Annotated in this window: 53 protein-coding genes (1 of these 53 running past the window's edge); 23 read left to right on the forward strand and 30 right to left on the reverse strand. The window is 28.8% G+C overall.

Going from position 1 to position 57671, the window contains the following annotated elements; translation table 11 throughout:
* Positions 1–168: 168 nt before the first annotated feature.
* From V3V28_RS03900 to V3V28_RS03945, 10 genes are all read right to left on the reverse strand, one after another.
* Complete coding sequence (locus tag V3V28_RS03900) at positions 169–1221, reverse strand: response regulator transcription factor (RefSeq protein ID WP_331363718.1); 1053 nt, start codon at positions 1219–1221, stop codon at positions 169–171.
* A 121-nt stretch (positions 1222–1342) separates the two neighbouring features.
* Positions 1343–2578: a DEAD/DEAH box helicase gene (locus V3V28_RS03905; RefSeq protein ID WP_331363719.1), complete on the reverse strand. Its 1236-nt coding sequence runs from the start codon at positions 2576–2578 to the stop codon at positions 1343–1345.
* A 107-nt stretch (positions 2579–2685) separates the two neighbouring features.
* Entirely contained in the window at positions 2686–3789 is a 1104-nt protein-coding gene (locus V3V28_RS03910; RefSeq protein ID WP_331363720.1) for an aminotransferase class V-fold PLP-dependent enzyme, read from the reverse strand.
* A gap of 60 nt (positions 3790–3849) precedes the next feature.
* Positions 3850–4491, reverse strand: a complete 642-nt coding sequence (locus V3V28_RS03915) for an alpha/beta hydrolase (protein ID WP_331363721.1) — start codon at positions 4489–4491, stop codon at positions 3850–3852.
* A gap of 15 nt (positions 4492–4506) precedes the next feature.
* On the reverse strand, positions 4507–4833 hold the full coding sequence (locus V3V28_RS03920; RefSeq protein WP_331363722.1) for a DUF4870 domain-containing protein: 327 nt from the start codon (positions 4831–4833) through the stop codon (positions 4507–4509).
* A gap of 7 nt (positions 4834–4840) precedes the next feature.
* Positions 4841–6097, reverse strand: coding sequence for a dihydroorotase (locus tag V3V28_RS03925; protein WP_331363723.1), 1257 nt, complete (start codon positions 6095–6097; stop codon positions 4841–4843).
* Positions 6094–8043: a BatA domain-containing protein gene (locus V3V28_RS03930; RefSeq protein WP_331363724.1), complete on the reverse strand. Its 1950-nt coding sequence runs from the start codon at positions 8041–8043 to the stop codon at positions 6094–6096. Before V3V28_RS03930 ends, V3V28_RS03925 begins: the two co-directional genes overlap by 4 nt.
* A gap of 76 nt (positions 8044–8119) precedes the next feature.
* Positions 8120–8884, reverse strand: coding sequence for a TIGR02757 family protein (locus V3V28_RS03935; protein WP_331363725.1), 765 nt, complete (start codon positions 8882–8884; stop codon positions 8120–8122).
* A 6-nt stretch (positions 8885–8890) separates the two neighbouring features.
* Positions 8891–9559, reverse strand: coding sequence for an ABC transporter ATP-binding protein (locus V3V28_RS03940; protein WP_331363726.1), 669 nt, complete (start codon positions 9557–9559; stop codon positions 8891–8893).
* A gap of 95 nt (positions 9560–9654) precedes the next feature.
* Positions 9655–12036 (reverse strand): DUF5916 domain-containing protein, encoded by a 2382-nt coding sequence (locus tag V3V28_RS03945; protein WP_331363727.1) that lies wholly within the window; start codon positions 12034–12036, stop codon positions 9655–9657.
* Positions 12037–12322: 286 nt separating this feature from the next.
* Between V3V28_RS03945 and sucC the strand changes: the two genes are divergently transcribed.
* Both sucC and V3V28_RS03955 read left to right on the forward strand, forming a co-directional pair.
* Positions 12323–13519 carry an ADP-forming succinate--CoA ligase subunit beta gene (sucC, locus tag V3V28_RS03950; protein ID WP_331363728.1) on the forward strand — a complete coding sequence of 399 codons (1197 nt, stop codon included), beginning with the start codon at positions 12323–12325 and terminating at the stop codon, positions 13517–13519.
* A gap of 99 nt (positions 13520–13618) precedes the next feature.
* Positions 13619–14182 carry a hypothetical protein gene (locus tag V3V28_RS03955; protein ID WP_331363729.1) on the forward strand — a complete coding sequence of 188 codons (564 nt, stop codon included), beginning with the start codon at positions 13619–13621 and terminating at the stop codon, positions 14180–14182.
* A gap of 130 nt (positions 14183–14312) precedes the next feature.
* Here the strand turns inward: V3V28_RS03955 and V3V28_RS03960 are convergent, their stop codons facing one another.
* From V3V28_RS03960 to V3V28_RS03990, 7 genes are all read right to left on the reverse strand, one after another.
* On the reverse strand, positions 14313–15491 hold the full coding sequence (locus V3V28_RS03960) for an outer membrane beta-barrel protein (protein WP_331363730.1): 1179 nt from the start codon (positions 15489–15491) through the stop codon (positions 14313–14315).
* 16 nt (positions 15492–15507) lie between these two features.
* Entirely contained in the window at positions 15508–16152 is a 645-nt protein-coding gene (locus V3V28_RS03965; RefSeq protein WP_331363731.1) for a hypothetical protein, read from the reverse strand.
* Positions 16153–16267: 115 nt separating this feature from the next.
* Positions 16268–18256: an excinuclease ABC subunit UvrB gene (gene uvrB / locus V3V28_RS03970; RefSeq protein WP_331363732.1), complete on the reverse strand. Its 1989-nt coding sequence runs from the start codon at positions 18254–18256 to the stop codon at positions 16268–16270.
* 66 nt (positions 18257–18322) lie between these two features.
* Positions 18323–22900: a T9SS type B sorting domain-containing protein gene (locus V3V28_RS03975; RefSeq protein WP_331363733.1), complete on the reverse strand. Its 4578-nt coding sequence runs from the start codon at positions 22898–22900 to the stop codon at positions 18323–18325.
* A 44-nt stretch (positions 22901–22944) separates the two neighbouring features.
* Complete coding sequence (locus V3V28_RS03980) at positions 22945–23778, reverse strand: ABC transporter permease (protein WP_331363734.1); 834 nt, start codon at positions 23776–23778, stop codon at positions 22945–22947.
* Positions 23779–23837: 59 nt separating this feature from the next.
* Entirely contained in the window at positions 23838–24737 is a 900-nt protein-coding gene (locus V3V28_RS03985; RefSeq protein WP_331363735.1) for an ABC transporter ATP-binding protein, read from the reverse strand.
* A gap of 152 nt (positions 24738–24889) precedes the next feature.
* Positions 24890–25384: an IS1096 element passenger TnpR family protein gene (locus V3V28_RS03990; protein WP_331363736.1), complete on the reverse strand. Its 495-nt coding sequence runs from the start codon at positions 25382–25384 to the stop codon at positions 24890–24892.
* Between the two features lie 71 nt (positions 25385–25455).
* On the opposite strand from V3V28_RS03990, the gene V3V28_RS03995 reads away from it, so the two are divergent.
* Together V3V28_RS03995 and V3V28_RS04000 are read left to right on the forward strand one after the other, a co-directional pair.
* Positions 25456–25872 (forward strand): PaaI family thioesterase, encoded by a 417-nt coding sequence (locus V3V28_RS03995; RefSeq protein ID WP_331363737.1) that lies wholly within the window; start codon positions 25456–25458, stop codon positions 25870–25872.
* A gap of 31 nt (positions 25873–25903) precedes the next feature.
* Positions 25904–26974 (forward strand): chorismate-binding protein, encoded by a 1071-nt coding sequence (locus V3V28_RS04000; RefSeq protein ID WP_331363738.1) that lies wholly within the window; start codon positions 25904–25906, stop codon positions 26972–26974.
* A 170-nt stretch (positions 26975–27144) separates the two neighbouring features.
* Here the strand turns inward: V3V28_RS04000 and V3V28_RS04005 are convergent, their stop codons facing one another.
* Together V3V28_RS04005 and V3V28_RS04010 are read right to left on the reverse strand one after the other, a co-directional pair.
* Complete coding sequence (locus V3V28_RS04005; protein WP_331363739.1) at positions 27145–27504, reverse strand: PUR family DNA/RNA-binding protein; 360 nt, start codon at positions 27502–27504, stop codon at positions 27145–27147.
* Between the two features lie 79 nt (positions 27505–27583).
* The gene (locus V3V28_RS04010; protein WP_331363740.1) at positions 27584–29365 is read right to left on the reverse strand and encodes an ABC transporter ATP-binding protein; all 1782 of its coding nucleotides are present in this window, start codon (positions 29363–29365) and stop codon (positions 27584–27586) included.
* 192 nt (positions 29366–29557) lie between these two features.
* Here V3V28_RS04010 and nusB point away from each other — a divergent pair, with 192 nt between their 5' ends.
* From nusB to V3V28_RS04050, 8 genes are all read left to right on the forward strand, one after another.
* Positions 29558–30496, forward strand: a complete 939-nt coding sequence (gene nusB / locus V3V28_RS04015) for a transcription antitermination factor NusB (protein WP_331363741.1) — start codon at positions 29558–29560, stop codon at positions 30494–30496.
* 51 nt (positions 30497–30547) lie between these two features.
* Positions 30548–31015 (forward strand): DUF1573 domain-containing protein, encoded by a 468-nt coding sequence (locus V3V28_RS04020; RefSeq protein WP_331363742.1) that lies wholly within the window; start codon positions 30548–30550, stop codon positions 31013–31015.
* Position 31016: 1 nt separating this feature from the next.
* On the forward strand, positions 31017–31334 hold the full coding sequence (gene yajC, locus V3V28_RS04025) for a preprotein translocase subunit YajC (RefSeq protein ID WP_331363743.1): 318 nt from the start codon (positions 31017–31019) through the stop codon (positions 31332–31334).
* A gap of 104 nt (positions 31335–31438) precedes the next feature.
* Positions 31439–32377, forward strand: coding sequence for a CdaR family protein (locus tag V3V28_RS04030; RefSeq protein WP_331363744.1), 939 nt, complete (start codon positions 31439–31441; stop codon positions 32375–32377).
* Positions 32378–32383: 6 nt separating this feature from the next.
* Positions 32384–32980 (forward strand): dephospho-CoA kinase, encoded by a 597-nt coding sequence (coaE, locus tag V3V28_RS04035; RefSeq protein ID WP_331363745.1) that lies wholly within the window; start codon positions 32384–32386, stop codon positions 32978–32980.
* 103 nt (positions 32981–33083) lie between these two features.
* Positions 33084–34652, forward strand: a complete 1569-nt coding sequence (locus tag V3V28_RS04040) for a sensor histidine kinase (RefSeq protein WP_442957516.1) — start codon at positions 33084–33086, stop codon at positions 34650–34652.
* A gap of 11 nt (positions 34653–34663) precedes the next feature.
* A complete protein-coding gene (locus tag V3V28_RS04045) occupies positions 34664–35365 on the forward strand; it encodes a response regulator transcription factor (RefSeq protein WP_331363747.1) in 702 nt (233 codons plus the stop codon).
* A gap of 95 nt (positions 35366–35460) precedes the next feature.
* Complete coding sequence (locus tag V3V28_RS04050; RefSeq protein WP_331363748.1) at positions 35461–36081, forward strand: L-threonylcarbamoyladenylate synthase; 621 nt, start codon at positions 35461–35463, stop codon at positions 36079–36081.
* A 107-nt stretch (positions 36082–36188) separates the two neighbouring features.
* Here V3V28_RS04050 and V3V28_RS04055 read toward each other — a convergent pair whose 3' ends face one another.
* Positions 36189–37187, reverse strand: coding sequence for a glycosyltransferase family 2 protein (locus V3V28_RS04055; RefSeq protein WP_331363749.1), 999 nt, complete (start codon positions 37185–37187; stop codon positions 36189–36191).
* Positions 37188–37299: 112 nt separating this feature from the next.
* Positions 37300–37743: a type I restriction enzyme HsdR N-terminal domain-containing protein gene (locus V3V28_RS04060; RefSeq protein WP_331363750.1), complete on the reverse strand. Its 444-nt coding sequence runs from the start codon at positions 37741–37743 to the stop codon at positions 37300–37302.
* A gap of 26 nt (positions 37744–37769) precedes the next feature.
* On the opposite strand from V3V28_RS04060, the gene V3V28_RS04065 reads away from it, so the two are divergent.
* Genes V3V28_RS04065 through V3V28_RS04075 form a run of 3 tightly spaced genes read left to right on the forward strand, consistent with a single transcriptional unit; the run spans position 37770 to position 39714 of the window.
* Complete coding sequence (locus tag V3V28_RS04065) at positions 37770–38258, forward strand: AAA family ATPase (RefSeq protein ID WP_331363751.1); 489 nt, start codon at positions 37770–37772, stop codon at positions 38256–38258.
* Positions 38259–39260: a DNA polymerase III subunit delta gene (holA, locus tag V3V28_RS04070; protein WP_331363752.1), complete on the forward strand. Its 1002-nt coding sequence runs from the start codon at positions 38259–38261 to the stop codon at positions 39258–39260.
* A gap of 1 nt (position 39261) precedes the next feature.
* Positions 39262–39714 carry a DUF1569 domain-containing protein gene (locus V3V28_RS04075; protein ID WP_331363753.1) on the forward strand — a complete coding sequence of 151 codons (453 nt, stop codon included), beginning with the start codon at positions 39262–39264 and terminating at the stop codon, positions 39712–39714.
* A 170-nt stretch (positions 39715–39884) separates the two neighbouring features.
* Here V3V28_RS04075 and V3V28_RS04080 read toward each other — a convergent pair whose 3' ends face one another.
* The 6 genes from V3V28_RS04080 to V3V28_RS04105 all read right to left on the reverse strand — a co-directional run bounded on the left by V3V28_RS04080 (position 39885) and on the right by V3V28_RS04105 (position 45660).
* Complete coding sequence (locus V3V28_RS04080; protein WP_331363754.1) at positions 39885–40322, reverse strand: hypothetical protein; 438 nt, start codon at positions 40320–40322, stop codon at positions 39885–39887.
* Between the two features lie 4 nt (positions 40323–40326).
* Positions 40327–41757, reverse strand: coding sequence for a hypothetical protein (locus V3V28_RS04085; protein WP_331363755.1), 1431 nt, complete (start codon positions 41755–41757; stop codon positions 40327–40329).
* Positions 41758–41994: 237 nt separating this feature from the next.
* Positions 41995–43050 (reverse strand): M28 family metallopeptidase, encoded by a 1056-nt coding sequence (locus V3V28_RS04090; RefSeq protein ID WP_331363756.1) that lies wholly within the window; start codon positions 43048–43050, stop codon positions 41995–41997.
* A 68-nt stretch (positions 43051–43118) separates the two neighbouring features.
* Entirely contained in the window at positions 43119–43913 is a 795-nt protein-coding gene (locus V3V28_RS04095; protein WP_331363757.1) for an ABC transporter ATP-binding protein, read from the reverse strand.
* 111 nt (positions 43914–44024) lie between these two features.
* On the reverse strand, positions 44025–45053 hold the full coding sequence (locus tag V3V28_RS04100) for a FecCD family ABC transporter permease (RefSeq protein WP_331363758.1): 1029 nt from the start codon (positions 45051–45053) through the stop codon (positions 44025–44027).
* 25 nt (positions 45054–45078) lie between these two features.
* Positions 45079–45660, reverse strand: coding sequence for a non-canonical purine NTP diphosphatase (locus tag V3V28_RS04105; RefSeq protein ID WP_331363759.1), 582 nt, complete (start codon positions 45658–45660; stop codon positions 45079–45081).
* A gap of 226 nt (positions 45661–45886) precedes the next feature.
* Between V3V28_RS04105 and V3V28_RS04110 the strand changes: the two genes are divergently transcribed.
* Positions 45887–46684: a helix-turn-helix domain-containing protein gene (locus V3V28_RS04110; RefSeq protein ID WP_331363760.1), complete on the forward strand. Its 798-nt coding sequence runs from the start codon at positions 45887–45889 to the stop codon at positions 46682–46684.
* Between the two features lie 6 nt (positions 46685–46690).
* Entirely contained in the window at positions 46691–47887 is a 1197-nt protein-coding gene (locus V3V28_RS04115; RefSeq protein ID WP_331363761.1) for a serine hydrolase domain-containing protein, read from the forward strand.
* On the opposite strand, the gene rlmH is transcribed toward V3V28_RS04115, so the two are convergent.
* A complete protein-coding gene (gene rlmH / locus V3V28_RS04120) occupies positions 47850–48323 on the reverse strand; it encodes a 23S rRNA (pseudouridine(1915)-N(3))-methyltransferase RlmH (RefSeq protein WP_331363762.1) in 474 nt (157 codons plus the stop codon). The genes V3V28_RS04115 and rlmH overlap by 38 nt on opposite strands.
* A 62-nt stretch (positions 48324–48385) precedes the next feature.
* On the opposite strand from rlmH, the gene nadC reads away from it, so the two are divergent.
* From nadC to folE, 6 genes are all read left to right on the forward strand, one after another.
* Positions 48386–49243, forward strand: a complete 858-nt coding sequence (nadC, locus tag V3V28_RS04125) for a carboxylating nicotinate-nucleotide diphosphorylase (RefSeq protein ID WP_331363763.1) — start codon at positions 48386–48388, stop codon at positions 49241–49243.
* A gap of 77 nt (positions 49244–49320) precedes the next feature.
* A complete protein-coding gene (locus V3V28_RS04130) occupies positions 49321–49893 on the forward strand; it encodes a pentapeptide repeat-containing protein (RefSeq protein WP_331363764.1) in 573 nt (190 codons plus the stop codon).
* A gap of 141 nt (positions 49894–50034) precedes the next feature.
* The gene (locus V3V28_RS04135; RefSeq protein ID WP_331363765.1) at positions 50035–50397 is read left to right on the forward strand and encodes a four helix bundle protein; all 363 of its coding nucleotides are present in this window, start codon (positions 50035–50037) and stop codon (positions 50395–50397) included.
* Positions 50398–50463: 66 nt separating this feature from the next.
* The gene (locus V3V28_RS04140) at positions 50464–51411 is read left to right on the forward strand and encodes a YihY/virulence factor BrkB family protein (protein WP_331363766.1); all 948 of its coding nucleotides are present in this window, start codon (positions 50464–50466) and stop codon (positions 51409–51411) included.
* A gap of 185 nt (positions 51412–51596) precedes the next feature.
* Entirely contained in the window at positions 51597–52961 is a 1365-nt protein-coding gene (gene hisS, locus V3V28_RS04145; protein ID WP_331363819.1) for a histidine--tRNA ligase, read from the forward strand.
* Positions 52962–53024: 63 nt separating this feature from the next.
* Positions 53025–53693: a GTP cyclohydrolase I FolE gene (gene folE, locus V3V28_RS04150; protein ID WP_442957517.1), complete on the forward strand. Its 669-nt coding sequence runs from the start codon at positions 53025–53027 to the stop codon at positions 53691–53693.
* A gap of 281 nt (positions 53694–53974) precedes the next feature.
* On the opposite strand, the gene secA is transcribed toward folE, so the two are convergent.
* A complete protein-coding gene (gene secA, locus V3V28_RS04155) occupies positions 53975–57310 on the reverse strand; it encodes a preprotein translocase subunit SecA (RefSeq protein ID WP_331363768.1) in 3336 nt (1111 codons plus the stop codon).
* 146 nt (positions 57311–57456) lie between these two features.
* Positions 57457–57671, reverse strand: partial view of a DUF2795 domain-containing protein gene (locus V3V28_RS04160; RefSeq protein WP_265724938.1) — the 3' portion only. Its footprint extends 7 nt past the window's final position; only the last 215 of its 222 coding nucleotides appear in the window; the start codon falls outside the window, past its right edge — the gene reads right to left on this strand; its stop codon occupies positions 57457–57459.

Consider the following 57671-nt stretch of genomic DNA (forward strand, 5'->3'; position numbering starts at 1 on the left):
CGAAACAGAGAATTGTATAAATAGGAATACAAGTGTGATAGTATTTCTTAGAGTTCTAACAGAATAATTTGATATTTTCATTTCAGATAATTTAATTTGAATTATCTGCAAATGAATACTTTTAACATCAATACGAAGAGAGTAGAGAGGCTGATATTAGTCCTAGTCCTAGGGATGATTTTTTAATTTTTTGATTAATTGCTGTCTATTAGAAATATCTAATTTTGAATATATATTACGAATATGTGTTTTTACTGTACTGGAGGAAATGAAAAGAGTAGAGGCAATTTCTTTGTTTGACATACCACTACATATGAATTTAACTATTTTTTCTTCTTGATTTGTTAAAGTTGATACTTCACTAATAATTTCTTGCTTTCTTATTACTTTAATTTTTTGAAATAAAAAGAGTATAGTTGTAAGTAAAATTAATAAAAGTGTTCCTAAGAGGTAATTTATATTTTTATGAAATTTATAACTCTGATTAATTGTTGAAATGGATAGTTTAGAAATTTCTTCTTGGAATTGTGAATAATAGGATGTGCCAGAATAATATTGATTTAGATTATTTTGTATTTTGAAATAAAAGTCTGAATCCTTTTTAAAATCCTCTTCTAAATCAATAATATTTCCTTTTATGTGTGAAAAAGCTAATAGTTTAACCAAAGGGTTCGTTAAAGAATCTGTACTGTATAATTTGAATTCATTGGAGAAACTTTTTTTTGCCTGTAGTATTGCTTCAGAGTTTTTAGTTTCAGCATATTCCTCAAGTAGTTTCAATTCATATTCTAAAGATTTCCTCCATTCTTTGTCAGTCAGATTAGAATTTTGTGAATGACTAAACCATACTTGGTTTTTGTCTGGGAAAAATATGGAATCCGAATTTGAGAAAATAAAATTATGAAAATTTTTATCCGTTTCACTATCAGAAAATTGAAGACCTTTGTTGTTTTTATCAATATTGGAGTGAATACGGTACAATTTATTTTTGTCAGAAAGTAACTTACCTTTCATCTCAAAATAACCTGTACTATCTGTTTGTGTAAAAAATAAGACCTGTTCAGTAGAAATTAGATTTTCTTCATTATATCTAAGTAAACTAAGGTATACCGTTTTGTTTTTTTCTTTTGAATTTATATAACCCGAAATGCTATACTGACTGTAGCAGGATATACTATAAAATAAAGAGGCAAGTATTATTAAATAATATTTTTTTTTCATTTCAGATTTATGTCGTTTGTTTTAATTACTGCCAACTATATTGATATAAAATCGTTTCAATGTTTTATATCTGCAGTTAGCGAAGCTAGCTTTTTTTAAGTTTAGAAACAAACTAAACTACTTAATACCAGCGTTTTTTCTTCTTTTTAGAAGCTTCAGACTTTCTTCCTTTCTTGTTTTTACTAACGGTATTTGGTTGTAGTTTTTTATGTTTTGGTTTGTCTATAACATAAGGATGTTCAGTAATAATCTTAATTGGTTTTTCAATTAAAGCTTCAATCGTTTTTATATATGCGTTTTCATCTGGCGAGCAAAAAGAAAGCGCAATTCCAGATTTACCAGCTCTACCAGTTCTACCAATTCTGTGAATATAAGTTTCTGGTACATTTGGGATATCGAAATTTATAATTGCATCTACATTTGTAATATCTATTCCACGTGCAGCAACATCTGTAGCAATTAAAATATGTGCTTTTTTGTCTTTAAAGTCTTCAATAGCTTTATTTCTTACACCTTGTGTTTTATCTCCATGGATACTAGTGACTTTATAACCGTTTTTATGTAAAGATTCCTCTAATTTATCAACACCAAATTTTGTACGTCTAAAAATGATAATTTTCCCATTTATAGTATTTCTCAATAAGTGTAAACACAGATCTGTTTTGTTTTTCTTCGGAAGATAATACAATAACTGACCAATATTTTTAGCGGTTGTTTCTTCAGGATTTATTTCAATTATAACAGGGCTTTTTATGACTCTTTTTGCCAAGTCGACAATTTTTTCTGGCATAGTAGCAGAAAAAAGCAAGGTTTGTTTTTTCTTCGGACATAAAGCTTCAATTTTCTTTATATCGTTAATAAAACCCATATCTAACATTAAATCTGCTTCATCTAAAACAAAGATTTCTACAGCGCTTAAATCAATATTTCCTTGCATTTGCAAGTCTATTAATCTTCCTGGTGTTGCTACTAAAACATCGATGCCTTTTGCTAAAATCTCTTTTTGTGGTTCTAAAGATACTCCACCAAAAACAGCTGTTGTTTTTAAATTAGTATACTTTCCGTAACTTTTAAAGTTCTCTAAAATTTGTATAGCTAATTCACGAGTTGGTGTAACAATTAAAGACTTTATCTTTTTTTCTCCTTTTTCTTCGTCTTTTTCATCAAATAAAAGTTGAATAATTGGCAAAGCAAAAGCAGCTGTCTTACCAGTACCAGTTTGTGCAGAAACAATAACGTTCTTTTTGTCTAAAACTAACGGAATCGCTTTTTCTTGTACTAAAGTTGGTGTTTGGAATCTTTCTTCAGCAACAGCTTTTAAGATAGATTTATTAAGAGGTAAGTCAGAAAATAGCATAAAATAAATTTTATGCAAAGGTAGTTTAAAAGAAGGTATTGTTTTTGTTGAATTTCATTTTAATAAACAGAAAACTTTATTTCTTTTAATTGTTCTTAATGATTGATTTATAGCAGATTTAAGAAGGTTTTAATTTCTTCTTTTGTATTAAAAAAGTTAGGACTAACTCTAATGTTTTCACCTTGCAGAGTTAGTAGTACTTTATTTTCTGTTAGCTTTTTGTAAAGTGATTTTGTTGTTTCTAAAGAATTTGTTCTAAAATGTACAATAGCAGTTCTTTCTTCTCTGTTTTTTGTAGGTGTAGCTATAAAGTATTTTTTTTGTTGAAGTTCTTTAATAATAAGATCAGTATTTTCTAGCGCTTTTTTATAAATATTCTTAACATCAATTTTAAGTAGTAATTTTAGTCCAACAGACCAAGTGTTAAAAAGTGAGTAAGCAATTGTACCAGTTTCAAATTTTCTAGAATCATTAAAATAAATCAATTTATCGTGCACTCTTTCGGCTGCAAACATTCCAGGTAATACGGGATTAATTTGTTCAATAACTCTTTTGCTAACATATAAAAATCCTGTTCCGTGTAAACCAAGTAACCATTTAAAACCACAGCCCGATAATACGTCAATTCTATCCTTTTCAACATCTATAGGAATCATACCAGCAGCTTGTGCGGCATCCACTACAAATAAAGCATTGTTTTTGTGAGCAATTTTACCAATAGCAGATAAATTTGGCCTAAAACCACTGTTAAACCGTACAGCAGCAATTGCCACAATACGTGTGTTTTTATCTATAAGTTTTTCTATTGCTTCAGCATCAAAGCTATTGTCTTTGTTTAGCTTTGCGAATCTAATTTCAACACCTTTATTTTTAATGTTTAACCAAGGGAAAGTGTTGTTCCAATGTTCTTGTTCAGGAATTATAATATTATCGCCTTTTTTAAAGTCAAAACCTTGCGCAACAATTCCTAAACCAACTCCAGTACTTGTCGTTAAGGCATATTCATTTGGTAAGCCACCTAATAATTTAGATAAAGGCATGCGAATATCATCACGATTAAATCCTTTTTTGTTAACAAAATTTAATTCTGATTTAATATGTGCTTGAAGTTTATCATGCACCAAAGTATTTAATGGTGCCTGCGAAGCACTATTAAGGTAAATAACTTCTTTGGTAATAGGAAAAAGTGCTCTAATTTCTTCAATATTCATATCAAGATTAATTTTTATATTCTTTAAATTAAACTTTATTTATAAGATTATTAAGTTCTACTACAGATGTTCTTCAATCCACTTTTTAAAACTGTAGAAATTTTGTGGAGCAACTCCATGACCAACATTGTATTCAGAATAAACATTATTAAATTCAAGTTTATCTAAAAAAGGTTTTGAATTTCTTGCCCATTCTACGGGTAAAACTTGATCTACAGAACCATGTGAACAGTAGTAATTGGTTTTAATATCTGTTGAAATGTTTTCTGGTAACAATTCTGTATTTATGTAGCCACTTAAGGCAATTACATGTTGCACTTTGTTTGGGTAATAAAAACTCAAAGAATAACTTAAAATTGCGCCTTGACTAAAACCTAAAAGGAAGGTTTTATCAGAATTTGTGTTGTATTTGTTTTTTATTTCATCAATAAAAATTGCAATTTTATCAATCGATTCTTTGGCTTCTTTTAAATCAGAGAACTTTCCATTTTTATCATCAAAATTGATAGAATACCAAGCGTAAGCACCAAACCCCATAGAAAGTGGGGCTTGTGCACTAATAATTAAAAGATCTTCTGGTAGCTCTTTTGCAAATGAAAACAAGTCTTGTTCATTACTTCCATAACCGTGTAGTAAAATTAGTAAAGATGGATTTTCTACAGGTTTTTTTGGTTCTCTAACCAAATAATGTAAATCACTCATAAAAATAATAACGTATTAAAGTCCTTTAAACCAATCTTGAAATTTATCACCTAAAACAGGAATTAATTTTTCTTCTCCTTTAATAGCTCCTACAAATCCAATTACCCAAAGAACAAAAAGAATTACTGCAATTATAATTCCAGCAGTTCCTCCTAAAAATTTAGTAATAACATATTGGTTTACCATTCCTAAAAGCGTTAAGCCAATCATTTGTCTTATGTGAAAGCTTGTAAAAGAATTTTTCTTGCTGTTATTCATTATAAATGCTGCAACAGCTCCAAAAATTGTAATATAACTAATAATTGCTGCTGTTTTTCCTTCGTTTACTGTTTGGTTTTCCATGATATGATTAATTTATAATTAGTTGATTGTTTGCAAAAACTCCATAAACCTGTCCTTTCATTTTTTTATTGATGAAAGCACTGTTTTTTGAAGTTGATAAAATATGTTCTTTTGTAAATATGTAATTTTCATCAGGATTAAAAAGAGAAATATCTGCTTTTTTTCCTTCGGAAATTGTTGTTGTTTCTAGTCCAAAAATAGTTCTTGGTTTTGTTGTAATGTTTTCAATAAAATCCTCTAAATTTAAAACAGAACTTACTGCACCGAATAAGCTTTCTATTCCTATAGTTCCAGATTTTGCTTCACTAAACTCTACTTTTTTGAGTTCAATATCCATAGGATTGTGGTCGGAAGTAATAATATCTATTACACCAGATTTAACCCCTTTTTGTAATGCTTTTATATCAGTCTTTGTTCTTAATGGAGGGTTTGTTTTAAAATTACTATCAAATTCATGCAGTTCATCATCTGTTAACGTTAAATGATGAGCAGTAACGCTGCAAGTTACTTGTAAACCTTTCTTTTTTGCATCCTTAATTAAGTCTACAGATTTTGCAGTAGAAATTGTTGGAATGTGTAATTTTCCACCAGTATATTCCAGTAAAAATAAATCTCTAGATATTTGTATGTGTTCTGCTAATGCAGGGTTTCCTTTTAAACCTAATTTGGTGCTATTAATTCCTTCATTGGCAATTCCTTCGCCAGCAATAGAATTATTTTTTGGAAAACTGAATACCAAGCCGTCAAAATTTTGAGCATACAACAACGCAACTTTCATTAAATTGTCATTTGCAATAGGCTTTTTATAATCGCTAAAAGCAATCGCTCCAGACTGTTGCATGTCATACAATTCTGCCATTTCTTCTCCTTTACTATTTTGTGTTAACGCAGCAATAGGGTAGAGGTTAGTCGCAAAACCATTGGCTTTATTGATTAGAAATTCTACGGCAGATTTATTGTCAATTACCGGGTTTGAATTTGCATTTACAGCAACTGCAGTAAAGCCGCTTTTTGCTGCTGCTTGCAAGCCATTTTTTATAGTTTCTCGTTCTTCGTAACCTGGTTCTCCCAAAGAAACACTAGTATCAAACCAGCCACAAGAAATATGTAGGTTGTTTTTTTCTACTAATTGATACTCTTTCTTATTTGGAATTGAATCTTCAATTTTTGTAATGATACCCTCACAAATTAAAATATCTTTTTGAAGTTTATGAAACGGGCTAGAAGCATCTATAATCGTTGCCGATTTTATAAGCGTGATCATGGTTTATAGAATTTTAAAATCAAAATTTCTAACAACAAAGATACAATTGCCAGCGCTAAAAACCATTTCCAAAGCCAATGAACTTCGTTTTTTTTGTTAATTTTATTAAAAGTGTCCTTTACTGAGTTAGAAATTGTAATGTTCTTATTTTCTTTTTTTAATTCGTTTAAATCCATAAATGAAAGAGAACTTTCCTTTTTAGGATAGTTAAAAGCAAGATTTTGTATAGTGTCTTTCTCTTTTAAGATAGTATACAGGCCCGCTTTTAAAGGTTGCTTATTTGTTTTAATAGTTACTTTATTTTGATAGGTTTGTTGCAAAGGAATAAAAGAAGTTTCTGGAGTTGCAATCGTTAAAATGGCATCTTTGTCCAATTTTGTTTCAATATCAATGCTGTTTTCTTTTCCAATTCTATAATAGATTTGAGCGTGTTTGAAACTTAATTTAGCAAAATTGTAAAAAACAGGTACAATTAAAGGTGAATTTAAGAAGTTACTATTGTTTTTGTTGATAGCACTCGAAACCCAGTAAATCTTCCCGCTATTCGTGTTTATTTGACTAATAAAAGGAATATTGTTTTCGAAAGAAACAATATTGCTACTGTTTTTTGAAGAAATGGGAAAGTAACTTTGTACTGTTGGATATTGAAAATTGGTTGCTTTTTTTGAAAATACATTTTTAAAAAGCGGATGATTGTAATTAATATTTGTAATTTTTAAAGAGCCTTCCTTTTTAGTTGTTATTTTTTCTGAACTTAATTTTGATAACAAAGAATTGTAGGAGTTAATTGTGGAATTTTCGTTTGGGATGATGGTTAAATTCCCTCCGTTTTTAGAAAATAAAATTAAGCTTTCTATTAAGATTTCTGGTAGATTTTCTATTTCATTTAAGATAATAATCTGCTGTTTAGAAATTGCATTATAATTTACATTTTGAAGTGTAAAATTCGTGAAATTAAATTCTTCTTTATTGTATATTTTTGATAAAAATTTAGTATCATTTCCAATAGATAAAACGTTTACTTTTTTGTTTGTTTTTAAGTTGAAGTAAAATTTATTGTCGAAAGAGAAAGTATCGCTAAAAGTAATATCTATTTTTCCTGAAAAATTAAATTGATTTTGAATGGTAAATTGAATTGTTTTTTTGGAATCTTCATCTATAGGGAAGGATTGTTTGCTAATCAGTTTTGTATTGTTGTAAATAGCAATAGGAATGTTGTCTTGTTTTACTCCTTGGTTTTTAACAACTACATTTAGTGTAAAATTTGAGGCGTTGGTTTTACTAATGAAAACACTATCAATAGAGATGTTGTTTTTTTGAGAAGAATTTAGTTTTATTGTTGAAAAACGTTGCGTTACATTTGTAAACATATTTATGTAAGTATTCTGAAAATCAGAAATTAATATGTTTTTATTTAAAGTGTTGGTTTTAGATGATGCTTTGTCATCAATTTTTAGTAAAACGGTAGATAAATCTAATTTTTCCGAACTATTGTTGATGTTTAAAAGTATATTTTTTAATTCAGATTTACTAATGTTATAATAGGAATCAGAATTTGTCTGTAAAGAATACAGGTCCTTTTCGGATGTATTTTCTATAATTTCTTGTGCAACAACTTTAAGTAAATTTCCTTTTTCTCCTTTCGTATTTGTACTTAAAGAGTTGTCTAAGTAGATAAATGTATGTTGTTTTTTATTGTTTTTATTGTCGCTAAAATAAGGTTGGGAAAAAGCAATAAGTATCGCTAAAAATAAAAACAATCTTGTCGTTAAAATCAACCATTTTTTAATACGAGAACTCTTGCGAGTTTGCTGTATTAATTTTTTTAAAAAAGCAACATTGGTAAACGGTATTTTTACAAATTTTTGTAACTGAAAAAGATGCACTAAAACCGGTATGATTAGTAGTGCTAAAAAATATAAAATTTCAAGGTTTTTGAATTGCATTTAAAATTTATTTCAATAATTTAAACGACTAATTTATTACAAAAAATGTAATGAAAAAAATGTTGTTAATTTCTATTTAAAACTTTTCGAAAACACCTAAACCAAACAGTGCAAAATCGTATTTTACAGGATCATATTTGTCTAGTTTTCTTAAATTAATATCTAACTCAATGACAGATCTCCAGTCGTTTTGTTTTCTTAAGAGGAGTTTTAATTTTCTTGCAACATTACCAGAATGCACATCTAATGGGCATGATAAATTTGCTGCACTGTGAGTATTCCAAAGACCGAAATCTACACCAGTTTTATCATCTCTTACCATCCAACGTAAAAACATATTAATTCGTTTTGCTGCAGAATTCTTAAGTGGGTCAGAAATGTGTTTTTGGGTTCTTTGTGGATGGTTAACTTCAAAAAACAACTGTTTAAAATGATGAATTGATGTTTGATATGTGTTAGAGTTACCCTGTATAGAAAGACTTTCTTCTAGACCACCATAGTTTTTATAAATATGTTGTAATGATGTTACAAATTGTTGTAAATCAATACTATTAAAGGTTCTGTGGACGAAACCATTGAAATTTTGTAAATCTTTTTCTTGATGATTTAAAATGAAGTCATAAGGAGAATTGTCTAACAACTCCATCATTTTAGAAGCGTTTCTAATAATCATTTTTCTATTTCCCCAAGAAATGATTGCGGTTAAAAAAGCAGCGATTTCTATATCTTCTTTTTCAGCAAATTGATGTGGAATTTGAATTGGATCAGACTCAATAAACTTTTGATTGTTGTATAGAGTTACTTTTTCATCTAAAAACTCTTTGAGATCTACTTTATTCATCAAAAATTAATTTTCATCAAGAATTTTACCATCTTTCATGGTTAACTTTCTATCAGCCATTTTAGCAAGTTCTTCATTATGAGTAACTAAAACAAATGTTTGTCCGAATTCATCGCGGAGTTTAAAAAACAGTTCGTGCAATTTTTTTGCAGTTTCACTGTCTAAATTTCCACTTGGTTCATCTGCTAAAATAACTGAAGGATTGTTTATTAAAGCTCTTGCAACCGCTACACGTTGTTGTTCACCACCAGAAAGCTCGTTTGGTTTGTGATTAATTCTATGAGATAAACCTAAAAACTCTAAAATTTCTTTGGCTTTTTTTTCTGTTTCATTTTTGTCTTTTTTTCCAATAAAAGCAGGAATACACACATTTTCTAATGCTGTAAATTCTGGTAATAATTGATGAAATTGAAAAATAAAGCCAATATGATTATTTCTAAAAGAAGATAATTCTTTGTCTGACAATTTTTTTAAAGAAATATTGTTTACAGATAATTCGAAATCTTGTTCTTTTAAAGGTTTGTCTAAAGTACCTAAAATTTGTAAAAGAGTTGTTTTTCCTGCTCCAGAAGGGCCAACAATAGCAACAATTTCACCTTTTTTAATCTGTAAATCAACACCTTTTAAAACTTCTACATCACCATAATATTTGTGAATGTTTTTACCTAAAATCATACATAAAACTTTGTAACGAAAGTATCAAAAAAAAATCAGAAAAACGGTTAAGAATTTCTGATTTCTGTATTATTGATTGATATGTTTATTTCTAATTAGAAAATATTTTTCAACTTATTGTAATCTATAAAATAAACAAACCTTACAGAGAATGTATGTCTCTGTGATTGGTCAAATAAATTGTCTAAATTTTTGAAGAAACTTAAGTTAGATTTTGTGTCTTCATTAAAAATTGAGTTTCTGTAAAAAGCAATTAATTGACTTCCTGGAGCAAATTGCCAGATGTAATTTAAATCTAAGTTCCAGCTATTGAAGTTTAGGTTATCTCCTGTATAAGTCATGTTTGGGTCTAAGCCTCCTTCTGAATTTAAGTTATGATAACCATTATAATTAACAGAACCCCAATAATGTCTAAAACTTAAAGATAATGATGATTTTGTACTAAAACTATATTTACCAGAAATTGTATTTGTGTAACTTTTTCTATCTCTCATACCGAAAATTATATTTGTTCCGTCTTCATTTACAAAACCCTGATCGTTATTTGTTTTGTTGAAGTTTAGTCTATATCTTAAAGAAAATTGATTTGTAAATCGATAACGAGGTGCAATACTAAAGCCATATCCACTCTTTGGGTTTTTACTGTAGCTTGTGTAATATCCGTTAGCATTTAATTCTAATTTCTTTTGAGAATTTGTAGATATGTAAACGTTTACATTTTTTCTTTCAGGTTGTAAAAAATAAATACCACTTGTAGATCCTTGTCTTGGTTCAAAGAAATCTTTACTTTCTGATCCATAATTATAATTACCTCCAAAAGAAAATCGACTTTTTGTTTGTGCATTATAATTTAAACCAGAGTTATAACCAGTATAGACACCAGAAAAATGCTGGAAGTTTAATTGATTGTAAAAGTTAAAACTATATCTGTTAAAGTTTTTTGTTGGCTGTAAAGTTCTCCAACCTGCACTACCATAAAGTGTTTGTTCGTTGTTACTGAATAATATACCAAAATCATTAGGGTTAAAGTCTTTGTTTTCAAAATTGTAACCAACTTCCCAATTCCAATGTCCAGAATTGTATCCAAAACTATTATCAAAAGTATAACCAGTATTTGGGTTGTTTGCATCATCAGAAATATTACTCATTTTAACAGAACCATCTACATTGTATTTACTGTCTTTAGTTTCTACATGCCAATCTAATGCAGTAACGTTTGCATCTCTAAATCTACCATCACGTGTAACATTGGTGTTAATTAAAGAGACTGTTGAGTTTTGATTAAACTGTTGATCTAAAACCAATATGTTATAATTTGTAAAAGGAGCAATAACTTCTTTTCTTATTTCGCCAGTATTATTGTTTTTTATGGTAGCATTTGTTTTTTCTGTAATTGCATTAAAAAATCCAACTCCTAATCCTTTTTTTGTTCTTCCAGAAATTTTTACAGCGTTCAACATGGTTACCTTTCCAGGGTAATTTATAATTTCTTCATTTGTAGAAAGTGTACTAGAAACATCAAATTGATCTATTGGTGAAGATCCTATTCTTCTAGAATAAAACAATCTTCCAATATTAAATAGTTCAGTACCTTCCGTAAAAAACTGTCTTTGTTCTGTAAATCGTTGTTCAAAAGGTCCTAAATTTAATACAACGTCATCAAAGCCAACTTGACTAAAATCTGGGATAAGTGTTGCATCTAACGTAAAATTTTCTGTAAGACCATATTTAATATCCATACCAACACTCCAGTCATATTTGGTATGACCTTCAAAACTATTTGTAGTTGCTGAGGCGTAAGGATATAAGTTTAAACGAGTTGTAGGTTTAATATCTCTAAAATCAGTAATTAAACCATCATATTGCGTCCATCTACCAACGGTATTATCTATATGAGTCCAAGTGTGTTGTTCATTTAGTTTTTCTAATCTTCTATGAAAATTGAACCCCCAAGATTGAACAGGTTGATTTGCAAAACGAAGTGCTCTATAAGGTATTTCAATTTCTACGTTCCATCCTTTATCAGTAATTTTTGCAGCACTTTTCCAAACTGCGCTCCAATTAAAATCTTCATTCCCATTAGAAACTTTTGAGTCGCCTTGGTTCCCTGTACTTTGAACTATAAACTCAAAAGGGTTTTGTCCATCATCATTTGGGTTTATAGTTATCAAAAAAAAATCTGCTTGACTAAAGTTGTCTCTTGTTGCAAATTCTCTAGGAATCCCTTCGGGATCTGGGTCATTCATTTGTGCAGAAATATAAATAGCATCATCATTATAAATTACTTTAACTGTAGTTTGGTATTCAGAAGAAACAATTTCACCATTTGCAGGTCTAAAAACCACAAAATTTGTAATTAATTCTGCATTTTTCCAAGCATCATCATTTAGGATTCCATCTATTTTGGGAGCTTTTGATATTCTAGTGGTTTTAATTGTTTTTCTATTTTCTTTGCTTTGTGCTGATAGCTGATTCATACTTAGTAATGAAATCAATAGTAAAGAGATTTGTTTGAACATGCTTTTTTTTTGGTTGATTATGTGTAAACACAATGCTAAAGTATTTATCATTTCTTATGAAAAATTTTAAAATCGTGTTAATTATAAGAAAGACATCATAAAATAGAGAGTGTTACATTAATCGAGTGTTAAATATTTCTTAAAGAAAATTAAAAATAATTCTATTTGCATATATTTTTATGAAAAACGTTGCAAATTATCACTTCTGAATTTGTACTTTTGTCTACGTTTTAAACATTTACAAATGAACTTACACGAATATCAAGGAAAAGAAATATTAAATAGTTTTGGAGTTAGAATTCAACGAGGAATTGTTGCAAGTACTCCTGCAGAAGCGGTTGCTGCTGCAAAAAAACTAACTGAAGATACAGGAACTGGATGGCACGTTATAAAAGCACAAGTTCACGCTGGTGGTCGTGGTAAAGGTGGTGGTGTTAAATTGGCTAAAAATTTAGACGAAGTAAAAAGTATTTCTGATGATATTTTAGGAATGATGTTAATTACACCTCAAACATCTGCTGAAGGAAAATTAGTGAATCAAGTTTTAATCTGTGAAGATGTTTATTATCCAGGAGATGCTGAACCAGATGAGTTTTACATTTCAGTTTTATTAAACAGAGCAACTGGTAAAAATATGATTATGTATTCTACAGAAGGTGGAATGGATATTGAAACGGTTGCAGAAGAAACTCCACATTTAATTTTTACTGAAGAAATAGATCCTTTATTAGGTATAATGCCATTTCAAGCACGTAAAGTTGCTTTTAATTTAGGTTTATCTGGTGTTGCTTTTAAAGAAATGACAAAATTTATTACAAATTTATATAAAGCATATATTGGTTCTGACTCTGCAATGTTTGAAATAAACCCAGTGTTAAAAACTTCTGATTCTAAAATAATGGCTGTTGATGCTAAAGTTTCTTTAGATGAAAATGCATTATATAGACATAAAGATTATGCAGCAATGCGTGATTTACGTGAAGAAAACCCAATTGAAGTTGAAGCAAAAGCTGCTGGTTTAAACTATGTAGATTTAGACGGAAACGTAGGTTGTATGGTAAACGGAGCTGGTTTAGCAATGGGAACTATGGATTTAATTAAAGAATCTGGTGGTGAACCAGCTAACTTTTTAGACGTTGGTGGTACTGCGGATGCAGAACGTGTAGAAAAAGCTTTTGGTATTATCTTAAAAGATACAAACGTAAAAGCAATTTTAGTAAATATTTTTGGAGGTATTGTACGTTGTGACAGAGTTGCACAAGGTGTTGTAGATGCTTATAAAAGTATGGGAGATAAAATTACTGTACCAATTATTTGTAGATTACAGGGTACAAATGCTGTTGAAGCAAAACAATTAATAGACAATTCTGGAATGGAAATTATTTCTGCTACAGAATTTCAAGAAGCTGCAGATAAAGTTGCAGAAGTTTTAGGAGCTTAATTCATAAAAGATAAATTATTGAAAACGCCTCACAAATTGTGAGGCTTTTTTTTATATAAAAATATTAATTTATATTGTTAAACATATAATATATAATTCATGAAAAAAATTCTAATATTACTTTTGTTTCCATTACAATTAATAGGACAAGAAGTTTCTAATTCTGAAGTATTTTGGGATACTTTAAAAAGACATTGTGGAAAAGCTTATCTAGGGGAAATAGTTGCTGGAGGAAAAAAAGGAGATGGTTTTACAGGTAAGAAGCTAGTAATGCACATTCGTTCTTGCGAAAATAATACGATTAGAATTCCTTTTTTTGTTGGTGAAAATAAATCTAGAACTTGGATTTTTAAAATGAATAAAGAGAAGTTAATAAGCTTAAAACACGATCATAGACACAAAGATGGTTCTGAAGATAATATAACACAGTACGGTGGTTTAAATACGAATACGGGTTTAAGTGATGTTCAAGTTTTTCCTGCTGATGTTCATACAGGAAAATTAATTCCTGCTGCTTCAACTAATGTTTGGTGGGTTACTATTGATAAAACAAGTTTTACCTACAATTTAAGAAGAATTGGTACTGATAGATTTTTCTCTGTAAAATTCGATTTAACTAAAGAAATAAAAACCCCAAGTGCTCCTTGGGGAGTTGAGGAGTAACGACCTAACTTTATTTTGTGTTTTTATTTTGAAAATTCTTTTAAAAAAGATAATTCTATTTATAAAATAAAAACTGTTGTTTTAATAAATTGAGAATGTTAAAATCATAATTATTTAAGTTTATTATTTATTAAAAAATATTATAACCTAAAACAATAGAAAAAGAGGTGTAATTTGTTTGCCAATAAGTATAGTTTTGTGTTAAATCTCTTCCAGAATTAAATCTTGCCTCAAGAGTATATTTGTCATTATAATTGTAACCAAAACCTATTAAATAACTAGTTGTTGTTTCTATGTCTAAATCACCAATATTCTTAAAATCAATTTCAGAATTCATTGTAAAATCTAAAACATAAGCTCCGCTAATAAATAGTTTTGAGCTGTCGTTTAAGAACATATAATATTTAATACCAAATGGGAGTTCAATTGAACTGTAACTAATTTCTCCAGATTGATTGCCTTCTATTTCACTTTTATAAGTTTGGTAAGTTGGTTCCACAAAAATTGACCATTTATTTTTATTGAAAGGAAGAATATATTCTCCTTCAACTCCAGCTCTAAAATTTATACCACTACTTTCAATATCGCTATAACCAAAAAGGTCGTTAGTAAATGTGGTTGAAGACTGGCCAACTCCCAATTTAATGTTTATGTTAAATTTATTTTTGTTAACAGATTTAGTATAATCTTTAGTAAGATTGTTAACTCCATTACAATTATTGTAGGTTAAAAAATAATTAACAAGACTATTTTTTTTATAGATAACGTTTTTATAATTTACATTATCACAAGAAACATCTATTCTTAATTGGGTTAAATAATTCTTGTTTTTGGCTAAATAATTTTTAGAATTTAGATATTCCTTATATTCTAGTTGATGAATAGATGCGTTCTCTTTCTTATAAAAATATTTTATAATATCTCCTTCATCATAAACATATAAATTTGCTTTACCTTCAATTAAAACTTTTAAAAATAAAGTTTCCATAACAAAATCATACGTGCGTTTTCTACTTAATTGATTTATATTCGTCTTAGACTTATCTATATTAACCTTAAATCTTTTGTATTTACTATATCCATTTACGCTAAATTCTTTAATAGAATTTAAGTTACCGATTATTTCTTTAGAATTATTATCCTTCTTATATAAAAAGGTTAAAGGATTATGAAGCCAGTCTTCATTTTTTATTAAGCAATCTATTTTTTCTCCATTATTGTTTATGATATATCCTTTTTCAAATTTAATTTGTGCGATAGTATTTAACCCTATAAAAAGTGCAATAAAAGTGATTGTTTGTTTAATCATAATATTTTTTTAGCAATTATTCAGAAATAAATTTATAAGTGTCATATTTCTGCTGAATTAAACTTAAATCTAATCCTTTTTTTATTTTAAATACACCTAAAGTGTCTACACTGTCTTGTTTTATAAGGAACTCTAATAAGATATGATATTGTTTTCTATTCCAAAAATCGTGTATAAGAATTATAGTGTCAGAATTTAATTTATATAGGTTTAATATAACACTTAATGCACATGCTACTCTAAAACGCCCGTCTATAAGAACTGTATCTATTTTAACTGAATTTAAAGAACTAAAAACTTTATTAGAATAGTTAGGGAATAAATGTTTTGATTTATTTGATACTGGATACCCCCATCCTTCGGTTTTACCTATGTCTATTGCATGAAAGAATACTCTTTTATTTTTTGCATAATTTAGAACTTTATATTCAGAAAGATAATTAATCCAACCTATACTAGATTCAACAGAATAAATTTTTGCTTTAGAAATTTGTAATGCACGAATGGTACTACCTCCAGAACCAAATTCTAAATAATATTTGGAATTTTTTATGTACTTATTAAATACCTCTTGCTCTTTTTTACTCATTGCAAATTTGTAAAAAAGTGGATACGGAGAATATCTGTCTAATCTTTTAATTAAGTCTTTAATCTTTTCCATTTTGTAATTTAAAGGCAATATAAAAATTATTATTTAATTTTTATATAGTAATCATAATTCTTGACAAATTATAAAGAAATTAGCATGAATTTTGTGATTAATTAAAATAACTTTATTACAGTTTTTCCTTTAAAATTGCAATTTCATCACGCAGTTTTGCGGCTACAATAAAGTCTAAAGATTTTGCTGAAGCTTCCATATGTTTACGCTTGTCTCTTATACGTTTTTCTATTTCTTCTTTTGGTAAATACTGTAAATCTTGTTCTGCGGCTACTTGCTTTGCATTATCATAATGATAACTAGAAACTGCAGATTTAGATAAAGTATCATCAATTTTTTTATTAATTTGAGTAGGAGTAATGTTGTTTTTAGTATTGTATGCTATTTGTGTATTTCTTCTTCGATCAGTTTCATCCATCGTTTTTTGCATACTGTTGGTTATTTTATCAGCATATAAAATAGCCAAACCATTTACGTTTCTTGCTGCTCTACCAACAGTTTGTGTTATAGAGCGATGACTTCTTAAAAAGCCTTCTTTATCTGCATCTAAAATAGCTACTAAAGAAACTTCTGGTAGATCTAAACCTTCACGCAGTAAATTAACTCCAATTAAAACATCAAACAGACCTTTACGTAGATCTTGCATAATTTCTACACGTTCTAAAGTATCTACATCAGAATGAATATAACGACAACGAATAGCGACTCTTGTTAAATATTTAGTCAATTCTTCTGCCATTCTTTTTGTTAAAGTAGTTACTAAAGTACGTTCGTCTTTTTCTACTCTAATATGAATTTCTTCTATTAAATCATCAATCTGATTTAAACTAGGTCTCACTTCAATTGGTGGATCTAATAAACCAGTAGGTCTAATAATTTGTTCAACAAAAACACCTTCCGTTTTTTCTAATTCGTAGTCTGCAGGAGTTGCAGAAACAAATATTGTCTGATTTTGAATTGCTTCAAATTCATCAAATTTTAAAGGTCTGTTGTCCATTGCTGCTGGCAATCTAAAACCATATTCCACCAAATTTTCTTTTCTACTTCTATCTCCACCATACATTGCATGGGTTTGTGGAACGGTTACATGACTTTCATCAATTACCATTAAATAATCATCTGGGAAGTAATCCAATAAGCAGAAAGGTCTTGTTCCTGGATCTCGTCCGTCTAAATATCTAGAATAGTTTTCAATACCCGAACAATAGCCTAATTCACGAATCATTTCTAAATCGAATTCTGTACGCTCTTTTAAACGTTTTGCTTCTAAATGTTTCCCAATTTCTTTAAAATAATCTACCTGTTTCATCATATCTTCTTGAATTTGATGAATGGCATTTTGTAAAACATCTGGCGATGTTACAAAAAGGTTTGCAGGATAAATAGTGAGTTCACTAAAGCTTTCTAATACTGCATTACTTTCTAAATCGAAAGATTCAATTTCTTCAATTTCATCACCAAAAAAATGAACCCTGTATCCATTATCTCCATAAGAAGGATAAATAGTAACCACATCTCCTTTAACTTTAAAGGTTCCACTTTTAATCTCGTGTTCAGTTCTAGAATATAAACTTTGTACCAATTGATGTAAAAACTTGGTTCTAGCAATTTGTTGATTTACTTCAATAGGAATAACATTTTTCTTGAATTCTGTTGGATTTCCAATACCGTATAAACAAGAAACGGAAGCAACTACTAAAACATCTCGTCTACCAGAAAGTAGGGAAGAAGTGGTACTTAAACGCAAACGTTCTATATCTTCATTAATGGATAAATCTTTTTCTATGTAGGTTCCTGTTACTGGAATGTATGCTTCAGGTTGATAATAATCATAGTAAGAAACAAAATATTCTACGGCATTTTCTGGAAAAAACTGTTTAAATTCTGAATATAATTGTGCTGCTAATGTTTTATTATGTGCTAAAACCAGTGTTGGTTTGTTTACATTTCTTACAACGTTAGCTACCGTATATGTTTTACCTGAACCTGTAACTCCTAATAAAGTTTGAAATTTTTCTTCTGCAAGAATTCCTTCTGATAGCTCTTTAATTGCTTGTGGTTGATCTCCTGTTGGAGAAAATTCTGATACCAATTTAAATTCCATAATGTAAAAATACGGATACTTTTAAAAAAAGTATCCGTATTTATTGAAGTTTTAAAGAACTATTTTTTACTTCCTTAAAAGAGAAAAATGCCCTGTTTTAAGTATTTGATTTTTTGCTGGATCAGCTGGTATTAATTGAACTTTATACCAGTAATCATCTGAAGAAAGAACTTTACCATTATAGGTTCCGTTCCAACCTTGACTGTCAATCGGAATTTGAGCAACTAACTTACCGAATCTATTAAATACATTAATACTTGCATTCGGATAAAACTTTTCATTAGCTCCTTTTACAACCCATGTATCGTTTTTTCCATCTCCATTAGGTGTAAAGAATTTAGGGAATTGAATAACGGAAATCTGTAATTCTTCATCAGAAACACAGCCATTTTCATCGTGTACAATAATCGTGTACACACCACCTTCTAAATTCTCAAAAAGCGCTTCTTCTTGAAAACCTGCAAACGGAATTCTTTCTCCATTGTCGTCATTTCTAATTGCAAATCTATAATCTCCTTTTCCTAAAGGATTTTTATCAGTATCAATAAATATTGAAATATTTTCTTGAGAACCTATATTGTTAGATTCATCAATAATTACTACAAACTCTTCTAGTAAAGTAGCCTTTTCAGATTCTTTTACATAAATAGTTCTACTTCTACCACATGTTGTAACATTGTCTGTTGCTGTTACTGAGTATTCTCCACCTTTAGAAATTGTTAAAGTTGGGTTTGTTCCTAAAACAGTTCCGTCTTTATCAATCCATTCATATTCATAAGTACTTGCAGGGTTTTCTGCTTCTAAAATATGTGGAGTTGTGTAGTTTAAACATAAGATTTGAGGATTGTCAACATCATCTCCAATAACCGTAAACTGAGGTAAAGCAATAATATCTATGTTGAAAGACAAACGAGTATGCACACAAGCTACTGGCGTGTTTTTAGTGTTCTCTACACGCACATAAATAGTTTGGTTGTTGGTAATATTTTCAAACCTGTCTTGATCAACTGCTAATGTTGTATCATTAGATTCAGCATTAGCTAAAGAAGTGTAAAAAGTAACATTAAAATCTGCATATTCTGCAGGTAGGTAATTTGCAAGAATTTCTGGAATTTTATCTTTCAAAGAAATATCTCCATTTCTACCATTGGTATCATCTGCATCTGTGTCTGTTGTATTGTCACAATCTGTAAAGTCAGAAATATTAATAGGAATGTTTGGTTCTGGGTAAATTAATAACTGATAGGTAGAAAAAACTGACCTACACATATTTCCACCAAGGTCTACAACGGCAAAGAAAATGGTTTGTATTCCAGGTTCATCTGTATTAAAATTAGCAGGAAAAGTAGTTTGAGAAGGGTCATTCTGAAAATTAGTGGGATTTACAATTTCCGGAGTTCCTGCAGTTGCATGTGCTTGTGTTGCGTAATAAGCAATTCTGTGATTGGTTCTTCCGTTTAAAATCTCTGCATCTTTAGAAGTTAAATCAATATTTTGTGCAACTCTATTTCTAGGATCACTATCTGTTGTAGTTGCCATATCGCAAACTGCAAGTGGTGTAATTACCGTAGAAACATCCGGAATAGGATTCACAAATATTTTGAAAGAAATGGCAGTGTTTTTACACTGCGGAGTTGCATTTCTATCTTGTACACGCACAAAAATAGTTTGTTCGCTAATGTCACCAGCAGTAAAACCAGGTTGTGCAGAATTTCTGAAATCTGTGTCATTTGGTATTCCAGAATTGGTAACATCATCAGCATCTGTTTGTGAGGTGTGGAAGGTTACTATGAAATCTGCTTCTGTTTGTGTTGTACCTAAAATAGTAGTTACGTTATCTCTTAAGTTAATGTTGATATTTTCTCCGTCTATTGTATTGCCAGACAATGCATCATCACATAAATCTAAATCTATAACTGGGTTTGCTAATGGAACTGCGTTTACTTGTAGTGTAAATTGCGCGGTACCTGAACAACCATTATTTGTGTTGTTTAAAATTTTAGCATATATAGTTTGCGTGTTTGCATACGCAGGGTCACTATTATTTCTATGTCTTGTAATATCTGGTATTTGATTTACAGAAGCTGTTCTATCCGCTTCCGTTTCGTAAAATATTACATCTAAATCTGGTTGAGATGTAATTAAGAAAAAAGCTTTTATTTCATCTACAGAATCGTTAAAATCGAAAAAAGAAATTCCGTCTGTATCTGAATTTCCAGCGGTATTATTTCCTGCTGAATCTAATAAGTCGTCACATTCTTCGTAGGTTTTACTGTATACAAGATCTGCACTAAAATTAACAGTAATTTCAATTTTAGAAACACGGTAACAGTTTTGGTTAGAAATTACTCTAACCCAAGCTTCGCCTGTTCCTATAACTGGATATGTTTCTCTGTTTGTACCTGTTATCTGTGGTGTTCCAGCAATAGCTTCTGCTTCAGTTGTATAATATTCAAAAGTTTCACCTTTTGCAATATAGTTGGTTGATATATTTGGTCTTGCTAATGTTAAATTAACAGTAGTACTTAAACTTGGGTCATTATGACATTGAATTAATTCCGCAGGATTATTAATTACAGGTAAAGGATCTACAATCAACTCAAAAGAAGTAAAAGTACTACCTGCAGTATCGTCAGAAATCGCATTACAGTCTGCATTGTCTGTGTTTTCTACTCTCACAAAAATTCTTTGAGAGTTTGTTACAGCATAATCAATTGTTTTATCAATGGCATTTGTTGTGCTGCTTGTTTGGGCATCTACCAATGCTGTATGGTAAGAAACTGAATATTGAGTTGCATTTAAAGTTCCTAAAATTTCTGTGTCTTTAGTATTTAACCTAAAATTACTAATACCATCTATATCGCTTCCGCTTGCAGTATCATCACATAATCTGTAAACAAGGGGTTGTACAGGTTCTGGTTCATTGGTTACTTCTAACACAAAATTTGTAAGGGCAAAACATGCGTCTGGTGCATTTCTATTATGTACACGTGCATAAACGGTTTGTAAACTTGCTGTATTTACTGGGTACGGATTTGGTAAATCTGTACCAGCAGCATTTGCATTGGCTTTCGCCATAGTATCAAAATATAAAACAGTAAAAACGGTTGGGTCTAAACCATCTAAAATTTCTGTGCTTTTTAATGTAGCTAAATCAAAGTTATTTGGAGTAGTATCATCTGTATCACAAAAATTAATTGGGTCTGGTACAGCTTTTGCTCTTGCGGCATCAAAAACCTCAATATTAAATGTACCAATAAATTGAGTAACAATACCGCAATCATCTGTTAATTCGATAGTTAATGTGTATTTACCACTATCTACTTTTTGAAGGTTGGTAAGTGGTAAGTTGGCAATAGTAGAAATTACTGTTGTAGTAGTACCATCATCAAATTCCCATTTAAAGGTTGGTGGAGTAGCACCAGTTACAGTATCTGGAATAATTGTTTTATTATCACCAACACAAAATTGTAAATCTTCATCATTAATTGTTTGATTTGTATCTGAATCTTTTATTTCTACAATTTTAAAGAAGGATTGTATAAAAGGAGGTAAACCTTCAGATGCTAACTGACCTGCCAAAGAAACTCCTTCAGCATCAAAAGAAATATCTGCTAAAGTTTCTTCAGGAAAATTAATAACACCCAAAAAACTTGTGCTACTCCTAGAATAGTATATTTTACCATTTGGAGCTAATTGTAATGCACCTCTATGACCAGTTGGAACTCCAGGAATTGTTCCCCTTGATGCATTAATATCTGCAATTGGCCTATCTTTTAAACTAAATTGAAAAATATCTGCATTAGTTGCACCACTACCTTGGTCATCTACACCTGTAGAAATATATAAATTTTGACTACTTCTAGAGAATTCAACTCCATAACCATTACCTGTTACATTTAATTGACCACCGTTAGTAATAATTCCTGTTTCATCATTAAAATCATAAATATAGGTTCCTCCGTTAGAATACGCAGAAACTAATTTTGTTCCATCTGGAGAAATTTTTAAATAACCACGAGAATCATTTAAGTTTCCATTTAAATAACCAGAAGAAATTGCACTAGTATCTACACCGTCTTTATCAATTTTATAAGCTTGAAAATTACTTCTGTCTCCTGTAACTACCCAAAACGTATTACAATCTTTACCTTTTACTGAAGTAATTTTTTCTTCTGCATTATTTGATTGAGTTAAATTAGTGTTTTTAACTGTAACTTCTCCTAAACCTCCATTTAGTCGCATGTCAACTTCAGAGAATTGAACTCCGTTATTATTACCACTATTTGTTACTGTAAAAATATAGTAAATATTTTCATCTAGTGGTTTAGGAACTATTATTGCTGATTGAGCACTAGAATTATTACCTAATAAACCCGTACCATTTGTCATAATTCCGCCATTTACTGTAGCATCTATATGATAAACTGTAGAACCGTCTGTATAAAAAAGTAATTTTCCGTTTTTATCAGAAATACTTGCAGAACCTTCGTTTGTACTTAAAAGTCCATCAGTTAAAGCAACTGGCGTACCAGATGTAAAATCTAAACCTGCATTTCTACCAAAATACCAAAAGTTGGCTTCTTTTTGAGAAAATACATTTAATGCAAAAAATAGGATTATAAAGGGTATTAATTTCTTCATTTGACGTTATTTGAGAACTTAACGTCAAATATATTTAAAAAGTATTACAAATCCCTCTTTTTTAACAGTGCAAAAGACAAATAAATAAAGATAAAAGTCCAAGTAGCAACTATTAGAATTGTAAAAAATTCTACGGCATAGCTTTTAGTGAAAGTTTGACCAATCATACCTGCAGCAGATTTAACTGGGCCTAACCTAGAACCAGGTTCTTTAATTAGATTCATCATAGATTCTAAAGGCAAAAAGTTTTTAATAGATTGTGCAGTTTCCCAAGAGACAAATTTCCAACCTAAAACTCCAAAAATTACCCATTCTATAATATACCAAATAAGCATAGCACCAACAGCAAAAGCAGAACGTTTTACAAGGATTCCTAAAAATAAGCCAAAAGAGAAAAAGCCAACCAATTTTATGAAAAAGGCTAAAATATATTCTAAATCGGATGTTATTATTGACAATTCATTATAATCTGAATAAAACAAACCTAGTGTTAAAGAAATTATAAAAACAAAAACTGTAGAAGCTAAAGCAAAAGCAACTACTGCATAGAATTTAGATAAGATAAACTCTTTTTTACTTAAACCGTCTATTAAATTTTGCTTTAATGTTTTGTAACTGTATTCGTTTACCATCATAGAAACAATAACCAACAGTAAGAAAAACTTTAAAATGGAAGCTACATAGGTGTTAAAATGCCAAATATATGGAAAGTTGAAAATCCCCATTTCGGCAAAATGCAATTTAAAATCTCCGAACTCGAATTTTATAGCGGCAATTAATGCAATAGAAGTTAACAGTCCGAAATAGATAATAGACAAAACTTTACTTGCTGTATTGTGTTTTAATTTAAGAAATTCTATGGTTAGTAGTCTTAACATTACGTTTTATGTTTTTGTTGATTTTGCTCTAGACTGTGCTTGAGCAGACATTCAATGAATTAGTTGTTGTTCGTTAAATCTAAAAATTGTTGTTCTAAACTTGGTTTACGTTTTACTAAATGTGATAAAGTAATACCTTTGTCAAACAAATGTTTATTGATTTCTGTGGATGAAATTTCGCTATTTAAAGTTGCAATTATAGTTTCGTGCTCTTTAGAAATTTTATCAATTGCAGGATGGTTTTCTAAAACAGTGATTAACTCTTTTTCGTTTTCATCAACCTTTAGTTCAAATAAACCGTTAGAAGCCGTCATTTCATCTACTCTACCAGCATATAATTTTATACCTTTTCTAATAACTACAACATGGCTACACACTTTTTCTACTTCATCTAAAAGATGAGAAGCTAATAAAATTGTAGTTCCGTTTGCGGCAATATCTTTTATAATTTGTCTAATTTCATGAATTCCTTGCGGATCTAAACCGTTTGTAGGTTCATCTAAAATTAAAATTTCAGGATCATTTAATAGAGCAGAAGCAATTGCTAAACGTTGTTTCATTCCTAAAGAAAAAGTTTTAAACTTACTGTTTTTTCTTTCAAATAGATTTACAGCCTTTAGTTTATCATCAATTTTATCTTCAGAAATTTCTTTTATTTTGCAAATCAATTTTAAATTTTGAGCTGCAGTCATGTACGGATAAAAGTTAGGTCTTTCTATAATTGCACCTACTTTTTTTAACGCTTCGTGTGTAGAAAGTTGTCCGTTAAACCAAGAGAATTCTCCAGAGGTTCTGTTTACAACATTTAAAATGATACCTAAAGTAGTAGATTTTCCACTTCCGTTAGGACCCAAAATTCCGTATACATTTCCTTTTTGAATATCAAAAGAAAGATTGTTTACTGCGTGAACTGGGCCGTATTTTTTATCGAGATTTTTAAGTGATAATATAGTTTCCAAAGAAATAGTTTTAGTCGATTATACATGTAAGACGACCAATCTACGAATTTGTTACTTAAGAAAAGGTGGAATTGTTTAATTGGGTAAATGTTTAATTGTAAAAACAAGTAAATCATCAAGAGTTAAACAAATAAACGAATACACAGAAAACACTAATATTCATTAAAGTCGAAATCATCATAAGGATCAAAACCATCACCATCTTCTTCACCAAACTCGCTATCTAATTTTTCTGCAATAAATTCTTTTTCGGGTGCTTTTTCAGGAATTTCACCAACAGAAAGTATAATTTGTGGTAAGTTTTCTTTTTCTTCGGAAGAAATATCGATAACATCCACATAGAAAGTCCACATATTTAAAAAATCGTAGACATAAATTAACTTATGATTTACTTCAGGTAAGGTGTCCTTTAAAATACAAGTTTGCATAGAAATACCTTCGCCAGCTTCTGCCATATTAAATAACGGAATTTCTTCACCTTGGCTCCATTCATCATCGGTTCTATAAAAAGAAGCCATTTCCTGTCCTTTAAAGCCAAAAGATTTAGCAATAATGGTGTGCAATTCTTCTAAATGAATGCCGTCATTCACTAGAATGGTTCTAATAATATCTTCTTTGGTGTCTAAAATTACGCGTATTTTGTACATGAAATGGTTTCAGTTTACAACTGCAAAAATACAAATTTTTATACGTACTTTTACCATACAAATTATAAGTTATGGATACTTCTACTATTTTAAAAGCATTTAATGAGCGCTCTAAAAATACGTTAATGGAAACACTTGATATTGAATATGTTGCTGTAGGTTCAGATTTTTTAACGGCAAAAATGCCTGTGAATTCTAGCGTTCATCAACCTTACGGACAATTACACGGCGGCGCAACTGCAGCTTTAGCAGAAAGCGTTGGTAGTGCAGCATCCAATTTTTTTATAGATAGTAAAACGCAATTTATTAACGGAATTCAATTGTCTATAAATCATATAAAAAGTAAACGTGAAGGTGTTGTTTTTGCAACAGCAAAAAACATTCATAAAGGCAGAACAACGCATTTGTGGGAAGTTAGAATTGTAGACGAAGAAGACAATTTAATTTCTGTAGCTAAAATGACGAACATTGTTTTAGAAAGAAAATAATTTTTTATTTAACTATAATTAAGCAGTTGTTTTGAATTCTATTTTTGAAAAAATACCCAATTTTTATACAAATAACCTACCTTTTGTAGTTTATAGGAAGCCTAATTCTAATAAAGTTTCAGGTTTTTTTATGAATGATGATTCTCTTTCTTTTACAGAAAGTTTCACAGAAAATGGATTTGTTTTTGCGCCTTTTGAATCTTCTGAAAAAGCTGTTTTATTTTCAAACGAAAATTCAGAATTCTTACAAGAAACACTTGAAATAAAAAGCATTAGTTCTCTTAATAATGATTTTATTTCAAGTGAAACTTCTAAACAAAGTCATATTAGAATAGTAGAAAAAGCAATTAATACTATTTCTGAAAATGAACTTCAAAAAGTAGTACTTTCTAGAAAAGAGGTTTTAGAAATAACAGATTTAACTGTTTTGGGGATTTATAAAAAATTATTACAAACGTATGCAAATGCATTTGTGTATGTTTGGTTTCATCCTAAAGTAGGTTTGTGGTTTGGCGCAACACCAGAAACCTTGCTAAATATAAACGGAACTAGCTTTGAAACTATGTCTCTAGCGGGAACTCAAGTTTTAAAAAAGGATGAACCTGTTGTTTGGAAAACGAAAGAATTGGAAGAACAACAATTGGTAACAAACTTTATAGAAAATAAATTAATTGATATAGCTACCGATTTACAAATCAATAAAATAGAAACTGTAAAAGCTGGAAGTTTACTACATTTAAAAACAAAAGTTTCTGGAACTCTAAAAGCGAATTCATCTAACTTAAAAACGTTAATTAGAGTATTACATCCAACACCAGCAGTTTGTGGTTTGCCTAGAGAAAAAGCAAAAGACTTTATCTTAAAAAATGAAAACTACAATAGAAGTTTTTATACTGGTTTTTTAGGTGAATTGAATATTAAGAACTCTACTTGTACTAACGAAAGTTCTAGTTTATTTGTTAATTTACGCTGTATGAGTGTTAAAAACAATGAGGCATCAATCTATATTGGTGGTGGAATTACCAAAGATAGCAATGCTGAAAATGAATGGCAAGAAACAGTTTATAAAGCTAAAACTATGAAGCGGGTTTTGTCGTTTTAAATTACAGGATTTTTAGAAAAAGATGTTTTTATAAAACAAAAAAAACCGCAAACAGTAAATTTGCGGTTTATAATTATTGTGTAAAATTGAATTGAATTAAAATTGTCTTAACATTAAATATTTGTATTTTTTTTTCACAAACAAACTAGTGCTAAAACAGTCTGTGACTGCTATATATCATCAAAAGAAACATCTGTAAAACTTTCAACCGATTTTGTTTCTTCCGTATTTTCTTCTTTCTTAAAATCTTTTTGATGACGTTCACTTATTACTTCATCACCTTTTTCGGTAACAATATAATCTGTTGCTTTTTTTAGCATTTCATGAAAATCAGAAAAATCTTCTTTGTATAAATAAATTTTATGTTTTTGATAATGAAAAGTACCATCATCGTGCGTAAACTTCTTACTTTCTGTAACTGTTAAGTAGTAATCATCTGCTTTTGTGGCTCTTACATCAAAAAAGTAAGTTCTTCTTCCTGCTCTTAATACTTGTGAAAATATTTCTTCCTGTTCAACTCTCTCTGCCATAATTCTAAAAATAGTAGTTATAAATAGTTTGTTATACTCAACAAATCTAACAAAATATTTAACGTAGCAATGTTAAAGATTAAATTTCTTTTTCTAAAAGTTGCTGTTCGTAAAGATCTTTATAGTATCCTTCTTTTGTTATTAACTGATTGTGAGTTCCTTGTTGTATAATTTTTCCTTGGTCTAAAACAATAATTTTATCTGCATTTTTTGCTGATGATACTCGGTGACTAATAATAAAAGTAGTTTTGTTTTTTGATACTTTTTCTAAATTAGATAAGATTTTTTCTTCTGTTTCTGTATCTACTGCAGATAAACAATCATCAAAAATTAAAATTTTAGGATTCTTAATAATTGCTCTAGCAATAGAAACACGTTGTTTTTGTCCACCAGATAAAGTTACGCCACGTTCACCTAAAATAGTTTCATATCCGTTTGTAAATTCAATAATATTATCATGTACAACTGCATTTTTTGCTGCATTTATAATCTCTTCTTCAGTTGCTTCTTCTTTACCAAACTTAATATTATTACCAATAGTATCAGAAAATAAGAAAGGATCTTGTGGTACAAAGCCAATCTGACTTCTTACATCATTTAAATTTGCCTTTTCAATAGAAATATCATCTAAAAAAACACTTCCTTCTTTAGTGTCATATAATCTTGCAATTAACTCAATAATAGTCGATTTTCCTGAACCAGTATTCCCTAAAATTGCTATAGTTTCGCCAGATTTTATCGAGAAATTAATATTTTTTAAAGCTGTAATATTTGTATCATCATAAGTAAAAGTAACATCTTTAAACGTTACATTCCCTTCTAATTCAGTTGGTAAAGTATTGTTGTTTTGTATTTCTGGTACTTGTTTTAAAAACTCATTAATTCTAGCTTGTGACACTTCTGCTTGCTGTACCATTGAAGTTACCCAACCAATTACAGCAACTGGCCACGTAAGAATATTTACATACAACATAAATTGTATAATAGTTCCTATTTGAATTTCTCCATCTATATATTGTTGTCCACCAATATAAATAACCAATAAGTTACTAATTCCTATTAATAAAATCATTAACGGAAAAAAGAGTGCATTTGCTTCTTGTAAATGAATGTTTTTTTCTTTGCTTTCATCAGCAATTTCATCAAAGTCTTTTATGATTGAAGCTTCAATTCCATATGATTTTACCACATTTATTCCTGAAAAAAATTCTTGATTAAACGTTGTTAATTTAGATAAATATTGCTGTACTACCGTGCTTCTCTTATGAATTACCTTACTTAAAACAAAAATAGATATTGATAATAAAGGAAAAGGAATTAATGTATACATGGTTAATTTTACATCAATACTTATCATTTGAGTAAAACCAACCGCAAGTAAAACCACCATATTCATGCTGTACATAATTGCTGGCCCAACATACATACGTACTTTAGAAACATCTTCCGAAATTCTATTCATTAAATCGCCCGTTCTATTTTTTTTATAAAAATTTAGAGATAATTTTTGATATTGTTGATAAATTTCATTTTTTAAATCGAACTCTATCAACCTAGAAGTAACAATTATGGTCTGTCTCATTAAAAAAGTGAAAAAACCAGCAACCAAAGCCACACTAATAATTAGAAGGATGTTTATAAATAATTGGTGTTCAACTTCTGATAATAAAATTTGTAATTCTGCTTCTGGTAAATTATTTGCTTTAGCAGTTTGATAGTCTCCTACAACATTTAAAGAATCTCCAATAATCTGTGGAACTTTAAGCGCTAAAATTTTAGAAAGTATGGTTATTAATAAGCCAGCTAAAATTCGCCATTTGTATTTAGAAAAGTATTTATTTATGTATTTTAATTCTTTCAAGGAATGCTGTTTTTTGCGAGTACGAATATACATGTTTATAAGTGAAAATTAAAAATGAAAAATCTGTTCAACAATAAAAAACAGTATCAAAAAAAAGAATTAAAAATCATTAGAGAATAAAAATAAAATAGTACTATTTTTGCAGAGCGTTAGAAAAAAATCTTCGCACTATTTAAATATAAGTTCTTTACAATGATTAACAGAAGACATATTCGAGTTAAAGTAATGCAATCTGTATACGCAATGTTGCAATCTCATAATGATGATATCATTAGAGAAGAAAAATTTTTAAAACACAGTATTTTAAAAATGTTCGATTTGTACGTTTTAAATCTTCAATTATTGGTTGAAGTACAAAAATTAGCATCAAAAAAAATAGCGCTTTCAAAAAAGAAAATTCTTGCAACTAAAGAAGATTTAGCACCAAATACTAAATTTTTAAACAATAAATTAATTAAGGCAATTGCAGAAAGTGTAAGTGTTGAAGGTTATATTGAGTTAAATAATTTGAGAAATTGGGATGAAAATAGTGAGTATGTAAAAATAGTTTTAGATGAATTGCAAAAAAGCGATTTTTATAAAAAATATTTAAATACTGATGAAAATTCTTATAATTTAGATAAAGCTTTTGTTATTGATTTCTTTAAAGAAATTATTGCACCTAATGAAAAGTTAGGAGAATACTTTGAAGATGATATGATTTCTTGGGTAGATGATATTCCTTTTGTAAACACTTGGGTTGTAAAGTCTTTAAGTAAACAAAAAGACGGAGTTATTTTTGCACTAGGAAGATTGTATAAAGACAAAGATGATGAAGATTTTGTATCTGATTTATTCAAAAAAACAGTGCTTAAAAACGCTGAATACGAAAAAGACATTACAGAGAAAACACCAAATTGGGAAACAGATAGAATTGCTGATATAGATATGATCTTGATAAAAATGGCTATGACAGAATTTATCAATTTTGCATCAATACCAACAAGAGTTACTATTAATGAGTATATAGAAGTTTCTAAAGATTATTCTACAGAAAAGAGTAGCTATTTTATAAATGGAGTTTTAGATAAAATTTCTAAAGAGTTCATTTTAAACAAAAGAATTGTTAAAATTGGTAGAGGTTTACTTTAATCTATTGTTCTCGAAGATTTATTTATTATTTTTACAAAAAACATATTCACAATGAAAAAAATAACATTTTTATTCGCTTTTATAATTTCTGCAGCGGTTTTTACTTCTTGTAAAGATGGTGGAAGCGCAATAACAAAAATTAACAAAGCAAATTTAGACAAAGCAGTTAGCAGAGATTTAGAAATTAAAAAAGGTACTGCATCTATTTCTGTTGATAATAATACCTACGATTTTGGTACGGTTAACGAAGGAGATATTGTTGAAAAAACATTTAAGGTTACAAATTCTGGTAAAACAGATTTAGTAATTACAAACGCACAAACTACTTGTGGTTGTACGGTTCCCGTTTGGCCAAAAGCACCAATAAAACCAGGAGAAACTGCAGATGTTAAAGTTAAATTTAACACAGCAGGAAAACCAAATAGACAACAAAAAAATATTACTTTAACTACCAACACAGAATCTGGTAAAGAAATTTTAACAATAAGAGGTTCTGTAATACCAAAAGCAAAGAAATAAGATGTTCAATACAATATTTTTACAATTCGATTCTAGTAGTTTAACAAGTATGTTGCCTTTTTTAGCAATGATAGTTGTTTTATATTTTTTTATGATAAGACCGCAAATGAATCGTCAGAAAAAAGAGAAATCTTTTCAGGCAGAAATTAAAAAAGGAGCAAAAGTGGTTACTTCTAGCGGTATTCATGGTAAAATTGCCGAAATTAATGATACAGATAATACAATTACTATAGAAACTGGAGCAGGAAAAATTAAATTTGAACGTTCTGCAATTTCAATGGAATTAAGTAAGAAGTATTTAGCGCCTGCTAAAAAATAAGAAACACAAATTAAGTTTTAAAAGTGAGCTTTATCTATATAGATGATGCTCACTTTTTTTGTTTGTTAACTTTTGTGTAGATTGCATTAAATTCGATATTAAAGTTGAAAAAAGTAAAGAAGACATCAAAGAAATTTATAGGTTTTTTATTAGTATCTACACTAATGTGGTTATTAATAACACTTTCTAAAGAATATATTACAACCATTACTTTTCCGATAGTTTATAAAAATTTACCTCAAAATAAATTATTACAAACCTCACCAATAAAAGAAATAGACCTTCAGATAAAAGCAACTGGTTTTAAAATTATTAGATCTAATTTTATAAAAAAGCCAATCTCATTAAATGCAAATAGTTTATCTCAAAAATCATCTCGTAAATACTTTTTTTTAACTGGGAATCAGAAAATTAATATTCAAAAACAACTCTTATCTCAAGTTCTTTTAGAAGAGATTTTGTTAGATACTATTTATTTAGAATTAGGCAGCTTAACATCAAAAAAAATACCTGTAAAACCTAATTTAGATATAAAATATCATGTAGGTTATGATATTTTAGAAGAGATAAGTATACAACCAGATAGTGTTATTGTTACTGGGCCAGAATCTCAAATAGAAAAGATCACATCTCTTAATTTAAATAGTTTAAAGTTAAATGACATAAAGTCTAATTTTTCAGAAAAGGTAGCTATTATAAAGCCTTTAAATATTAAAGAAGTCAAGTTAAGTGTTAAAACCGTTACAGTTTCTGGTAAGGTAGAAAAGTTTACTGAAGGTGGTTTCAAAGTGCCCTTTAAAGTGATAAACCTTCCAGATGATATAGAACTAAATACACTTTCTAAAACTGTAGAGGTGGTTTTTATTGTTGGTTTATCTAATTTTAATAAAATTGATATAAATTCCTTTGTTGTAGAATGTGATTTTAAGGTTTCAAAAGATAATAATTTGATGTATTTAATTCCAAAAGTTGTAGGAAAGTCTAGTTTAATAAAGAGTTTTAGAATAATTCCTAATAAAATTGATTTCTTAATTCAGAAATAAGTGTCTATGATAGTTGGTATAACAGGTGGTATTGGTAGTGGAAAAACTACGGTTACTAAATTCTTTTCAGAACTTGATACTGTTGCAATTTATTCTGCAGATATTGAAGCAAAAAAATTAATGATTTCTTCGGAAGTAATAAAATCTAAAATTAAAGAAGAATTTGGAAAAGGAGCTTATGTTGATGGAGCATTAAATAGCGCTTTTATAGCAAGTATTGTTTTTAAGAATAAAGAAAAATTAGCAGTTTTAAACAAAATAGTACACCCAGAAGTTAAAAAACACTTTCAAAATTTTGTTCTTCAAAATAAAAGAAAAGATTACATTTTATATGAAAACGCTATTCTTTTCGAAAGTAAAAGTAATTTGTATTGCGATATTATTATATCCGTTTTTGTGCCTTTAGAAGTAAGAATTTCTCGTGTTACTTTGCGAGACAATACTTCAAAAGAAGAGGTTCTTAATAGAATAAATAATCAATGGTTAGAAGAGAAGAAAATTCTACAATCTAATTATATTATTTATAATAATTCTCTTGAACAGACTAAGGTTCAAACTAGTAAAGTCCATAATATTTTAACAAAAAAAGTGTCTTTTATTTAATTAAATTCAGTATTTATGTTAAAAATGTCTTAAAATTTAAGAAAATTGGTTAATTAAGGTTAAAAAGTTAAAATTCAATTTTAATAAGTCTTAACTTTGATTTATGGGCAAGAAAATGTTTGTTCTTATTGTCTTTTTAATGAGTGTTTCCCTTATGGGAATTATTGCTGTACAAGTATATTGGATTAACAATGCACTCGAAAGTAAAAAGGCACAATTTAAGAACGATGTTCAAAAATCTTTAGGAAGTGTTTCTGAAAAAATTAACGATAAGGAAGAGGCGCAATTCGAAAAACAGATAGAAGGTATTATTGAGAATAAAGGATATGCAGATAATGCACAAATTAAGAATTATCTTTTTCAACAAATAGACACTACTACAAAACAAAAATTCACATTTGGAGCAACTATTTTAGAAGAAAACTTTAAACTACCAACAGAGTTTTTAGATAATGATAGCATTATTTTTACAAGAGTTACAGGTAAAAAAGATTTCTTTCATTCTAGATTAATAAAAGGAGTAGATAATCCGTTTAGTACCACGGATCAACAGCGTTTTTCTTTTACAAAAAGATTAACATCTATAGAAAAAGTTCAATTTTCAGAATTTTTTAGAGATGTAAATAGTAAAAAACCCATTTATCAGAGAATCAGTAATAGAGAATTAAGTGATGTTATAAAAGAAGAATTAGAAAAGAAAAACATTTATTTAGATTTTAAATATGGTGTTTACAGTGCAGATGGTTTAGCAACAAAATTAAAATCTGGTTACTATACAATTAACAAAAAAGATAGCGAGAAATATCCATTATTTTTTAATACTAAAGGAGAAGTGGATTATGAGTTGTATGTCACTTTTCCAACTAAAAACGAACATATTTTATCTGGGCTTTCTGACATTTTAATACTTTCTCTATTCTTTATTTTTATTATTATAGTTGCGTTTTCTAGTTCTTTGTATCAATTAATTAGACAAAAGAAAATTTCAGAAATAAAAACAGATTTTATTAATAACATGACTCACGAATTTAAAACGCCAATAGCAACTATTAATTTGGCTTTAGATTCTATTAAAAACCCTAAAATCATTAATGATAATGAAAAGGTTTTACGTTATGTACAAATGATAAGAGATGAAAATAAAAGAATGCATTCTCAAGTAGAAAATGTATTAAGAATTTCTAGGTTAGAAAAAAATCAACTAGATATTAGTAAGGAAGCTATTGATATGCACGACATCATAGAAGATAGTATTATGCATACAAGTTTATTAATTGATGATCGCAAAGGAACAGTAGAAACGCATTTTAAGGCCATTATTTCAGAAATTCAAGGAAACGAGTTTCACTTAACAAACGTAATAGTAAACATATTAGAAAACGCAATAAAATATACTGTAGGAGCGCCAAAGATTGATGTTTATACAGAAAGTGCAAACAAGTTCTTCATTTTAAAAGTAAAAGATGAAGGAATAGGTATGGGTAAAGCTGTACAGAAAAACGTATTTAATAAGTTTTACAGAGAGCAAAAAGGAAATATTCATGACGTAAAAGGTCATGGATTAGGTTTGGCTTATGTAAAAGAAATTGTAGAAAAGCATCACGGAACTGTTTTTGTTGAAAGCGAAAAAGGAAAAGGAAGCATATTTACATTAAAATTACCTTTAATTTAAAAAGTATAAAAATGGGAAGTAAAAAAATTTTATTAGTAGAAGATGATCCAAATTTTGGAACAGTTCTAAAAGATTATTTAGCATTAAATGATTACAATGTAACTCATGCTAAAGATGGTATAGAAGGTTTAATCATGTTTAAAAACAGTGATTATGATTTGTGTATTTTAGATGTTATGATGCCTCGTAAAGATGGTTTTTCTTTAGCGCAAGACATTAGAGTTACAAACAAAGAAGTGCCAATTATTTTCTTAACAGCAAAAACTTTAAAAGAAGATGTTTTAAGAGGTTATTCTGTAGGCGCAGATGATTATCTAAACAAACCTTTTGATTCTGAAGTATTATTGCATAAGATTAAAGCAATTTTACAACGTAAAGATACAGACAAAACTGCAGAGTCAGAACAGTTTGAATTTACAATAGGTGGTTTATTCTTTAATTCTAAATTGCGTCACTTATCTAAAGGACCAGAAGGAGAACCGAGTAAACTTTCACCTAAAGAGAGTAAATTGTTACGCATGTTGGCAATTCATAAAAATGATTTAATGCCAAGAGAATTAGCATTAACAAAAATTTGGAGAGATGATAACTACTTTACTTCTAGAAGTATGGATGTTTATATAGCTAAATTGCGTAAATATTTAAAAGAAGATGAAAATGTTGAGATTTTAAATATTCATGGAGAAGGTTTTAGATTAGTTGACAAAAGCTAAAAACTAGAAACTTCCCTAAATATAAAAACTCAATTTGATTATCAAGTTGAGTTTTTGTATTTTTATAATAGTATCTAAATCAATTAAAGTCTAATATGGCACAGTTTATAAAAATATACAACGAAAACCCAAATCAAAAAGAGATTGATAAGGTTGTAAAAGTTCTACAAAACGGAGGTTTAATTATCTACCCAACAGATACTGTATATGGTTTAGGTTGCGATATTACAAATACAAAAGCTTTAGAAAAAATAGCCAAAATAAAAGGACTCAAATTAGATAAAGCTAATTTTTCTTTTGTCTGTAATGACTTAAGTCATTTATCAGACTATGTAAAACAAATAGATTCACCAACATTTAAGTTGTTAAAACGTGCTCTACCTGGAGCCTATACTTTTATTTTACCAGGTAGTAATAATCTACCAAAAGCCTTTAAAAAAAGAAAAACAGTAGGAATTCGTATTCCTGATAATAATATTGCAAGATTACTTGTTGCAACTTTAGGCAACCCAATTGTTTCAACTTCAATACATGATGAAGATGATGTTTTAGAATATACTACAGATCCTGAATTAATTTTCGAAAAATGGAATAAACTAGTAGATCTTATTATTGACGGTGGTTTTGGAGATAATCTTGCTTCTACAGTTATAGATTTAACTTCTGATGTGCCTAAAGTAATTAGAGAGGGTAAAGGAAGTTTAGATGTTTTATAAATTCAGCCTTAAAGTCTGAAAGTTTTGAAGTTGATGAACTTGTCAGTTCGATAGATTTTCGATTTTATAAGAAAATTGTATCTAGAACCTATAGATATCGCTACATTTTACCTCAATTCCTCAAACCTATTTCTTCCCAAAGCAAAATATTGCCAAACAATACTTGTGTGTAAATTATAATTTTGTTTTTTATGTAATTTTCTACGTTTTCCTAAAAATTTAAAGAAGTTTTTATAAAAACTAAAATGAGCTTTAATAATTGCCCAAGTATGAATTGGCCTTAATTCAAACAAAAACTTTATACCAGCTATTCCATCTAAAATTAAACGAGAGAAAACTACAAATAGAAACCAACGAGTAGGAACGTTTTTCACAACATTTAGTAAACTATTTCTAAAATTTAAATACGTTTTATGTGGATTTGTTTCTTGTAAAGTTGCACCACCAACATGGTAAACAGTAGATGTACCAATATATTTTACTTTATAACCTATATTTTGAGTTCGCCAACATAAATCAATTTCTTCTTGATGTGCAAAGTAATCCTCATCGAAACCACCTAATTGATGGTATACTTTAGAGCGAATAAATAAACAAGCGCCAGAAGCCCAAAATATTTCAGAAATATCATTAAACTGATTGTTATCAATTTCTAAATTATTAAAAACACGTCCTCTACAATAAGGATATCCATATAAATCTACAAAACCACCAGCTGCTCCTGCATATTCAAACTTTGTTTTGTCTTTAAAGTCTAATAATTTTGGTTGAATAATAGCTGTTTTTTTATCATTTTTAAAAACGTATAGAACAGGTTGTAACCAGTTTTTAGTAACTTCAACATCAGAATTTAAAAGGCAGTAGATGTCTGCTTCAATAGATTGCAATGCATCATTATATCCTTTAGCATAACCGCCGTTTATAGTGTTCTCTACAATTTTTACAGTAGGAAAATGTTCTTTTATGTAGGTTATAGAACTATCGGTAGAAGCATTGTCTGCAACATAAACATCAGCTTCATTTTGACTAAAGTTTACAACAGAAGGCAAAAACTGTTCTAGTAGTTTCTGTCCATTCCAATTTAATATGACAATTGCTGTTTTCAAGGTTGCGAATTTACAGTTTAAAAATTAATTTTTATCCAAAGTTTTCTTAATAAAGATGAAGAACTTAAATTAATTAAAATTTGGATTCCTGCATTGACAGGAATGACAAAAGCTATTTATAGTCAGGAATTTCCTTCAGAAAAATATACGTTTCATTTTCAAAATCCATTTTGCAATAAAAATGTTCTAAACCATTGGTAACAATCAAATAATTTGCTTGTAATTTTAAGTTGTAACGCGCAATTTGATCGAAAGTATCTTGTGTTATTTTAATTTGTGGTGCCTTACATTCTACAATAATATCAGGTTTTCCTTCCGCATTAAAAATTAAAATGTCGGTTCTTTTTTTTCGATTGTTAATTGTTAATTGTTTTTCTATAGCTATTAAAGTAGTTGGATACTTTTTTTCTTCAATTAAAAACTGAACATAATGCTGGCGAACCCATTCTTCTGGAGTTAAGACCATATATTTTTTTCTCAAATTATCAAAAATAAGCATCTTATTTTCGTTACTTTTGAGTTTGAAATTATAGTTTGGTAGATTGAGTTTTTGCATCAATCAAAAGTAAATAAAATTCAGTTATGATACATTTATTAGTTGGTAATACTGGTGCTGGTAAATCTACGTATGCAAATAAGCTTAAACTTAACAATTCTGGAGTCATTTTCACTTTAGATAAATGGAATAAAATATTGTTTTTTCCTGATAAAAAAGAAGAAGATGGTCTAGATTGGTTTTTAGAAAGAATTGAAAGAGCAGAATTAGTAATGCAAGATTTAATTTTACAATTAGAAAATTCTGGAGTTGATAGTATTTTAGATGTTGGGCTTTCTAAATTTGTACACAGAGAAAAATATAGACTATTCGCAAAAGAAAACAATATTGAAGTTAGAACACATTTTTTAAATATTCCTAGATCAATTAGAAAAGAACGAATTCTTAAAAGAAACCTAGAAAAAGAAGATACTTTTGAATTTGAAGTAAGCGAAGATAATTTTGAATTTATGGAAAATTGGTTTGAAACGCTGACAGAAGGTGAGTTACAAAACGCAATAATTATAGAAAAATAAATGAACGAAATAAGAACTATAGTTTCTGATATTAAAAAAGGAAATATAAAACCTATTTATTTTTTAATGGGTGATGAGCCTTATTATATTGATAAAATTTCAGATTTTATTGAAGATAATCTTTTAGATGAAGCAGAAAAAGGTTTTAATCAACAAGTTATGTATGGTAGAGATGCAACTATAGAAGATATAGTTTCTTCTGCAAAACGTTACCCAATGATGGCGGAAAGACAAGTTTTAATTGTTAAAGAAGCACAAGATTTAAGTAGAAATATAGAAAAATTGGTTTCTTATGCAGAAAATCCACAACCAACAACAGTTCTAGTTTTAAACTACAAATACAAGAAATTAGACAAACGTAAAAAGTTACACAAAGCAATTGCAAAATCAGGAATGATTTTCGAAAGCAAAAAATTGTACGAGAATCAAGTTTCAGATTGGATTCGTAGAGTTTTAAGTGGTAAAAGTTATAAGATTGAGCCAAAAGCATCTTTAATGCTAGTAGAGTTTTTAGGAACAGATTTAAGCAAAATATCAAATGAGTTAGATAAATTAATGCTAATTCTACCGAAAGAATCCATTATTACACCAAAACATATAGAAGACAATATTGGTATTTCTAAAGATTTTAACAATTTCGAATTACGAAAAGCAGTAGGAGAGAAGGATATTTTAAAGGCAAATAGAATTATTAATTATTTTGCTGAAAACCCAAAGAATAATCCTTTGGTAATGACAATTTCTTTACTGAACGGCTATTTTACACATTTACTTTCTTTTCATGGTTTGCAAGACAAATCTAAAAGTTCTGTGGCAAAAACGTTGGGTGTAAATCCTTATTTTGTAGATGAATATTTTGTGGCTGCTAGAAATTATCCAATGCGAAAAGTAGCGCAAGTAATTGCGTTTTTAAGAGATGCAGATGTTAAAAGTAAAGGAGTTGGCGCCAGTCAATCGAATGAGGATATTTTAAAAGAATTGTTATTTAAGATTTTACATTAATATGAAAAATATTTTCGACAAAAAAATCACCAACGAAATCATTAAAAGAATTGATACTTTAACACCAGAAACGCAAGCAAATTGGGGTAAAATGTCTGTTTCACAAATGTTTGCACATTGTTGTGTTACTTATGAAATGATTTATACAGAAAAGCATCCTAAACCAAATGGGTTTGTAAAAATGATGTTAAAGTTATTTGTAAAAAATAAAGTAGTTTCCGAAAGTTCATATCCTAAAAATGGTAGAACTGCTCCGCAATTTATAATTTCTGATGAAAGAGAATTCGGAACAGAAAAAAAACGTTTAGTAGATTATATTATTAAAACGCAAGAATTAGGTGAGCAATATTTTGATGGAAAAGAATCTCATTCTTTTGGGAAACTTTCTTCTACAGAATGGAATAATTCTTTTTACAAACATTTAGACCATCATTTAACGCAGTTTGGGGTTTAAAAGTATAATTTTACTGATATGTTTCTTTATTTTTTTAATAGATATCTTAATTTAGGTAAAGTAGCAATATAAAAAACTATTATTTTTAATTAAAAGAAATAGCAGAAAAGAATAAACTTTATAGTTTAAACTTAACTGCTGTTTTCTACATACAGTATTGTAGTTTGTATTTATTCTGATAGAGTTGTACTATATTTAACTTTAATAAAGTCTTTATTTTTTTTAATATATATATTAAACTTATTAAAATGCAATAATAATTTATAAGAGTCATATTTATTTGAAAGACTATCGATTAACTCTTCTCTATTATTATTTAAATACTCTTTAATATCGTAAACTTTTTTGGGTTTAAATTTTTTTAAAATAATAATAGGTTTATATTCTTGCGAGAAATGATTCATTGTTTCATTATTTATTCTTGCCTCAAATGCAGAAGTAACAAATTTCTCGTTTTTAAAAAAATAATGATGATAGTTTTCATAATTAACTTTTAGTTCAAAAAAATTATTCTCATCGGAAAGAAATAAAGAATCTTTTATAATCTTTTGACTTGAACAACTAACAAAAATAAAAAGTAAGCAAATATTTAAATATAATTTTTTCATAAATTTAATTATTTGGACAATTTTTAGTTGTTGTGTGATAATGTTGATTTAGACTATTCTGTAAAGCTAGTTTTTTTGCATCAGATAGATCTATATAAGCTTGTACACCTTGACCTTTTAAACCTTGCCAAGCTAACGCTTCATAAAAATTATCATCAATTGGGTTGGTTCCATTGTCAGTTAAATAATTATAATCTCCAACCAAAACATTTTTGTGATAACTTTTTAGTGCATCTTTCATTTGATGTATATATAAATCAGCCATGGTACTATGATGTTGTGTTGGTTGAAATTTAGCATCTTTATATTTATTGTAAGTTTCTTTAAAATTTGGGTATTTATGAAGATCATTATCTTCATTTACTTTTCTATAGATATCTGCATGTATATATTCATGGATTAAGGTTCTCGCAATTCCTAAAGCGGGCTTATCGGAAGCTTGAGAGGAACTAATTTTTATTGTAATAACACCATCTTTTATTCCAGTTGTAAGACCTCCGACTTCTTCTCCTTTACTGTTTTTAACAATATTTTCAGATTCAATTTTAATATCTACATCAGATTCACCTTCAAAATTTTTGAGAATACCTTTTATAAAAGAACTTCCAGAAGAATTTAGTTTTAAGTTTAAGCATTTTATTTTAGGATCAGTAAGATTATCATCGTAAATTTTATCAACTTCTTCATTTGTATTGTAAGAAGTTGTAACGCCTCCATTATTACTTCCAGCAATCTGATATGTAGTAGTACTACATTGCCAAGAAGAACACGAGATGGTCTCTCTACTTCCATCAGAATATTCCCAATACCAACAACTTCTTGTACAGATTGTTTCTGTAAATGTTGAAGTACCATCAGCATCTTCTGGAGCTCTGCTAAAATGTGTAGATTCATTTTTTCTTTTAATATTAAGTTTTTGTTGGGTATCTATACCGTTTTTATATCGCTTAAGTGCAATAATATTTTTATTTAAGTCATATTGAGTTATAAAACCTGAAAAATTAGATAATTGAGTATGTGAGATATTTTTAAAATCTATAGGATTTTTTTTAATATCTATACCTAAGAAATGAACAATTGTAATCTTGGTTTTATTGTTTTCAGAAATAGCAATTAATTTGTCAAAAGAAACAGATGTTCCTCTTTCTATATCTTGTTTATTTTGTGTTTGAAAAGGAATTTCTAAATATTGATTTCCTTCATCATTATAAAATACCTTAACATTTTCCCATTGAGGTTTTGGAAGATTTGAAAAAGTATTTTTATTAAATGAAGCATTAAATTGCTTTTTTACTTTTTCAATAGAAATAATTTGTTGATTCTCAATTGTAAATTCAGAGTTTTTTTGTTCACAATTCCAGAGTAAGAATGAAATTCCGAAGAATAGAATTCCAAGTTTTAAAAGGTTGAATGATTTGTTTTTTTTCTTTTTCATAATATACAATTTTTCTTAATAAGTATTAGTTTTTAGTTATTCTATTCCATTTTTAGATGAGTGAATAAAAATAATACCACTTTAACACGAATATGACGTCGTTTTAATTACTTATATTCGTAGTTAGCGAAGTTCGTTTTTTTTAAGGAGAAAATCAAGAGGGAAAACACCTGTTTTAAAAACAAAAAAAAACCGAGCAAATAGCTCGATTTTCAGTTTTATAAAAAAAAAATAAACTTATTTTGCTTCTTCTTTTTTTGTTGCTTTATCTGCAACAATTCTTTTCTCCATATTAGCAACTTCCCAAGCTGTATGAAACACTAGACGTGTTCTGTTTTCTAATAATTCGTAATTAATTTTGTCTGGTGTATCTGTTGGTTTATGGTAATCTGCATGTGTACCGTTAAAATAGAAAATAATTGGCACATTGTTCTTTGCAAAGTTATAATGGTCAGATCTGTAGTAAAAACGATTTGGGTCGTTTTCATCATTATATTTATAGTCTAAATTAATGTTGGTGTATTTTTTATTTACAGCTTCAGAAATATTGTGTAATTCTGTGCTTAACTTGTCTGAACCAATTAAATATACAAAGTTAGGGTCATTTTTATGTCTGTCATCAATTCTACCAACCATATCAATATTTAAATCACAAACGGTGTTTGCTAAAGGAAATAAAGGATCTACATCTGTATAATATTTAGACCCTAATAATCCTTTTTCTTCACCAGTTACGTGTAAAAATAAAATAGAACGTTTTGGGCCTTTTCCTGCCTTTGAAGCCATTTTAAAAGCTTGTGCTATTTCTAAAATTGCAACAGTACCAGAACCATCATCATCTGCACCATTGTAAATTTTACCATCTTTAATACCTTCATGATCTAAATGTGCAGAAATTACTACAATTTCGTCTGGTTTTTCAGTCCCTTTAATAAAAGCAACTACGTTTTCAGAATCTTTAAATGTTCCTCTACGTGTATTTTTATTAATCCATTCTGCTGGTACTTCCTGAAAATAATCATCACCACCTAAAGGAGAAACTATTCCTTCAGAAACATAAAAGTTTTTTAAATATTCTACTGCTTTTTTCTGACCAGGTTCACCAGTTTCTCTTCCTTCAAATTCATCTGAAGCGTAGATAAATAAATGAGTTCCTAAATCTTTAGCAGTAATTGTTTCAGCATATTTAGCAGCCTGATCTACGTTTGTATCTTCTTCTTCTTTAGAAGCATCTTTACTAGTACCACAAGCTGTAAAAGCAAATGCAATAGCAACATAAAATATTTTTTTCATGGAATTAAGAGTGTTTTGTTAGATTGATTAGTATTCAAATGTAACAAAAAGTTACACCAGCATCAAATTTAAATTTTCTTTACAACAAACTGCTTTAATGTTTTGTTAAAATTAACAAGATCTTGGGAAAAAAGATTGTCGAAAGCATTTTCTTCAATTAGTTTTCCTGGCGTTCCTGTACATAAATTGTCATTAGTAAACATAATAATCTCATCCGAAAGCTGAATTGATAAATTTACTTCATGTGAAGAAATAATAATTGTTTTAGAAGTCTCTTTTACCAATTTTTCTAAAAGCGAAAAAATCTTGATTGTATGATGCATATCTAAATGCGCTGTAGGTTCGTCTAAAATAATTATTTGCGTGTCTTGTGCAATTGCTCTTGCAATTAAAACACGTTGTAATTGGCCATCACTTAATTCATAAAAACGACTGTTTTTTAAATGCGCTATTTCTGTTTGAGAAATTGCAGTATTAACTTTTTGTATGTCTTCTTCAGAAAGTTTGTCAATCCAATTGGTGTAAGGTTGTCTTCCTAATGCAATTAATTCAAAAACTGTTAATTGGCTTTCTGGTAAGCGTTCTGTTAATACCAAACTCAATTGCGTAGAAAGTTCCTTTTCTGAATATAGGTTTAAGTTTTTATCATTCAGAAGAATAGTGCCAGAAATGGGTTTCTGAACTTTAGAAAGTGTTCTTAATAAAGTTGATTTACCAATTCCGTTTTTACCCAAAACAGTTACCAACTTTCCTTTCTCTATAGACAAGTTAATATTAGAGAAAACAATTTTATCTTGTTTTTTCTGTTGATAACCAATCGATAGATTTTCGGTTTTTAGAACGATATTTTTTTTTAGTTTCAAAGTTTCAAAGTTTCAAAGTTTCAAAGTTTCAAAGTTTTAGAGTTTTAGAGTTTCAAAGTTTTTATTCCATACTTTGCCACTTTGTAACTAATTTAAACTTTGTCACTCATTTTAAATAAATATCTTCTTTTTACGAATTAACAACCAAATTACAATGGGTGCGCCGAATAACGAAGTTATTGCATTAATTGGTAGCGTAAATTCACTAGTTGGTAATTGAGCTATGCTATCGCAAATTAACATAATTATTGCGCCTATAATAAGTACAGACGGAATTAATATTTTATGATTAGAAGTCGAAAAAATCATTCTAGCAATATGTGGTACAGCTAAACCAACAAAAGCAATTGGTCCTGCAAAAGCAGTAATTACGCCTGTTAAAAGACTTGTAATTAATAAAATAATATTTCGGCTTTTCTTTACGTTTATCCCTAGGCTTTTAGCATAATTCTCACCTAATAAAAAACTATTTAAAGGTTTTATAACAGATAATGTAGCTGCAATACCAATAACATAAATAATAAGAAAAACTAATAACTCATTCCAAGAAAGGTTTCCTAAACTACCAAAGCTCCAAAACAAGTATTGCTGAATTTGAGCTGCTTCACTAAAATAAGCTAAAACGCTAATAACTGCTGAAGTTAAACTACCAAACATTAAACCTATAATTAAAATAGACATAGTGTTTCTAACTCTATTTGCTGCAATAATTACAGCTGAAAGCACTAAAAAAGCACCTAAACTAGAAGCAATTGGCAATGACCAATTAGAAATTGAGTTGGTTAGGAAAAAGCCTCCAAAAAGAGAAGAACCTAAAATTAGCATAGCAACTCCTAAACTTGCGCCAGATGAAATTCCTAAAACAAAAGGTCCAGCAAGTGAATTTCTAAATAAAGTTTGCATTAATAAACCAGAAACAGACAAACCAGAACCCACTAAAATAGCCGTTATTGCTTTTGGTAAACGGAAATTTAGAATAATAATATCCCAACTTTCTTTGCTAGAAAACCCGCCAGTTAATGTATTTATAATTTCTTTAATTGGTATTGAAACAGAGCCCAGACTTATATTCATCAAAAAAAATACCATCAGTAAAACTGACAATAAAATAAATTGTTTTGTATAAGATTTGTTTTCCATATTGTAATTCCTATAATAAAGGAATCTATTTTTTATAATCTGATAAAAAAGTAACTAATTTTTTGATTGCAATTCCTCGATGAGAAACGGTATTTTTTTCTGCTGATGTCATTTCTGCAAAAGATTTCTTAAAGCCTTCTGGTTTAAAAATAGGATCGTAGCCAAAACCTTTTTCTCCGTGCTTTTTTGTTAAAATATCACCTTTACAAATTCCTTCAAATAAAAACTGTTTTCCATCTAAATTTAAAGAAACAGCAGTTCTAAATTGTGCTTTTCTATTTTCTTTGTTTTCTAAATCTAATAATAATTTTTGCATATTATTTTCAGAATTTGAAGGTTCTCCAGCAAAACGAGCAGAGTAAACACCTGGTTTACCATTTAAACTTTCAACTTCTAAACCAGTATCATCAGCAAAACAGTTATAGCTAAACTTATTGGTAATATAATCTGCTTTTAACTTCGCATTTCCTTCTAATGTCGTTTCAGTTTCATCAATTTCATCAAAAGAATTAATGTCTTTTAAACTCAATAATTCTATTGAACTTGGCAACATTTCTTGTACTTCTTTAAGTTTGTTTAAGTTGTTGGTTGCGAAGACTAATTTCATTAAAAACGATTTGATTTTCAACAAATGTAAACATTTTAAAGATGGTTTTTTAAGATTTTAAGAGTAAAAAAACGAATAAAAGAATGTAAATTGCAAAAAGGTTAAATTGCCACAAGTATTGTTATCATTGATTTGTCGTGGAAATGTCGGGTTGAAAAGAACTCTAAAAGTTTGTCAGGTTAATTTACAACGCTAACATTGTATGGAAATTAAAAAACAACACATAATGAAACAACCAGAATTAGGTCAGAAAATTTTAGCGTTAAGAAAACAAAAAGGTTTTACCCAAGAAGAATTGGTGGAGCAATGTAATATTAATGTGCGTACAATTCAAAGAATAGAAGCTGGTGATGTTTCGCCAAGAAGTTATACCATAAAAGCAATTTTAGAAGTTCTTGGTTTTGAATATTCAGCCATTTTTGATAAAAAATATATTCCAAGTAAATTTGATTCCACTTTAGGAATTAATAAAGATAAAATTTACAAGCAATTATACAATGCTATGATTTTTGGGATTATCTATTTTATAATAGGTTTTTTTGAAATTGGTGTAGAGTTTTTAAGTTTCGAAAAAGAAAGCACTATTTTTAATGTTGTTTTCATTATAATAAAAGCACTTTCGTTTATTTCAATCTTTTTGTTTTTTAGAGGATTTGTAATTGTTGGTGGACTATTCAATAATTATTTATTACAAATAAGTTCGTTTTTAGTAATTGTTTTTACGTTGTTTTTTAATGGTTTAGATATTGTTTCTTTATTTGTTTTGGAAGATTTTATAGGTATTCTGGGTTTTTCAAAATTGATAACATACGGGGTTTTAAGTATTGTAATTGGTATTGCAATTATGAAATTAAAGGATTTTGGCGATTTAGCAAAATGGACTGGAATTTTAGAGGTTGTAACAGGAATATGTTTTTTACTAATTATTTTAAGTCCTATTGGCTTAGTAACGCAAGCTATCGTAGAAATTTTTGAAATTATTTTAATTTACAAAATTACTTTACAAGTAAAAAAACTAAACTAATTTAAGATGAAAAAATATATAAAAGCTGCAGTTACACTGCTTGTCTTATTGGTTGTTTATTTTTTATTTCAACCTGTTTTAGTTCATAATTTTGGGTGGAAACCTTTTCCGAAGAATCTAAAATCATTAGAAAATAAAGTTTTAAAATTACAAGTTGATAAAATATTTTCCACTGAATATCTAAAATTGAAAACACCTGCTTTGTCTATTTCCATTAGAAAAAATGATTCAGTTTTATTTAATAAAACGTTAGGTTTTGCAGATATAGAAAACAAAATTAAAGCAACTTCTCAAACTAAATTTAGAATTGGTAGTGTATCTAAAGCGTTAACTTCTGGTGGTTTAGGAGTTCTTCTTCAAAACAATAAATTAAAGTTAAACACAAGTGTAAACGATTTATTTTCAGATAAATATCAGAAATTATCAAATTTAACGATACAAGAATTAGCTTCACATACTTCTGGAATTCGTAATTACGAAACTTGTTTTTGTTTCCCTATTTGGGAATATTATAACAATAATAAATATGAATCTGTTGAAGAATCTGTAACTATTTTTGCAGAAGATAATTTACTTTTTAAACCAAGTACAGCATTTAGTTATAGTTCTTATAACTTTACATTATTAAGTTTATTAATGGAAAAGTCTTCTAATAAGAATTTTACTTCATTTATGAATGAAGAAGTATTTACTCCTTTAAAAATGACAAATACTTCTAATAATGAAAAAGACAATATTGCAGTGTTTTATCAATTAGAAAATGATGAGTTTAAAAAGGTTTTTAAGATAAATAATTCTAATAAAATTGCTGGTGGAGGATTTGTTTCGACGCCAAACGATTTAACGAAATTTGGAAGTGCAATTTTAAATAATAAATTATTTAATAAGGAAGTTCAACAACAACTATTTACGCCTATTAAATTATTAAATGGTGAAATAAATAAACAAAATTATGGTTTAGGCTGGCGAATTGATGAGACTTCAAAAATATTTGAACGTAATAGAAAGGTACAAATTATACATCATGGTGGAGTTGCAATGGGTTCAACTGCTTTTTTACTATTGTTGCCAGAATACAATATTTCAGCAGCAATTGTAATGAATTCAAATACTAATAAAGGAGCACAAAAATTATCAAAAATATTATATAAAATAATTAATGAACTTACTCATGATGATAAGGTTCATTCTTTAAAATTGTAAAACCTCTGTATAATTGTTCCACAATAAATAGACGAATCATTTGATGGGAAAATGTCATTTTTGATAATGATATTTTTCCTATTGATTTTTTATAAACCGCATCAGAAAAACCATAAGGTCCGCCAATTACCAAAACCAATTGCTTTATTCCGGAGTTCATTTTTTTTTGTAAATACTTACTGAATTCAATAGAAGTAAAATGTTTTCCTTTATCATCTAGCAAAACCAACTGATCTGTATTTTGTAATTTAGACAAAATTAAATCTCCTTCTTTTTCTTTTTGTTGCGCTTCACTTAAATTCTTCACGTTTTTAATATCCGGAATTATCTCTAATTCGAACTTTATATAATGTTTCAATCGGTTTTGATATTCATCAATTAAAGCCATTAATTGTTTGTTATCTGTTTTACCGATTGCAAGAAGTTTAATTTTCATGTTGCAAAATTATGAATTATGAATTACGAATTACTATTTTTACATCAGAATAAATTTATAGCATGATAACAGAAGCGCAATTTAAAAATGAATTAGATTTAATTATAAAAAATGCAATTAGAGAAGACATAGGTGATGGAGACCATACATCACTTTCTTGTATTCCTGAAGATGCTGAAGGAAAAGCAAAGTTGCTAGTAAAAGATGAAGGAATTATTGCTGGAGTTGAGTTTGCAAAACAAGTTTTCTCTTATGTAGATAAAGATTTAGAAGTAGAAACTTTTATAAATGATGGAGATAAAGTAAAATATGGCGATATCGTTTTTCATGTTTCTGGGAAATCTCAATCTATTTTAATGGCAGAACGTTTGGTTTTAAATGCCATGCAAAGAATGTCTGCAATTGCTACAAAAACAGCTTTTTTTGCTGATTTACTAAAAGGCACAAAAACGAAAGTTTTAGATACTAGAAAAACTACTCCCGGAATTAGAGCTTTAGAAAAATGGGCTGTAAAAATTGGAGGTGGAGAAAACCATCGTTTTGCATTGTATGATATGGTTATGATTAAAGATAATCATATTGATTTTGCTGGCGGAATTACTGCTGCAATTACAAAAACAAAGAATTATTTAGCAGAAAAAAATATTGATATTAAGATAATTGTAGAAGCAAGAAGTTTAGAAGAAATTAAAGAAATTCTTTCTAATAAAGGTGTTTACAGAATTCTAATTGATAACTTTAATTATAAAGATACTAAAAAAGCCGTGGCTTTAATTGGTGATATTTGTTTGACAGAATCTTCTGGTGGTATTAACGAAGACACCATTAGAAAATATGCTGATTGTGGAGTAGATTTTATTTCTTCTGGCGCATTAACACACTCTGTTTATAATCTTGATTTAAGTTTAAAAGCAATTTAAAATTAGTTGCAGAGTATCAAAGTTAAAAATAGTTTCCAGGTCTGATTTTTTAACTTTGCCACTTTTAAAGAAAATAAATGATAGAAAACTATTTCGAAAGCGAAGAATATTTAAAAGTTGATTTCACAAAAACGAAAATCAAGAAAGGAGAATATGACAATTGTACATTTACAAATTGTAATTTCGAAAATGTACACGCTTCTAATATTCAGTTTGTTGAGTGTGAATTTATAAATTGTAATTTCAGTAATTCCATTGTAAAAGATACAGCTTTTAAAGAAGTGAATTTTATAAATTGTAAAATGATAGGAGTGAAATTCAATGAATGCGATCCATTTTTATTACAGTTTTCGTTTAAAAATTGTCAATTAAATTTTAGTTCTTTTTATCAATTAAAAATTCAAACTACAAAGTTTGAAAATTGCAATTTGCAAGAAGTAGATTTTACAGAAACTATTTTAACGAATTCAATTTTTGATTCTTGTGATTTAAAATTGACTATTTTTGATAGAACAAATCTTGAAAAAACAGATTTTAGAACCACTTTTAATTTTGAAATCAATCCTGAAGAAAACAAGTTAAAAGGAGCAAAATTTAGTAAAGATAATGTTGTTGGTTTATTAAGTAAGTATAGTCTTGTAATAGAGTGACAAAGAGGCAAAGAGGCAAAGAGACAAAGAGACAAAGAGACAAAGAGACAAAGAGACAAAGTTTAAAATAGTTAAGAAATTATACTTTGCAACTTTGTAACTAATTTTAGCTTTGTTACTAATAAAAAGAAAGAGCAAGTAATGAAAACGTTTAGGGATTTATTGGTTTGGCAGAAATCTATGAGTTTTGTAACAGAAGTTTATAAAGCTTCTAAATCATTTCCAAAGGAAGAAACATTTGGGTTAACTTCTCAATTAAGAAGATCTTCAGTTTCAATCCCGAGTAATATTTCTGAAGGCTATGGAAGAGAAGGATTGAAAGATTATCTTCGTTTTCTAAATATTGCAATTGCATCACTTTTTGAATTACAAACTCAATTAGAAATTGCTTTTAATTTAGAATATATTAAAAAAGAAAAGTTTGATGAATTGTATGAGTTATCAAGAGAAATTGAAAGAATGTTATCAAGTTTTATAAGAAGTATAAAATCAAAAAGAAACTAACTTAAAACTTTACAACAATGACACTTTGTTACTTTGATACTATATTTAACTTTGTAACTCAAGTAAATGAGTAAAGAAATAGAAGAAAAGCTAGAAAAAATACCAATTGTAAATGTTTTGGTAAAGTTTGGGAAAAAAATTAAAATTCCCGGGTTAGAAGGTATGTCTTTATATGACGTACTCGAAATGTACATTATTGGTATTGTTGAAGGTGCATTAACAACTAGAGCTGGCGGAATTGCTTTTAGTTTCTTCATGGCAGTTTTTCCTTTTATGCTGTTTATTTTAACCTTAATTCCGTACATTCCAATAGAAGGTTTTCAAGATGGATTGTTTTCTTTTATTCAAGAAATTTTACCACCACAAACCTTTGAAGCTGTAAATACAGTTTTGGGAGATATTATTAATAATCAATATGGTGGTTTGCTTTCTTTTGGTTTTTTACTATCTATTTTTTTAATGACAAATGGTGTAAATGCTATTTTTGGAGGTTTTGAATATTCTTACCATATAACTGATGTTAGAAATGTTTTTAAATCTTATTTTGTCTCTTTAGGTGTTTCTTTATTAATGTCATTATTCTTAATAGTAACAATAACTTCACTTATTTTATATCAATTTGCATTGTCTAAAATTGATGAAAATGGATGGTTAAATACAAGTGATTTAAACTTATTCTATTTAGGGAAAAACGCAGTTTTTCTAGTGATGATTTTTACAATTGTTTCTCTACTTTTTAGATACGGAACAAAGCAAGGAAAAGAAACAAAATTCTTTTCTGCAGGTGCAATTTTAACAACAGTTGTATCTTTATTTACATTTTATTTATTCGGAATTTATGTTGTTAAATTCGCACAATACAATCAATTATATGGTTCTATTGGTACACTTTTAATTTTAATGTTATTTGTATGGTTGAATGCCATAATTCTCTTATTAGGTTTTGAATTGAACGCTTCTTTATATAGTTTAAGACATCAAAATAAAACCTTTACAACACCTAAAAAAGTATAATTTTTCACGATATTTGTCCGCGCAGCGGAATTAAGTATCTCACTCTTGTAGAAATTTAATTTTTTTGCATAGTTTGTCATTCCTGCGAAGGCAGGAATCCAAAAATAGTTTACTGCAATCAATTTGCCAATTTATAGATTCCTGCCTATGCAGGAATGACAGAAATAAGAAATATAGAAACAAGAATGAAGCCAAGCATACCAAAAGGAACCAGAGATTTTTCGCCAACAGAAGTTGCAAATCGTACCTACATAATGAACACGATTAAAACTGCTTTCGAAACTTTTGGATTTGCGCCAATTGAAACACCAAGTTTTGAAAACTCATCAACCTTAATGGGTAAATATGGAGAGGAAGGCGATCGACTGATTTTTAAGATTTTAAATTCTGGTGATTATTTAGCAAAAGCTGATGAAAAATTATTATCAGAGAAAGACAGTTTAAAAGTTACTTCTCAAATATCAGAAAAAGCGTTACGTTATGATCTAACTGTACCATTTGCACGTTACGTTGTACAACATCAAAACGATATTACATTTCCTTTTAAAAGATACCAAGTACAACCAGTTTGGAGAGCAGACAGACCGCAAAAAGGGCGTTTTAGAGAGTTTTTTCAATGTGATGCAGATGTTGTTGGTAGCAAGTCTTTATGGCAAGAAGTAGAGTTTGTTCAACTATATGATACTGTTTTTACCAAATTAGGTTTAGTAGGAACAACAATCAAAATTAACAACAGAAAAATATTATCTGGAATCGCAGAAGTTATTGGTGCACAAGATAAATTAATCGATTTTACAGTCGCTTTAGATAAGTTAGATAAAATTGGTAAAGAAGGTGTTGTAAAAGAAATGTTAGCAAAAGGAATTACCGAAGATGCAATAGAAAAAGTAGCACCTTTGTTTAGTTTTAATGGTTCTAATTTAGAGAAGTTGGCATCTTTAGAAAGTATGTTGCAAACTTCCGAAGAAGGAACAAGTGGAGTAGAAGAGTTGCGTTTTGTAATTAATTCTATTGAAGAATTAGGTCTAGAAACTGCCGCTTTAGAAGTAGATGTAACTTTAGCAAGAGGTCTAAATTATTATACAGGCGCTATTTTTGAAGTATCAGCACCAGAAACCGTTAAAATGGGCTCTATTGGTGGTGGTGGAAGATATGATGATTTAACAGGAATCTTTGGTTTAAAAGATGTTTCTGGAGTTGGTATTTCTTTTGGATTAGATAGAATTTATTTGGTTTTAGAAGAATTAGGTTTGTTTAAAGAGGTTACGTTACCAAAACCAAAAGTTATTTTCTTAAATTTTGATGCATCTACAGATGTTTTAAAAATGAAAGCAATTAAGAGTTTGCGAGAAAATAATATAAAAAGTGAGTTTTATCCTGATTTAGGTGAAAGTAATAAAGCACAAAAACGACAATGGAAATACGTTACTACTAGAGAAATAGAATTTGTTGTTTCTTCTATAGAAAACGATATTTTTACTTTAAAAGATAGGGCTTCTGGAGAGCAAACAAATTGCTCTTTATCAGAATTAATAGAAAAATTAAAATAATACGTTGCAAACACGTAAATTTGCACTTTAATAAAGAATGAAATGTTTGAATTGAGCAGCAAAATGAATGACGAAAGAAGTGAAGAATTAGGAGAAGATCACATTGGTACATCAGCCAAAACTCCATTAAGAGCAGATGCTTTTGATATTTCTGACGAAGAAAAAATTAATAGAATCCAAGAAAGTGTTAAAGATATTTTAACCACTTTAGGGATGGATTTAACAGATGATAGTTTACAAGGAACTCCAAAAAGAGTTGCAAAAGCATTTGTAAATGAGATATTTATGGGGTTAAATCCTAAAAATAAGCCAAAAGCATCTACGTTTGACAATAATTACAATTATGGTGAAATGTTGGTAGAAAAAAACATTATTGTGTATTCTACTTGCGAACATCATTTATTACCAATTATAGGTAGAGCACATGTTGCTTATATTTCTGACGGTAAAGTAATTGGGTTATCTAAAATGAATAGAATTGTAGAGTATTTTGCAAAAAGACCTCAAGTACAAGAGCGATTAACAATGCAGGTTGTACAAGCAATGCAAGAAGCTTTAGGTACGCAAGATGTTGCTTGTGTTATAGATGCAAAACATTTATGTGTAAATTCTAGAGGAATTAAAGATATAGAAAGTTCTACAGTAACTGCAGAATTTGGTGGTAAATTTAAAGATAGAGATAGAAAACGTGAGTTTTTAGATTATCTAAAAATGGAAACTAATTTCGATTAAATCTAAATTTATTTAGAATCTTATTTTATATAAATAACCGTTTAGAGTTTCTCTAAACGGTTATTTGTTTTCTGTCATTCCAGTGAAAGTAGGCGTAACAAGTTGGGTTAAAGACAATAACCAATTGTTAAGTTAAAAACATTAACAATTAAATGTAAATCACCTAAAAAAGTTTTTTCTCTTTTATGTTTAGTATAAAGTTCTTCAAAGAAATTAAGACCTGCTTTAAAAAATATTGGACTTTCAGATTGATATTCGGGACAAGTTTGTGTGGTTTATTATTAATTTACCAAAACCCATTCTCCTTTTTCAATTAAAGGAATTGCTTGTTTATATTTTACTTCTTTTTGTTCGCCACTCATTACATTTTTAATTGTAACTCGTTCGTTTCTACCAACTTTAGGTTGCTCGCGTACAATAGTTTCAACAGGTTCTTGTTGTTGTCTTGAGTTCTGTATTGCTTGTTCTGTTGAGTTTTGTACATCTGCTTTAGACGTATTTAAACTTTGTTTTTTTTGACTTCTTGCTTCAGAAATTTGAGATCGATCTTGTGCTGGTAATTCTCCTTTAAATAAGAATGATAATACTTCTTTGTTTATTTCATCAACAGTGATTTTAAACAATTCAAAAGCTTCGAATTTATAAATTAATAAAGGATCTTTTTGTTCGTAAGATGCATTTTGTACAGAATGCTTTAATTCATCCATTTTACGTAAATGCTCTTTCCAGTTTTCATCAATAATAGCTAACGTAATGTTCTTTTCGAAATCTGTAACCAACGTTTTCCCTTCACTTTCATACGCTTCTTTTAAGTTAGTAACAACTTGTAAAGATTTTGTACCATCAGTAAAAGGAACTACAATACGCTCATATTTGTCGCCTTCATTTTCAAAAACATCTTTAATTACCGGAAACGCTAAAACTGCATTTCTTTCAATTTTGTTTTTATAGTGTTCAACAACAATATCGTATAATTTTTCTGCTAATTCTTTTTCAGTAAACTTTTCAAATTCTTCTTCAGAAAAAGGAGAAGTCATTGAAGAGAATTTTATCAATTCAAATTCAAAATTCTGAAAATCTTTTACTGCTTTATTACTATTAATAATAGATTCACAAGTATCATAAATCATATTTGCAATATCTACTTGCAAACGTTTACCATCTAAAGCATTACGCCTTCTTTTATAAACAAACTCACGTTGAGCGTTCATAATGTCATCATATTCTAACAAACGTTTACGAATACCAAAGTTATTTTCTTCAACTTTCTTTTGTGCTCTTTCAATAGATTTAGAAATCATAGAATGCTGAATTACTTCACCATCTTTTAAGCCCATTCTGTCCATCATTTTTGCAATTCTATCAGAACCAAAAAGACGCATTAAATTATCATCTAAAGCAACGTAAAATTGAGTTGACCCAACATCACCTTGTCTACCTGCACGACCTCTTAACTGTCTATCCACACGTCTAGAATCATGTCTTTCTGTACCAATAATTGCCAAACCACCAGCATCTTTTACTTCTTCTGTAAGCTTAATATCTGTACCACGACCTGCCATATTTGTTGCAATTGTTACAATACCAGGTTTACCAGCTTCTGCAACAACATCAGCTTCACGTTTGTGTAATTTTGCATTTAAAATATTATGAGGAATTTTACGCATTTGTAACATTCTACCTAATAATTCTGATATTTCTACAGAAGTTGTACCAACTAAAACAGGTCTTTTTTCTTCAACTAATTTTACAATATCTTCAATAACTGCATTGTATTTTTCACGAGCAGTTTTGTAAACTAAATCTTCTTTATCATCTCTTTGAATTGGCTTATTAGTAGGAATTTCTACAACATCTAATTTGTAAATTTCCCATAATTCACCAGCTTCAGTAATCGCTGTACCTGTCATACCAGACAGTTTTCTGTACATTCTAAAATAATTCTGTAAAGTTACTGTTGCAAAAGTTTGCGTTGCATCTTCAATCTTACAGTTTTCTTTTGCTTCAATTGCTTGATGTAATCCGTCAGAATAACGACGACCGTCCATAATACGTCCAGTCTGCTCATCAACAATCATTACTTTATTTTCCATAACAACATACTCAACATCTTTTTCAAAAACAGTGTATGCTTTTAAAAGTTGATTCATTGTATGAATACGTTCACTTTTTATGCTAAAATCTTTATACAATTCATCTTTTTGAACAGCTTTTTCTTCGGAAGTTGTATCAGCTTTATCAATTTCTCCAATTATTACACCAATATCTGGTAAAACAAAGAATCCTTCGTTTTCTGTTTTTTCTGATAAATGAGCAATTCCTTTATCTGTTAAATCAATTTGATTATTTTTCTCTTCAATAACAAACCATAATGCTTCGTCTACTTCTGGCATCAACTTGTTGTTGTCTGCCATATAATAATTTTCTGTCTTTTGAAGCAATTGCTTGTTTCCTTCTAAAGATAAAAACTTAATTAATGCTTTGTTTTTTGGTAAACCTCTGTAAACTCTTAATAATTGAAAACCACCTTCTTTGGTATCACCATCAGCAATTAGTTTTTTTGCTTCTGCTAAAACACCAATTAAAAATTTACTTTGTATACCAACTAGGTCATTTACTAATGGTTTTAGTTCATTAAACTCATGTCTGTCTCCTTGTGGTACAGGACCAGAAATAATTAATGGTGTTCTTGCATCATCAATTAAAACAGAATCTACTTCATCAATTATCGCATAATTTGGTGGACGTTGCACTAAATCGTCTTTAGAACTCGCCATATTATCACGTAAATAATCGAAACCGAATTCGTTATTTGTTCCGTAAGTGATGTCTGCATTATATGCTTTTCTTCTTTCGTCTGAATTTGGTTGGTGGTAGTCGATACAATCTGTAGAAAAACCATGAAACTCAAAAATTGGTCCCATCCAAGCTTTATCACGTTTTGCTAAATAATCATTTACGGTTACTAAATGAACTCCATTTCCTGTTAATGCATTTAAGTAAACAGGTAGCGTAGAAACTAGTGTTTTACCTTCACCTGTCATCATTTCTGCAACTTTACCTTGGTGTAAAACAGAACCACCAATTAATTGAACATCATAATGAATCATGTCCCAAGTAACAGGTTTCCCGGCAGCATCCCATGAATTTGCCCAGAAAGCTTTATCACCTTCTAAAACTATATGATCTCTTTCTCCAGACAGTTCTCTATCAAAAGGAGTTGCGGTTACTTCAATTTCTTTGTTTTCTACAAAACGTTTTGCAGTTTCTTTAACTACAGCAAATGCTTCTGGCATAATCTGCAATAATGTCTCTTCAGATACTTTATACGCTTCATCTTTTAAAGCATCTATTTCTGTATAAATATCTTCTTGTCTGTCGATATCTGCAGTTATAGCTTCTTCTTCTAAAGAAGTAATCTTATCATTAAATTCTTTTGTAGCAGATTTAATTCGCTCTTTAAATTCTATAGTTTTAGCCCTTAAATCATCATTAGATAATTTAGAAAATGCAGATTCAAATTTATTGACATCATCTACTATTGGTTGTAAAATTTTTAAATCTTTTTGCTGTTTATCACCCACAAAAAGTTTAATTACAGAATTTAATATGCTCATTTGTATATATTTTTATTAGCAACAAATAGTTTGTTACTTTATTTTATTATAAATCAAGAGTTTAATTCTTGAGTTTTTTATCAAAAAATTATTCAAGTAAAACAAAAAAAAGCCTCGTTAGAGACTTTTTATATTGTTTTAGTGTTTTAATATTCATCTTCGTTCCAAAGATAATCATCTTCGGTTGGGTAATCTGGCCAAATCTCAACGATTGAGTCATACGAATCGCCTTCGTCTTCAATATCTTGTAGGTTTTCTACTACTTCTAAAGGAGCTCCGGTTCTAATAGCGTAATCTATTAATTCGTCTTTGGTTGCTGGCCAAGGCGCATCTGCTAAATAAGATGCTAATTCTAATGTCC

Origin of the sequence: Polaribacter sp., from assembly GCF_036480315.1 — a bacterium.
Taxonomy (GTDB): domain Bacteria; phylum Bacteroidota; class Bacteroidia; order Flavobacteriales; family Flavobacteriaceae; genus Polaribacter.

Excerpts from the sequence above, each read along its gene's own strand:
- V3V28_RS03900 (WP_331363718.1), bottom strand. The coding sequence starts at position 1,221 with ATGAAAAAAAAATATTATTTAATAATACTTGCCTCTTTATTTTATAGT.
- V3V28_RS03905 (WP_331363719.1), bottom strand. The coding sequence starts at position 2,578 with ATGCTATTTTCTGACTTACCTCTTAATAAATCTATCTTAAAAGCTGTT.
- V3V28_RS03910 (WP_331363720.1), bottom strand. The coding sequence starts at position 3,789 with ATGAATATTGAAGAAATTAGAGCACTTTTTCCTATTACCAAAGAAGTT.
- V3V28_RS03915 (WP_331363721.1), bottom strand. The coding sequence starts at position 4,491 with ATGAGTGATTTACATTATTTGGTTAGAGAACCAAAAAAACCTGTAGAA.
- V3V28_RS03920 (WP_331363722.1), bottom strand. The coding sequence starts at position 4,833 with ATGGAAAACCAAACAGTAAACGAAGGAAAAACAGCAGCAATTATTAGT.
- V3V28_RS03925 (WP_331363723.1), bottom strand. The coding sequence starts at position 6,097 with ATGATCACGCTTATAAAATCGGCAACGATTATAGATGCTTCTAGCCCG.
- V3V28_RS03930 (WP_331363724.1), bottom strand. The coding sequence starts at position 8,043 with ATGCAATTCAAAAACCTTGAAATTTTATATTTTTTAGCACTACTAATC.
- V3V28_RS03935 (WP_331363725.1), bottom strand. The coding sequence starts at position 8,884 with ATGAATAAAGTAGATCTCAAAGAGTTTTTAGATGAAAAAGTAACTCTA.
- V3V28_RS03940 (WP_331363726.1), bottom strand. The coding sequence starts at position 9,559 with ATGATTTTAGGTAAAAACATTCACAAATATTATGGTGATGTAGAAGTT.
- V3V28_RS03945 (WP_331363727.1), bottom strand. The coding sequence starts at position 12,036 with ATGAATCAGCTATCAGCACAAAGCAAAGAAAATAGAAAAACAATTAAA.
- sucC (WP_331363728.1), top strand. The coding sequence starts at position 12,323 with ATGAACTTACACGAATATCAAGGAAAAGAAATATTAAATAGTTTTGGA.
- V3V28_RS03955 (WP_331363729.1), top strand. The coding sequence starts at position 13,619 with ATGAAAAAAATTCTAATATTACTTTTGTTTCCATTACAATTAATAGGA.
- V3V28_RS03960 (WP_331363730.1), bottom strand. The coding sequence starts at position 15,491 with ATGATTAAACAAACAATCACTTTTATTGCACTTTTTATAGGGTTAAAT.
- V3V28_RS03965 (WP_331363731.1), bottom strand. The coding sequence starts at position 16,152 with ATGGAAAAGATTAAAGACTTAATTAAAAGATTAGACAGATATTCTCCG.
- uvrB (WP_331363732.1), bottom strand. The coding sequence starts at position 18,256 with ATGGAATTTAAATTGGTATCAGAATTTTCTCCAACAGGAGATCAACCA.
- V3V28_RS03975 (WP_331363733.1), bottom strand. The coding sequence starts at position 22,900 with ATGAAGAAATTAATACCCTTTATAATCCTATTTTTTGCATTAAATGTA.
- V3V28_RS03980 (WP_331363734.1), bottom strand. The coding sequence starts at position 23,778 with ATGTTAAGACTACTAACCATAGAATTTCTTAAATTAAAACACAATACA.
- V3V28_RS03990 (WP_331363736.1), bottom strand. The coding sequence starts at position 25,384 with ATGTACAAAATACGCGTAATTTTAGACACCAAAGAAGATATTATTAGA.
- V3V28_RS03995 (WP_331363737.1), top strand. The coding sequence starts at position 25,456 with ATGGATACTTCTACTATTTTAAAAGCATTTAATGAGCGCTCTAAAAAT.
- V3V28_RS04005 (WP_331363739.1), bottom strand. The coding sequence starts at position 27,504 with ATGGCAGAGAGAGTTGAACAGGAAGAAATATTTTCACAAGTATTAAGA.
- nusB (WP_331363741.1), top strand. The coding sequence starts at position 29,558 with ATGATTAACAGAAGACATATTCGAGTTAAAGTAATGCAATCTGTATAC.
- V3V28_RS04020 (WP_331363742.1), top strand. The coding sequence starts at position 30,548 with ATGAAAAAAATAACATTTTTATTCGCTTTTATAATTTCTGCAGCGGTT.
- yajC (WP_331363743.1), top strand. The coding sequence starts at position 31,017 with ATGTTCAATACAATATTTTTACAATTCGATTCTAGTAGTTTAACAAGT.
- coaE (WP_331363745.1), top strand. The coding sequence starts at position 32,384 with ATGATAGTTGGTATAACAGGTGGTATTGGTAGTGGAAAAACTACGGTT.
- V3V28_RS04040 (WP_442957516.1), top strand. The coding sequence starts at position 33,084 with ATGGGCAAGAAAATGTTTGTTCTTATTGTCTTTTTAATGAGTGTTTCC.
- V3V28_RS04045 (WP_331363747.1), top strand. The coding sequence starts at position 34,664 with ATGGGAAGTAAAAAAATTTTATTAGTAGAAGATGATCCAAATTTTGGA.
- V3V28_RS04050 (WP_331363748.1), top strand. The coding sequence starts at position 35,461 with ATGGCACAGTTTATAAAAATATACAACGAAAACCCAAATCAAAAAGAG.
- V3V28_RS04060 (WP_331363750.1), bottom strand. The coding sequence starts at position 37,743 with ATGCAAAAACTCAATCTACCAAACTATAATTTCAAACTCAAAAGTAAC.
- V3V28_RS04065 (WP_331363751.1), top strand. The coding sequence starts at position 37,770 with ATGATACATTTATTAGTTGGTAATACTGGTGCTGGTAAATCTACGTAT.
- holA (WP_331363752.1), top strand. The coding sequence starts at position 38,259 with ATGAACGAAATAAGAACTATAGTTTCTGATATTAAAAAAGGAAATATA.
- V3V28_RS04075 (WP_331363753.1), top strand. The coding sequence starts at position 39,262 with ATGAAAAATATTTTCGACAAAAAAATCACCAACGAAATCATTAAAAGA.
- V3V28_RS04080 (WP_331363754.1), bottom strand. The coding sequence starts at position 40,322 with ATGAAAAAATTATATTTAAATATTTGCTTACTTTTTATTTTTGTTAGT.
- V3V28_RS04085 (WP_331363755.1), bottom strand. The coding sequence starts at position 41,757 with ATGAAAAAGAAAAAAAACAAATCATTCAACCTTTTAAAACTTGGAATT.
- V3V28_RS04090 (WP_331363756.1), bottom strand. The coding sequence starts at position 43,050 with ATGAAAAAAATATTTTATGTTGCTATTGCATTTGCTTTTACAGCTTGT.
- V3V28_RS04100 (WP_331363758.1), bottom strand. The coding sequence starts at position 45,053 with ATGGAAAACAAATCTTATACAAAACAATTTATTTTATTGTCAGTTTTA.
- V3V28_RS04105 (WP_331363759.1), bottom strand. The coding sequence starts at position 45,660 with ATGAAATTAGTCTTCGCAACCAACAACTTAAACAAACTTAAAGAAGTA.
- V3V28_RS04110 (WP_331363760.1), top strand. The coding sequence starts at position 45,887 with ATGAAACAACCAGAATTAGGTCAGAAAATTTTAGCGTTAAGAAAACAA.
- V3V28_RS04115 (WP_331363761.1), top strand. The coding sequence starts at position 46,691 with ATGAAAAAATATATAAAAGCTGCAGTTACACTGCTTGTCTTATTGGTT.
- rlmH (WP_331363762.1), bottom strand. The coding sequence starts at position 48,323 with ATGAAAATTAAACTTCTTGCAATCGGTAAAACAGATAACAAACAATTA.
- nadC (WP_331363763.1), top strand. The coding sequence starts at position 48,386 with ATGATAACAGAAGCGCAATTTAAAAATGAATTAGATTTAATTATAAAA.
- V3V28_RS04130 (WP_331363764.1), top strand. The coding sequence starts at position 49,321 with ATGATAGAAAACTATTTCGAAAGCGAAGAATATTTAAAAGTTGATTTC.
- V3V28_RS04135 (WP_331363765.1), top strand. The coding sequence starts at position 50,035 with ATGAAAACGTTTAGGGATTTATTGGTTTGGCAGAAATCTATGAGTTTT.
- V3V28_RS04140 (WP_331363766.1), top strand. The coding sequence starts at position 50,464 with ATGAGTAAAGAAATAGAAGAAAAGCTAGAAAAAATACCAATTGTAAAT.
- hisS (WP_331363819.1), top strand. The coding sequence starts at position 51,597 with ATGAAGCCAAGCATACCAAAAGGAACCAGAGATTTTTCGCCAACAGAA.
- folE (WP_442957517.1), top strand. The coding sequence starts at position 53,025 with ATGAATGACGAAAGAAGTGAAGAATTAGGAGAAGATCACATTGGTACA.
- secA (WP_331363768.1), bottom strand. The coding sequence starts at position 57,310 with ATGAGCATATTAAATTCTGTAATTAAACTTTTTGTGGGTGATAAACAG.